This window comes from Streptomyces sp. NPDC016640 (genome assembly GCF_043076215.1).
Classification (GTDB): Bacteria; Actinomycetota; Actinomycetes; order Streptomycetales; family Streptomycetaceae; genus Streptomyces.
On sequence record NZ_JBIBRG010000006.1, the window covers coordinates 286,173 to 343,614 of the forward strand.

Annotated in this window: 44 protein-coding genes, 4 tRNA genes and 4 pseudogenes (2 of these 52 only partly in view); 23 read left to right on the forward strand and 29 right to left on the reverse strand. The window is 72.6% G+C overall.

What is annotated here, in order from left to right:
• The 3 genes from ACF07S_RS15255 to ACF07S_RS15265 all read right to left on the reverse strand — a co-directional run.
• Nucleotides 1-246, reverse strand: partial view of a hypothetical protein gene (locus ACF07S_RS15255; RefSeq protein WP_391974349.1) — the 5' portion only. The gene continues 213 nt to the left of window position 1, outside the view; 246 of the gene's 459 nt are visible here — the first part of the coding sequence; the start codon lies at nt 244-246; its stop codon lies off the left edge, out of view.
• Nucleotides 247-252: 6 nt separating this feature from the next.
• Entirely contained in the window at nt 253-801 is a 549-nt protein-coding gene (locus ACF07S_RS15260) for an RNA 2'-phosphotransferase (protein ID WP_391962578.1), read from the reverse strand.
• Between the two features lie 231 nt (nt 802-1,032).
• Entirely contained in the window at nt 1,033-2,781 is a 1,749-nt protein-coding gene (locus ACF07S_RS15265) for an SDR family oxidoreductase (protein WP_391974394.1), read from the reverse strand.
• A gap of 135 nt (nt 2,782-2,916) precedes the next feature.
• Between ACF07S_RS15265 and ACF07S_RS15270 the strand changes: the two genes are divergently transcribed.
• From ACF07S_RS15270 to ACF07S_RS15290, 5 genes are all read left to right on the forward strand, one after another.
• Nucleotides 2,917-3,960: an ABC transporter ATP-binding protein gene (locus ACF07S_RS15270; RefSeq protein ID WP_391963040.1), complete on the forward strand. Its 1,044-nt coding sequence runs from the start codon at nt 2,917-2,919 to the stop codon at nt 3,958-3,960.
• Entirely contained in the window at nt 3,950-4,864 is a 915-nt protein-coding gene (locus ACF07S_RS15275) for an ABC transporter permease (protein WP_391962577.1), read from the forward strand. Before ACF07S_RS15270 ends, ACF07S_RS15275 begins: the two co-directional genes overlap by 11 nt.
• Nucleotides 4,861-5,772, forward strand: coding sequence for an ABC transporter ATP-binding protein (locus tag ACF07S_RS15280; protein WP_391962576.1), 912 nt, complete (start codon nt 4,861-4,863; stop codon nt 5,770-5,772). The genes ACF07S_RS15275 and ACF07S_RS15280 overlap by 4 nt, the downstream gene beginning before the upstream one ends.
• A 9-nt stretch (nt 5,773-5,781) precedes the next feature.
• The gene (locus ACF07S_RS15285) at nt 5,782-6,501 is read left to right on the forward strand and encodes an ABC transporter permease subunit (RefSeq protein ID WP_391962575.1); all 720 of its coding nucleotides are present in this window, start codon (nt 5,782-5,784) and stop codon (nt 6,499-6,501) included.
• 425 nt (nt 6,502-6,926) lie between these two features.
• Nucleotides 6,927-7,036, forward strand: a tRNA-OTHER gene (locus tag ACF07S_RS15290).
• 39 nt (nt 7,037-7,075) lie between these two features.
• Here the strand turns inward: ACF07S_RS15290 and ACF07S_RS15295 are convergent.
• The 9 genes from ACF07S_RS15295 to ACF07S_RS15335 all read right to left on the reverse strand — a co-directional run bounded on the left by ACF07S_RS15295 (nt 7,076) and on the right by ACF07S_RS15335 (nt 17,066).
• On the reverse strand, nt 7,076-7,879 hold the full coding sequence (locus ACF07S_RS15295) for an HAD family hydrolase (RefSeq protein WP_391962574.1): 804 nt from the start codon (nt 7,877-7,879) through the stop codon (nt 7,076-7,078).
• A complete protein-coding gene (serS, locus tag ACF07S_RS15300; RefSeq protein ID WP_391974350.1) occupies nt 7,876-9,153 on the reverse strand; it encodes a serine--tRNA ligase in 1,278 nt (425 codons plus the stop codon). Before serS ends, ACF07S_RS15295 begins: the two co-directional genes overlap by 4 nt.
• 553 nt (nt 9,154-9,706) lie before the next feature.
• Complete coding sequence (gene pheA / locus ACF07S_RS15305; RefSeq protein WP_391962572.1) at nt 9,707-10,639, reverse strand: prephenate dehydratase; 933 nt, start codon at nt 10,637-10,639, stop codon at nt 9,707-9,709.
• 71 nt (nt 10,640-10,710) lie between these two features.
• Complete coding sequence (gene efeB / locus ACF07S_RS15310; protein WP_391962571.1) at nt 10,711-11,997, reverse strand: iron uptake transporter deferrochelatase/peroxidase subunit; 1,287 nt, start codon at nt 11,995-11,997, stop codon at nt 10,711-10,713.
• 5 nt (nt 11,998-12,002) lie between these two features.
• The gene (locus ACF07S_RS15315) at nt 12,003-14,039 is read right to left on the reverse strand and encodes a copper resistance CopC/CopD family protein (protein WP_391974351.1); all 2,037 of its coding nucleotides are present in this window, start codon (nt 14,037-14,039) and stop codon (nt 12,003-12,005) included.
• A gap of 13 nt (nt 14,040-14,052) precedes the next feature.
• Nucleotides 14,053-14,502: a copper chaperone PCu(A)C gene (locus ACF07S_RS15320; RefSeq protein ID WP_391974352.1), complete on the reverse strand. Its 450-nt coding sequence runs from the start codon at nt 14,500-14,502 to the stop codon at nt 14,053-14,055.
• The gene (locus ACF07S_RS15325; protein WP_391962568.1) at nt 14,499-15,161 is read right to left on the reverse strand and encodes an SCO family protein; all 663 of its coding nucleotides are present in this window, start codon (nt 15,159-15,161) and stop codon (nt 14,499-14,501) included. Before ACF07S_RS15325 ends, ACF07S_RS15320 begins: the two co-directional genes overlap by 4 nt.
• 89 nt (nt 15,162-15,250) lie before the next feature.
• Entirely contained in the window at nt 15,251-16,009 is a 759-nt protein-coding gene (locus ACF07S_RS15330; protein WP_391962567.1) for a YcnI family protein, read from the reverse strand.
• 241 nt (nt 16,010-16,250) lie between these two features.
• Nucleotides 16,251-17,066: a hypothetical protein gene (locus ACF07S_RS15335; RefSeq protein WP_391962566.1), complete on the reverse strand. Its 816-nt coding sequence runs from the start codon at nt 17,064-17,066 to the stop codon at nt 16,251-16,253.
• A gap of 219 nt (nt 17,067-17,285) precedes the next feature.
• Between ACF07S_RS15335 and ACF07S_RS15340 the strand changes: the two genes are divergently transcribed.
• Nucleotides 17,286-17,750 carry an ATP-binding protein gene (locus tag ACF07S_RS15340; RefSeq protein ID WP_391962565.1) on the forward strand — a complete coding sequence of 155 codons (465 nt, stop codon included), beginning with the start codon at nt 17,286-17,288 and terminating at the stop codon, nt 17,748-17,750.
• Between the two features lie 44 nt (nt 17,751-17,794).
• Here ACF07S_RS15340 and ACF07S_RS15345 read toward each other — a convergent pair whose 3' ends face one another.
• The 4 genes from ACF07S_RS15345 to ACF07S_RS15360 all read right to left on the reverse strand — a co-directional run bounded on the left by ACF07S_RS15345 (nt 17,795) and on the right by ACF07S_RS15360 (nt 22,997).
• Nucleotides 17,795-19,009: a cation:proton antiporter gene (locus tag ACF07S_RS15345; protein ID WP_391962564.1), complete on the reverse strand. Its 1,215-nt coding sequence runs from the start codon at nt 19,007-19,009 to the stop codon at nt 17,795-17,797.
• Between the two features lie 323 nt (nt 19,010-19,332).
• Nucleotides 19,333-19,476 carry a hypothetical protein gene (locus ACF07S_RS15350; RefSeq protein ID WP_391962563.1) on the reverse strand — a complete coding sequence of 48 codons (144 nt, stop codon included), beginning with the start codon at nt 19,474-19,476 and terminating at the stop codon, nt 19,333-19,335.
• A gap of 364 nt (nt 19,477-19,840) precedes the next feature.
• Nucleotides 19,841-21,310, reverse strand: a complete 1,470-nt coding sequence (locus tag ACF07S_RS15355; protein ID WP_391962562.1) for an aminopeptidase P family protein — start codon at nt 21,308-21,310, stop codon at nt 19,841-19,843.
• Nucleotides 21,311-21,482: 172 nt separating this feature from the next.
• The gene (locus tag ACF07S_RS15360) at nt 21,483-22,997 is read right to left on the reverse strand and encodes a PP2C family protein-serine/threonine phosphatase (protein WP_391962561.1); all 1,515 of its coding nucleotides are present in this window, start codon (nt 22,995-22,997) and stop codon (nt 21,483-21,485) included.
• Nucleotides 22,998-23,501: 504 nt separating this feature from the next.
• Between ACF07S_RS15360 and ACF07S_RS15365 the strand changes: the two genes are divergently transcribed.
• Nucleotides 23,502-24,167 (forward strand): bifunctional DNA primase/polymerase, encoded by a 666-nt coding sequence (locus tag ACF07S_RS15365; protein ID WP_391974353.1) that lies wholly within the window; start codon nt 23,502-23,504, stop codon nt 24,165-24,167.
• Nucleotides 24,168-24,894: 727 nt separating this feature from the next.
• On the opposite strand, the gene ACF07S_RS15370 is transcribed toward ACF07S_RS15365, so the two are convergent.
• From ACF07S_RS15370 to ACF07S_RS15380, 3 genes are all read right to left on the reverse strand, one after another.
• Nucleotides 24,895-25,884 carry a DUF5926 family protein gene (locus ACF07S_RS15370; RefSeq protein WP_391974354.1) on the reverse strand — a complete coding sequence of 330 codons (990 nt, stop codon included), beginning with the start codon at nt 25,882-25,884 and terminating at the stop codon, nt 24,895-24,897.
• A 146-nt stretch (nt 25,885-26,030) separates the two neighbouring features.
• Nucleotides 26,031-26,588 carry an ATP-binding protein gene (locus ACF07S_RS15375; RefSeq protein WP_391962558.1) on the reverse strand — a complete coding sequence of 186 codons (558 nt, stop codon included), beginning with the start codon at nt 26,586-26,588 and terminating at the stop codon, nt 26,031-26,033.
• Between the two features lie 262 nt (nt 26,589-26,850).
• Nucleotides 26,851-27,681, reverse strand: coding sequence for a glycerophosphodiester phosphodiesterase (locus tag ACF07S_RS15380; protein ID WP_391974355.1), 831 nt, complete (start codon nt 27,679-27,681; stop codon nt 26,851-26,853).
• Nucleotides 27,682-27,967: 286 nt separating this feature from the next.
• Between ACF07S_RS15380 and ACF07S_RS15385 the strand changes: the two genes are divergently transcribed.
• The 3 genes and pseudogenes from ACF07S_RS15385 to ACF07S_RS15395 all read left to right on the forward strand — a co-directional run.
• Nucleotides 27,968-29,488, forward strand: coding sequence for a S1C family serine protease (locus ACF07S_RS15385; RefSeq protein WP_391962556.1), 1,521 nt, complete (start codon nt 27,968-27,970; stop codon nt 29,486-29,488).
• A 64-nt stretch (nt 29,489-29,552) separates the two neighbouring features.
• A tRNA-Ser gene (locus ACF07S_RS15390) sits at nt 29,553-29,639 on the forward strand.
• A 200-nt stretch (nt 29,640-29,839) separates the two neighbouring features.
• A pseudogene (locus ACF07S_RS15395) lies at nt 29,840-30,128 on the forward strand (site-specific integrase); the annotation flags it as partial.
• Between the two features lie 513 nt (nt 30,129-30,641).
• Here ACF07S_RS15395 and ACF07S_RS15400 read toward each other — a convergent pair.
• Nucleotides 30,642-30,863: a hypothetical protein gene (locus ACF07S_RS15400; RefSeq protein WP_391974356.1), complete on the reverse strand. Its 222-nt coding sequence runs from the start codon at nt 30,861-30,863 to the stop codon at nt 30,642-30,644.
• Nucleotides 30,864-31,077: 214 nt separating this feature from the next.
• Between ACF07S_RS15400 and ACF07S_RS15405 the strand changes: the two genes are divergently transcribed.
• Nucleotides 31,078-32,754, forward strand: coding sequence for a PucR family transcriptional regulator (locus tag ACF07S_RS15405; protein ID WP_391974357.1), 1,677 nt, complete (start codon nt 31,078-31,080; stop codon nt 32,752-32,754).
• Between the two features lie 211 nt (nt 32,755-32,965).
• Complete coding sequence (locus tag ACF07S_RS15410) at nt 32,966-34,267, forward strand: diaminopimelate decarboxylase (RefSeq protein ID WP_391962553.1); 1,302 nt, start codon at nt 32,966-32,968, stop codon at nt 34,265-34,267.
• A gap of 530 nt (nt 34,268-34,797) precedes the next feature.
• On the opposite strand, the gene ACF07S_RS15415 is transcribed toward ACF07S_RS15410, so the two are convergent.
• The 3 genes and pseudogenes from ACF07S_RS15415 to ACF07S_RS15425 form a co-directional block, all read right to left on the reverse strand.
• Entirely contained in the window at nt 34,798-35,343 is a 546-nt protein-coding gene (locus ACF07S_RS15415; RefSeq protein ID WP_391962552.1) for a DinB family protein, read from the reverse strand.
• A 26-nt stretch (nt 35,344-35,369) separates the two neighbouring features.
• A complete protein-coding gene (locus ACF07S_RS15420) occupies nt 35,370-35,801 on the reverse strand; it encodes a hypothetical protein (protein ID WP_391962551.1) in 432 nt (143 codons plus the stop codon).
• Between the two features lie 86 nt (nt 35,802-35,887).
• A pseudogene (locus tag ACF07S_RS15425) lies at nt 35,888-36,751 on the reverse strand (bifunctional DNA primase/polymerase); the annotation flags it as partial.
• 358 nt (nt 36,752-37,109) lie between these two features.
• Between ACF07S_RS15425 and ACF07S_RS15430 the strand changes: the two are divergent.
• The 3 genes from ACF07S_RS15430 to ACF07S_RS15440 all read left to right on the forward strand — a co-directional run bounded on the left by ACF07S_RS15430 (nt 37,110) and on the right by ACF07S_RS15440 (nt 40,209).
• Nucleotides 37,110-37,433 (forward strand): hypothetical protein, encoded by a 324-nt coding sequence (locus ACF07S_RS15430; RefSeq protein WP_391974358.1) that lies wholly within the window; start codon nt 37,110-37,112, stop codon nt 37,431-37,433.
• 414 nt (nt 37,434-37,847) lie between these two features.
• On the forward strand, nt 37,848-38,408 hold the full coding sequence (locus ACF07S_RS15435) for a SigE family RNA polymerase sigma factor (protein ID WP_391962548.1): 561 nt from the start codon (nt 37,848-37,850) through the stop codon (nt 38,406-38,408).
• A gap of 145 nt (nt 38,409-38,553) precedes the next feature.
• On the forward strand, nt 38,554-40,209 hold the full coding sequence (locus tag ACF07S_RS15440; RefSeq protein WP_391962547.1) for a long-chain fatty acid--CoA ligase: 1,656 nt from the start codon (nt 38,554-38,556) through the stop codon (nt 40,207-40,209).
• Nucleotides 40,210-40,331: 122 nt separating this feature from the next.
• On the opposite strand, the gene ACF07S_RS15445 is transcribed toward ACF07S_RS15440, so the two are convergent.
• Nucleotides 40,332-41,567 (reverse strand): MFS transporter, encoded by a 1,236-nt coding sequence (locus ACF07S_RS15445; protein WP_391962546.1) that lies wholly within the window; start codon nt 41,565-41,567, stop codon nt 40,332-40,334.
• A gap of 124 nt (nt 41,568-41,691) precedes the next feature.
• Between ACF07S_RS15445 and ACF07S_RS15450 the strand changes: the two genes are divergently transcribed.
• Complete coding sequence (locus ACF07S_RS15450; RefSeq protein ID WP_391962545.1) at nt 41,692-42,270, forward strand: TetR family transcriptional regulator; 579 nt, start codon at nt 41,692-41,694, stop codon at nt 42,268-42,270.
• 18 nt (nt 42,271-42,288) lie between these two features.
• On the opposite strand, the gene ACF07S_RS15455 is transcribed toward ACF07S_RS15450, so the two are convergent.
• Together ACF07S_RS15455 and ACF07S_RS15460 are read right to left on the reverse strand one after the other, a co-directional pair.
• A complete protein-coding gene (locus ACF07S_RS15455; protein WP_391974359.1) occupies nt 42,289-47,025 on the reverse strand; it encodes a PAS domain-containing protein in 4,737 nt (1,578 codons plus the stop codon).
• Nucleotides 47,026-47,311: 286 nt separating this feature from the next.
• Entirely contained in the window at nt 47,312-47,812 is a 501-nt protein-coding gene (locus ACF07S_RS15460; RefSeq protein WP_391974360.1) for an SSI family serine proteinase inhibitor, read from the reverse strand.
• 175 nt (nt 47,813-47,987) lie between these two features.
• Between ACF07S_RS15460 and ACF07S_RS15465 the strand changes: the two genes are divergently transcribed.
• Nucleotides 47,988-48,078 (forward strand) — tRNA-Ser (locus tag ACF07S_RS15465).
• Nucleotides 48,079-48,267: 189 nt separating this feature from the next.
• Nucleotides 48,268-48,340, forward strand: a tRNA-Arg gene (locus ACF07S_RS15470).
• Between the two features lie 90 nt (nt 48,341-48,430).
• Here ACF07S_RS15470 and ACF07S_RS15475 read toward each other — a convergent pair.
• Together ACF07S_RS15475 and ACF07S_RS15480 are read right to left on the reverse strand one after the other, a co-directional pair.
• Nucleotides 48,431-48,610 (reverse strand): annotated as a pseudogene (locus ACF07S_RS15475) (site-specific integrase); the annotation flags it as partial.
• Between the two features lie 168 nt (nt 48,611-48,778).
• Nucleotides 48,779-49,384, reverse strand: a complete 606-nt coding sequence (locus tag ACF07S_RS15480) for a hypothetical protein (RefSeq protein WP_391974361.1) — start codon at nt 49,382-49,384, stop codon at nt 48,779-48,781.
• 167 nt (nt 49,385-49,551) lie between these two features.
• Here ACF07S_RS15480 and ACF07S_RS15485 point away from each other — a divergent pair, with 167 nt between their 5' ends.
• The 4 genes and pseudogenes from ACF07S_RS15485 to ACF07S_RS15500 all read left to right on the forward strand — a co-directional run bounded on the left by ACF07S_RS15485 (nt 49,552) and on the right by ACF07S_RS15500 (nt 54,915).
• Nucleotides 49,552-50,766 carry a helix-turn-helix domain-containing protein gene (locus ACF07S_RS15485; RefSeq protein ID WP_391974362.1) on the forward strand — a complete coding sequence of 405 codons (1,215 nt, stop codon included), beginning with the start codon at nt 49,552-49,554 and terminating at the stop codon, nt 50,764-50,766.
• A gap of 80 nt (nt 50,767-50,846) precedes the next feature.
• Nucleotides 50,847-51,661 (forward strand): IS5 family transposase gene (locus ACF07S_RS15490; protein WP_391974363.1). Its coding sequence is split into 2 segments (ribosomal slippage): nt 50,847-51,195 and nt 51,195-51,661, totalling 816 coding nucleotides; the frame shifts between segments, so codons are not numbered across the junction.
• A 19-nt stretch (nt 51,662-51,680) separates the two neighbouring features.
• Nucleotides 51,681-52,816, forward strand: a pseudogene (locus ACF07S_RS15495) (IS3 family transposase); the annotation flags it as partial.
• 1,541 nt (nt 52,817-54,357) lie between these two features.
• On the forward strand, nt 54,358-54,915 hold the full coding sequence (locus ACF07S_RS15500) for a DinB family protein (RefSeq protein WP_391962539.1): 558 nt from the start codon (nt 54,358-54,360) through the stop codon (nt 54,913-54,915).
• Nucleotides 54,916-55,207: 292 nt separating this feature from the next.
• Here the strand turns inward: ACF07S_RS15500 and ACF07S_RS15505 are convergent, their stop codons facing one another.
• Entirely contained in the window at nt 55,208-56,500 is a 1,293-nt protein-coding gene (locus ACF07S_RS15505; RefSeq protein ID WP_391962538.1) for a hypothetical protein, read from the reverse strand.
• Between the two features lie 656 nt (nt 56,501-57,156).
• On the opposite strand from ACF07S_RS15505, the gene ACF07S_RS15510 reads away from it, so the two are divergent.
• Nucleotides 57,157-57,442: the 5' portion of a DUF2797 domain-containing protein gene (locus ACF07S_RS15510; protein ID WP_391974364.1), read on the forward strand. 587 nt of this gene lie beyond the right edge of the window; only the first 286 of its 873 coding nucleotides appear in the window; its start codon is at nt 57,157-57,159; its stop codon lies beyond the right edge, outside the window.

A 57,442-nucleotide genomic window follows, 5' to 3' on the forward strand; every position in this document is an offset into this window, starting at 1 on the left:
GGCGTCGTCCTCGGGGTAGAGCCGCACACTCACCCGGGGCAGGCCGCCGAACTCGACGTAGGCCTCGTGGGGGAGGGAGCCGTCGGGATCGGTGGTGACGCCGACGCCCGCGGCGGTGCGGCGTGAGGTCTGGTCGGCGCCGATGTCGTGGGTGACCTCGATCTCGCGCTCGTAGTGCTCGGCGAGCGCCTGGAGGGCGGTGACGGCGGCCTCGGTGCTGGGCAGGTGGTCCATACCGCCGATCATGCGGTTTCAGCGGGTTGCGGGAAACCGCAGATACCGGACGGGCACGGCCCGGGTCAGCCACACGCCGTTCGCGCTCACATGGAAGACATGGCCGTCGCGGTGCATGGCGGCCGCGTCCACGGACAGCACCACAGGGCGGCCCCGGCGGGCACCGACGCGGGTCGCCGTCTCACGGTCGGCGGAGAGGTGCACGTCGTGCCGGTTCATCGGCCGGAGCCCTTCGGCGCGGATCGCGTCCAGGCTGCGGGCGACGGTCCCGTGGTACAGGTACGAGGGCGGGGTGGCCGGTGGCAGTCCGAGGTCGACCTCGACGCTGTGGCCCTGGCTGGCGCGGATCCGCGTGCCCTCGACGGCGAAGCGCTGCTTGTCGTTGTCGGCGACGACGTGGTCCAGTTCCTCCCGGGTGAACCGGAAGCCGTGCGCGGACGCGGCGGCGATCAGCGTGTCGATCTCGACCCAGCCGCCCTCGTCGAGAGTGAGCCCGATCCGCTCGGGCTGGTGGCGCAGATGCCTGGCGATGTACTTCGACACCTTCACGGTGCGTCTTTCGTCCATCCGTTCAGACTGCCGGGAGAGACGCGGATCACGCGAACGATTTAGCCCCGGAGGTTTGATCCACAGCCAAGTGCGGTTATCCACAAGCGAATTGACCTTCCTGTGGACAACCGACCCGGCCGTCGACCCGGCCGTCGACCCGACAACTGTCCCGACCGCCGACGTGACAGCCGATGCCACAACCGCCGCCCCGCAGGAGCGCCTTCGCGTCCCGGCCACCCGGCCGCGGCCTCACACCGGCGGCTTCACCCGCGCGATCCTCCGCAGCGCGCCCGGCATCCACCGCGACAGCGCGTACGCCCCCCGCGCCTCCGGGGTGACCGGCACCACCGCCTCGTCGCGCACCACCGCCCGCAGGATCGCGGCGGCGACCTTCTCCGGGGGACAGCCGCGCAGTCCGTGGCGGCGCGCCGCACGCTTCCGCAGGCGCCGTTCCTCCTCGGCGTCCGTCCCCGCGAAACGCGCGGTGGAGGTGATACCGGTGTCGACGAGCCCGGGACAGACCGCCGTCACGCCGATGCCCCGGCCCGCCAGCTCCGCGCGCAGGCACTCGCTCAGCGTCAGCACCGCCGCCTTGGACGTGCTGGAGGCGGGCAGCGCCCTGGACAGCCGGAACGCCGCCGCCGGGGCGACGTTGACGATGTGGCCGCCCTGCCCGCGCTCGGCCATCCGCCGCCCGAAGAGCCGGCAGCCGTGGATCACGCCCCACAGACTGACGTCGAGGACCCGCCGCCAGTCCTCCGGGGTGGTGTCGAGGAAGGAGCCGCCGAGTCCGGCACCGGCGTTGTTCACCAGGACGTCCACCACGCCGTACGCACTGGTGACCCGCTCGGCGAGTCTCTCCACGGCCCGCTCGTCACAGACGTCCGCCGGCTCCGCCCAGGCCGCGACCGCGCCGCGCCGGCGGGCCTCCTCCGCGGTGCGGGCCGCGGCCCCCGCGTCCCGGTCGACCGCCAGCACCCGCGCGCCCGCCTCGGCGAACGCGAGCGCGGTCGCCCGCCCGATGCCGCCGCCCGCTCCCGTGACCAGGACCAACTGCCCGCCGAAGCGGTCGGCGTACCGGCCCGCAGCCGCCACCTCCGTCCGGCCGGCCTCCACGGACGTCACGAAGTCGGTGATCCACGTGGCCAGCTGGTCGGGGCGGCTGCGCGGCACCCAGTGCCCGGCCGGCAGCGTCCGCCGGGTCAGCCGCGGAGCCCACTGCTCCAGATCGTCGTGGAGCCGCTCCGACAGGAAGGCGTCCCCCAGGGGCGTGACGAGCTGCACGGGCACGTGCGCGTAGGCGTCCGCGCGCGGGCTGCGCAGCCGGGGCCGCACATTGTCCCGGTAGAGCCAGACCCCGTGGGCCGCGTCCGACGGCAGGGACGAGGTGGGGTAGCCGTCGCCGGACACCTTCTCGACGCGCTCCAGGATCCGCGGCCACACCCTGCCCAGCGGACCGCGCCAGGCGAGTTCGGGCAGCAGGGGCGCGTGCAGCAGGTACACGTACCAGGACTTGGCGCCCTGGCCGAGCAGCTGGCCGACCCGGCGCGGCGTCGGCCGCCTCAGACGGCGGCCGATCCAGTGCCCGAAGTGGTCGAGCGAGGGGCCCGACATCGAGGTGAAGGAGGCGATCCGCCCCGCGGTGCGCCCGACCGTGACGAACTCCCAGGACTGCACCGAGCCCCAGTCGTGCCCCACCAGGTGCACCGGCCGGTCCGGGCTGACGGCGTCCGCGACGGCGAGGAAGTCGTCGGTCAGCTTCTCCAGGGTGAACCCGCCGCGCAGCGGCCGCGGGGCCGTGGACCGGCCGTGGCCCCGGACGTCGTACGCCACGACGTGGAAGCTCTCGGCGAGGCGCGGCGCGACCTGCGACCACACCTCCTTGCTGTCGGGGTAGCCGTGCACGAGGACGACCGTCGGCCGCCCGGGATCGCCCAGCTCGGCCACGCACAGCTCGACCCCGCCCGTGCGCACCCGGCGCTCCCGCGCGTCCCTCATCCCCGTCACACCGGCGAATCTGGCAGTCGTCGCAGAGCTCGTCAACAGCGTCCCACGGCGTGTGGATAACTCTCAGGCACTGTCTCCCCTACGGGCCCGTACGACTCCAGGGGGACGCCAAGACGGTGCTCCGGTCTGACGACCGGAGTGGTACGGGTCACTACCGTCGTGGACGTGACTGTGATCGCGACCGAAAGCCTGAGCAAGCGGTTCCCCAGGGTGACCGCTCTTGACCGGCTCTCCGTGGACGTCGGGCCCGGTGTGACCGGACTCGTCGGAGCAAATGGAGCCGGCAAGTCCACACTGATCAAGATCCTGCTGGGTCTGTCCCCCGCCACCGAGGGCCGAGCCGCCGTGCTCGGTCTCGACGTCGCCACCGAGGGCGCCGCCATCCGCGAGCGGGTCGGCTACATGCCGGAGCACGACTGCCTGCCGCCGGACGTCTCGGCCACCGAGTTCGTCGTCCACATGGCGCGCATGTCCGGCCTGCCGCCCACCGCCGCGCGCGAACGCACCGCGGACACGCTGCGCCACGTCGGCCTGTACGAGGAGCGCTACCGCCCCATCGGCGGCTACTCGACCGGCATGAAGCAGCGCGTGAAGCTCGCGCAGGCCCTCGTGCACGACCCGCAGCTGGTCTTCCTGGACGAGCCGACCAACGGCCTCGACCCGGTCGGCCGGGACGAGATGCTCGGCCTGATCCGCCGCATCCACACCGACTTCGGCATCTCGGTCCTGGTCACCTCGCACCTGCTGGGCGAACTGGAACGCACCTGCGACCACGTGGTCGTGGTCGACGGCGGAAAGCTGCTGCGCTCCAGCTCCACCACGGCCTTCACCCAGACCACCACGACCCTCGCCATCGAGGTCACCGACACCGACGAGCACCCGGACGGCACCCGCGCGGTGCGCGACGCGCTGCGGGCGCGCGGGGTGGGCACCGAGGACGGCAGCGGGCTGCCGGGCGCCGGACACGTCCTGCTGCTCACCACGCGGGGCGAGGAGACCTACGACCTGGTCCGGGACGTCATCGCGGACCTCGGCCTCGGCCTGGTGCGCATGGAGCAGCGCCGGCACCACATCTCCGAGGTCTTCAAGAACGGCGACGAGAACGGCGACATGAACAACGACGGACACGACGGCGGGCAGCGCGAGGAGGCGGTCGGCCATGGCAGCTGAGCAGTCCCTGCGGACACCGGCCACCGCATCGGGTGACACCCGTATCCACAACATCGGCTACCGCTCCTACGACGGTCCCCGCCTCGGCCGCTCCTACGCCAGGCTGTCGCTGTACTCGCAGTCCCTGCGCGGCTCCTACGGCCTCGGCCGCTCGGTGAAGTCCAAGGTGCTGCCGATGCTGCTGTTCGTGGTGATGTGCGTGCCCGCCGCCATCATGGTGGCCGTGGCCGTCACCACCAAGGCCAAGGACCTGCCCGTCGACTACACGCGCTACGCGATCATCATGCAGGCCGTCATCAGCCTGTACGTGGCCTCGCAGGCACCGCAGTCCGTCTCGCGCGACCTGCGCTTCAAGACCGTACCGCTGTACTTCTCGCGGCCCATCGAAACGGCCGACTACGTGCGCGCCAAGTTCGCCGCGCTGGCCTCGGCCCTGTTCATCCTCACCGCGGCTCCCCTGCTGGTGCTGTACATCGGCGCGCTGCTGGCCAAGCTCGACTTCACCGACCAGACCAAGGGATTCGCACAGGGACTCGTCTCCGTGGCACTGCTCTCGCTGCTCTTCGCCGGCATCGGCCTGGTCATCGCGTCGGTCACCCCGCGCCGCGGCTTCGGCATCGCGGCCGTGATCGCCGTCCTGACCATCTCCTACGGCGCGGTCTCCACGCTCCAGGCGATCGCGGACGCCCAGGGCAGCGGCGACTCCATCGCCTGGATCGGCCTGTTCTCCCCGATCACCCTCATCGACGGCGTGCAGTCCGCCTTCCTGGGCGCGAGTTCCGCGTTCCCCGGCGGAATCGGCCCGAGCGACGGTGAGGGCGTGGTCTACGTCCTCTTCAGCCTCGGTCTGATCGCCGCCTGCTACGGCCTCCTGGTGCGCCGCTACAAGAAGGTGGGACTGTGACCACGCTCAGCATCGACCACGTCTCCCGCTGGTTCGGCAACGTGGTCGCCGTCAACGACATCACCATGACCATCGGCCCCGGCGTCACCGGCCTGCTCGGCCCCAACGGCGCAGGGAAGTCCACCCTCATCAACATGATGGGCGGCTTCCTCGCCCCCTCCACCGGCACCGTCACCCTCGACGGACAGCAGGTCTGGCGCAACGAGGCCATCTACCGGCACATCGGCATCGTCCCCGAGCGCGAGGCGATGTACGACTTCCTCACCGGCCGCGAGTTCGTCCTCGCCAACGCCGAACTGCACGGCCTGGGCGCCCGGGCCGCCCAGCAGGCGCTCGCCACGGTCGAGATGGAGTACGCGCAGGACCGCAGGATCGCGACGTACTCCAAGGGCATGCGGCAGCGCGTGAAGATGGCGTCCGCGCTGGTCCACCAGCCGTCGCTGCTCCTGCTCGACGAGCCCTTCAACGGCATGGACCCGCGCCAGCGCATGCAGCTGATGGACCTGCTGCGGCGGATGGGCGACGAGGGCCGCACCGTGCTGTTCTCCTCCCACATCCTCGAAGAGGTCGAGCAGCTCGCCTGGCACATCGAGGTCGTCGTCGCCGGCCGGCACGCGGCCAGCGGTGACTTCCGCAGGATCCGCCGCCTGATGACGGACCGCCCGCACCGCTATCTGGTGCGCTCCAGCGACGACCGCGCGCTCGCGGCCGCGCTGATCGCCGACCCGTCGACGTCCGGCATCGAGGTCGACCATGCCGAGGGCGCGCTGCGCGTCCAGGCCGTCGACTTCGGCCGCTTCACCGCCCTGCTGCCGAAGGTCGCGCGCGACCACGGCATCCGGCTGCTCACGGTCTCGCCGTCCGACGAGTCCCTCGAGTCCGTGTTCTCGTATCTGGTCGCGGCGTAGGAGGCCCTGATGTACGACCCCACAGTCGCCCGGCTCACCTACCGGGCCCTGCTCGGCCCCCGCCGGGCCCTCATCCTCGGCGCGCTGCCCCTGCTGCTGATCGCGATCTCCCTGGCGGTGCGGGTCCTCGCCGGCGCCGACGACCAGACCGCGGCCGACGTCCTCGGCGGGCTGGCGCTCGCCACGATGGTGCCGATCATCGGCGTCATCGCGGGCACCGGCGCCATCGGTCCCGAGATCGACGACGGCTCGGTGGTGTACCTGCTGTCCAAGCCGATCAAGCGGCCCACGATCATCTACACCAAGCTCATCGTCGCGATCGCCGTCACCATGGTCTTCTCGGCGGTGCCCACACTGATCGCGGGCTTCATCCTGAACGGCAACGGCCAGCAGGTCGCCGTCGCCTACACGGTCGCGGCCCTGGTCGCCTCCATCGCGTACGCGGCGCTCTTCCTGCTGCTCGGCACGGTCTCCCGGCACGCGGTGGTGTTCGGTCTCGTCTACGCGCTGGTCTGGGAGGCGCTGTTCGGCTCCCTGGTGCCCGGCGCGCGCACGCTGAGCATCCAGCAGTGGTCGCTCGCCGTGGCACAGAAGGTCTCCGGCGGTGACCTGGTCACCTCGGACGTGGGTCTGACGACCGCGACGGTCCTGCTGGCCGCCGTCACCGTCCTGGCCACCTGGTACGCCGGCCAGAAGCTGCGCTCGCTGACGCTGGCCGGCGAGGAGTGACGCGTACGGACTCCTGACGCCGGCCTCACCCCCGGTCCGGGCGCACGACCGACGGGGTGAGGAGTACGGCCGACGGGGTGAGGACGGCGGTGACGACCGGGACGGACCGGTCCCGGACGAGGGCTTCGGGCGGGCGCCGGGAACTCCGGGTCCCTCCGTCCGGCGTCCGGCGGATTTATTCGGTGGCCCCCGACCGTCCCGCCGGGCAGAGTGGTGATGTCCGCATCGTCGGGAACGTCCGGCGTCCATGCGCGGGGAGAGGAGCGGGACGATATCCATGCACGGCAGTACGTCCGGCTCCCTTCAGGGCAGCCCGCGGCGGACCCCGGAGTAGCTTCCACCGCTCCGTGGGTCCGCCCCGCAAGGGGAGCTGCCCGGGGCGGCCGCTTCGAGCACGCGCGGTGAGGCGCGTGGGCCGCCCACCCGGAGGATTGGCCGAGTGGTAAGGCACTGGCCCGAGTCAAGCCGTGGTCGGCTCGGCTCAGGCCGTGGTCGGGCCGGAAAGCCCGCGCACGTTCGATCCGTGCATCCTCCGCCGGAACGCCGGAACGCCGGAACGCCGGAACGCCGGGCGTCAGCCCAGCAACCGCTCCAGCACCACCGCGATCCCGTCCTCCTCGTTGGAGGACGTCACCTCGTCGGCCACCTCCCGCAGCTCCCGGTGGGCGTTGGCCATGGCCACGCCGTGCGCGGCCCAGGCGAACATCGGGATGTCGTTGGGCATGTCGCCGAAGGCGATCGTCTCCGCCGCCTTCACACCCAGCCGGCGCGCCGCCAGCGACAGTCCCGTCGCCTTGGACAGGCCCAGCGGGAGCAGCTCGACGATGCCCTCGCCCGCCATCGTGACGGTGACGAAACCGCCCGCCGTGCGGGCGGCCGCGTCGGCGAGCTCGTCGGAGGTCAGGGTCGGGTGCTGGATGTACAGCTTGTTCAGGGGCGCCGTCCACACATCCGACGCGTCCGTGAACGGGATCGCGGGCAGCCCGCCGACGATCTCGTAGCCGGGGCCGACCATCACCTCGCCGTCCAGCCCGTCGCGGCTGGCCGCCAGGTGCAACGGGCCGACCTCCGCCTCGATCTTGGCCAGCGCCACCCCGGCCAGCTGCCGGTCCAGCGTCACGGAGGTCAGCAGGCGGTGCGCGCCCGCGTCGTACACCTGGGCGCCCTGGCCGCAGACGGCGAGGCCGTCGTAGCCGAGGTCGTCGAGTATGGGGCGGGTCCAGGGCACCGCGCGGCCGGTGACGACGATGTGGGCGGCGCCCGCCGCGGTGGCCGCGGCGAGCGCGTCACGGGTGCGCGGGGAGACCGAGTGGTCGTCCCGCAGCAGCGTGCCGTCGAGGTCGGTGGCGATGAGTCGGTAGGGGAAGGCCGCGCTCACTTGGCGACCGGTTCCAGGAGCTCACGCCCGCCCAGGTACGGACGCAGTACCTCCGGCACGCGCACCGAGCCGTCGGACTGCTGGTGGTTCTCCAGGATCGCCACGATCGTGCGCGGTACGGCGCACAGGGTGCCGTTGAGCGTGGCCAGCGGGCGCACCTTCTTGTCCTCACGGACACGGATCGACAGCCGGCGCGACTGGAACTCGGTGCAGTCCGAGGTCGAGGTCAGCTCGCGGTACTTGCCCTGGGTCGGGATCCAGGCCTCGCAGTCGTACTTACGCGCGGCCGAGGAGCCCAGGTCGCCCGAGGCGACGTCGATCACGCGGAACGGCAGCTCCAGCGAGGTCAGCCACTGCTTCTCCCACTCCAGCAGCCGCTGGTGCTCCGCCTGCGAGTCCTCCGGGTCGACGTACGAGAACATCTCGACCTTGTCGAACTGGTGCACGCGGAAGATGCCCCGGGTGTCCTTGCCGTGCGAACCGGCCTCGCGGCGGAAGCAGGGCGAGAAGCCCGCGTACCGCAGCGGCAGCCGGTCGGCGTCGATGATCTCGTCCATGTGGTACGCGGCCAGCGCGACCTCGGACGTGCCGACCAGGTAGAGGTCGTCCTTGTCCAGGTGGTAGACGTCCTGGGCGGCCTGGCCGAGGAAACCGGTGCCCGCCATCGACTGGGGGCGCACCAGCGCGGGGGTCAGCATCGGCGTGAACCCGGCGGCCGTGGCCTGCGCCATGGCGGCGTTCACCAGGGCCAGCTCGAGCAGCGCGCCGACGCCGGTCAGGAAGTAGAAGCGCGAACCGGAGACCTTGGCGCCGCGCTCGACGTCGATGGCGCCGAGGCGCTGGCCGAGTTCCAGGTGGTCCCTGGGCTCGAAGCCCTCGGCGCCGAAGTCGCGGACGGTGCCGTGCGTCTCCAGCGTGACGAAGTCCTCCTCGCCGCCGACGGGCACGTCGGGGTGGATGAGGTTGCCCAGCCGGAGCAGCAGCTCCTGGGTCTCGGCGGCGGCGGCGTCACGGTCGGCGTCGGCCGCCTTGACGTCGGCCGCCAACTGACCGGCCTTCTTGAGCAACTCGGCCTTCTCGTCGCCGGCCGCCTTGGGGATGAGCTTGCCGAGCGCCTTCTGCTCGGCGCGCAGCTCGTCGAAGCGGACGCCGGACGACCTGCGCCGTTCGTCGGCAGACAGGAGGGCGTCGACGAGCGCGACATCCTCTCCACGGGCGCGCTGCGAAGCGCGCACTCGGTCGGGGTCCTCACGAAGCAGGCGAAGGTCAATCACGCGGTCAAGGCTACCGGTGCGGGACGACGACCCACGAACCACTATTTCCGAGGGAGCGTCTCACGTTCCGTTATGGGTTAATTGCGCATTGTGTCCTTTGAGTCAATGAATGCGACGGCACCCCTTGAACGGGTCGGTCCACGGGTGGCCGGTTGACGCGAATCCCTTGTGTGGAGCGGGATTTGGGGCTCGGTTGTCCACAGGTGCCCACGCTTCGGGAAAAGTTATCCACAGGGTGTGGGGAAGATCTGTGGACTTCGAAATCGATCACTCCGAAGCGCTCGACCGGAGCCGTGGATTCCCGGCACAAACCCCCTCTATTCCTACTTTTGAGTGGAAAGAGTTCGCCCTAAAGGGTTGACCAAAGGAAAAGGGTGGACGAAGGGTGAGGTGCGGGGCGATGAACGCGATCATGACCCGTAGGCCGACTTGTCGACCGAATGCGACTTCGGTGTCGACTTGTCCCCAGGTCGAGAAGCGGACCTGTGGATAACTTCTGTGGATAACGAAAATCAGCAGGTAGGACCGATCGTCCTGGTTGCCGATGGTCCCGTCAGAACCGGCCGTCCTGGCACCGCGCCACCCAGTCCGCCGCCCCCACGAACTCCGCGTCCGACGTCCCGGGCAGCGGCGGCCGCACCTCGCCCGGACGCACATCCGCACGCGGGTACGACCCGAGGAAGCGCGCCTGGAGGCAGATCCGCTTCAGTCCCGTCAGCGCCTCGGCCATCCTGCGGTCCGAGATGTGCCCCTCGGCGTCGACGCAGAAGCAGTAGTTGCCGATACCGGCACCCGTCGGCCGGGACTGGAGCAGCATCAGGTTGATGCCCCGCGTGGCGAACTCGCCCAGCAGGTCGCGCAGGCCACCGGGGTGGTCGTCGCGCTGCCACAGCACGATGGAGGTCTTGTCGGCGCCGGTGGGTGCCGCGGGCCGGGCGGGGCGGCCCACCAGCACGAACCGGGTCTGGGCGTTCTCCGCGTCGTGGATCCCCGTCTCCAGGGCCTCCAGCCCGTACCGGGCGGCCGCGAACTCGCCGGCGAAGGCCGCGTCGTACCGACCCTCCTGGACCAGTCGCGCACCGTCCGCGTTCGAGGCGGCCGACTCCCAGACGGCGTCCGGGAGATGGGCCTTCAGCCAGTTGCGCACCTGCGGCTGGGCGGCCGGGTGGGCGGTGACCGTCTTGATGTCCGACAGCTTGGTACCGGGGCGGACGAGCAGTGCGAACGTGATGGACAGCAGCACCTCGCGGTAGATCATCAGCGGGGTGCCCGCGACCAGTTCGTCGAGGGTGGTGGTGATGCCGCCCTCGACGGAGTTCTCGATGGGGACGAACGCGGCCTCGGCCTCGCCGACGCGCACCGCGTCGAGCGCGGACTGCACGGACACGTACGGGATCAGCTCACGGGTGGCCGCCTCGGGAAGCGTGCGCAGGGCGACTTCGGTGAAGGTGCCCTCGGGACCGAGATACGCATAGCTCGCTGGCATGCCCTCACCCTAATGGGCTCACGCCGCCGGCATCCTCTCCACGAGCACCCAGGGGTGACCCGACGCGGTTCTCATCCCTCCAGCAGTCGCTGACCCACATACTCACCCTCCGCCGCACCGCCCGGCACCGCGAAGAGCCCGCTCGCCTCGTGACGGATGAACGGGGTCAGGGCGTCGCCCCGGTCCAGTTTGCGCTGCACCGGCACGAAGCCGCGCAGTGGATCGGCCTGCCAGCAGATGAACAGCAGACCCGCGTCCGGCACCCCGTCCGTGCCGATGCCGTCGTGGTACGAGAACGGGCGCCGGAGCATCGCCGCGCCGCCGTTCTGGTCGGGCCGGGTGATCCTGGCGTGGGCGTTGAAGGGGACGACCAGGCCGCCCTCGGCGTCCGTCTTCTCCAGGTCCATCTCGGACGTCTCGGTGCCCCCGGACAGCGGAGCCCCGTCGGCCTTGCGGCGCCCGATGACGTTCTCCTGCTCCTTGACGGGCAGCTTCTCCCAGTCGTCCAGCAGCATGCGGATCCGGCGTACGACGACGTAGGAGCCGTTCGCCATCCAGGCGGGCTCGCCCTTCTCCGGTACGAAGATCCGCCGGGCGAAGTCGGACTCGGCGGGCTTGGGGTTGCGGGTGCCGTCGACCTGGCCCATCAGGTTGCGGGTGGTCATCGGGTGGGCGGTGGCGCCCGGCGAGCGGTTGAAGCCGTTCATCTGCCAGCGCACCCTGGCCGCCGCGCCCGCGTCCTTCTGAACGGCCCGCAGGGCGTGGAAGGCCACGAGGGCGTCGTCGGCGCCGATCTGCACCCACAGATCGCCGTTGCCGCGGGCCTTGTCGAGGTGGTCGGAGGAGAAGTCGGGCAGGGGGTCCAGGGCGACCGGGCGCTGCTTCTCCAGGCCGGTACGACCGAAGAAGCTGTGGCCGAAGCCGAAGGTCAGGGTCAGCGAGGAGGGTCCGGCGTCGCGGGCCACATCGGTGTCACCCTGTGCGCTCGGCTCTCCCGCCATCAGCCGACGGGCCGTGTCCGACCAGCGGCGCAGAAGTGCGGCCGCCTCCTTGCGGCCGGCGCCGGGGGCGAGGTCGAAGGCGATGAGATGGCCGCGGGCCTGGAGCGGCTGGGTGATGCCGGGCTGATGTTTCACGTGAAACTCCACCCGGCTGTCGCCCACCGAGGTCAGCGGGGTGGCCCCGGCGGGGGCCGACGCGTACCCCACCGCTCCGCCCGATGCGCCGAGGACGAGCCCGGTGGCGCCGGCCGTGCCGAGCAGCCGGCGCCGGGAGACGCCGCCCCGGGGGGCCCGGTCCACGGGCCCCGCTTCGGGTGCCTCCGGGGTACGGACCTGCGGAAGGGACTGGTCAGCCATGTGGTTCAGCCGATCTGCGCGTTCTTCGAGACGGTCACCTGGTCGATGTCGGAGGTCCGCACGGTGACCTCGATCTCCCAGTCGCCCGCCATGGGGATCTGTACTCCGCTCGCCGACCAGTGTCCGGTGGTGAGGTGGTCGGGGACGACGGGCAGCGGCCCGACGTCCTTGGCGGAGAGGGTGAAGGCGACCTTCACCTCGGGGATGTCGAAGGCCCGGCCGTCCGTGTCCTCCACATAGACGTGCATGTCGTTGTCGCCGACCCGAGCGGGGTCGAGGTCGATCGTGATGACGCCCTCGCCCTTCTCGCCGCCGGTGTCGAACGGCATGTTCAGGGTCACCGCGCCGGTGCCCTGGCCGTCGGCGGCGGAAGCCGAGGACGAGGCGGAGGTGGCCGCCGCGGCCTCCTGCTCGGTACGTCCCGGTTCGGTCTGCGTCAGCACCGTGGTGACGGCGAGCAGGACGACGGCGATGCCCGCCTCGGCGAGCACGGAGCGGCGCAGGCCGAAGCGGTGGGGGTCGGCGTCCCGCAGCCGCTTCCGCCGGGCGGTCTCCCGGGCGGCCCGCTGCCGGGCGAGCTGCGCGGCCCGGACGGGGTCCGCACCGGCGGCTTCCCCGGTCCTGGCTGTTCCCTGCGCGGAGTCCGCGTCGAGGGCCTCCCCGGTCCCGGTTGTTCCCGTCTCGTCCTTGTCGGCCGCCTCGGCGCGGGGCCCGTGCCCCCCGGCCCCGGCCCCGTGGGTCTCCGCCCGCCGTGCGCCGACGCCGGCCCGCTGGTGGGCGCCGCCGTTTCCGGCCTGTGCCGTGCCGTCCGCCTCCGCCAGCCGCGACGTCCACCGTCGGGAGACGGCGGCGATCCCGACCAGCACCACCATGAGCCCGATCTTCGCGAGCAGCAGCTGCCCGTACCGGGTGTCGGTGAACGCCGACCAGGAGCCGAGCTGCCGCCAGCTCTGGTAGACGCCGGTACCGACCAGCGTCACCACGCTGCCGAGGGCGAGCCGCGAGAACCGCTGGACGGCGTCCCGGCCGACCGGGGTCTCGGCGGGCGCCCGGTAGAGCGCGACGAGCAGGGTGGTGAGCCCGCCGAGCCAGGCGGCGACGGCCAGCAGATGCACCACGTCGACGGGCATGGCGATCCCCGGCTGCAGCCCCTGGGACGCGTGCTCGGACATCGCCCAGCTCGCGGCGAGCCCGGCCGCCACGACCGTCCCGCCGATCGCCAGGCCGAAGGTGAGGTCCCGCTTCTCCTCGTCCTCCGACGGACGGGCATACGCCCCGAACAGCACCGCGATGAACAGCGCCGCCGCGGCGAGCAGCAGCAGCCGGGACACCAGTGCCGCACCCGTCTTGGTCTGGAGCACCTCGCCGAGCAGCGTCAGGTCGAAGACGTCGCCGACCGTCCCGGAGCGGGTGTAGGAGCCGCGCAGGAGCAGCAGCGCGAGCGTGGCCGCGGTGAGCGCCAGCCAGCCGGAGACGACCAGCCGCTGCACCGCCCGCACGCCGGCACCGCGTCCCCAGCAGGCGAGTACGAAGGCGGCCCCGCCGGCCATGACGACGAAGCCGGCGTAGGACACGTACCGGCCGATGCCGTACAGCCACCTCACCGGACCGTCGTCGGCGGCACCCGCGGAGACCGGGACGGACGTCTCGGAGGGGGCGCCGATGGAGAAGGTGAAGGCGCCGGCGACGGGATGGCTGTCCGCCGACACGATCTGGTAGGCCACGGTGTACGTGCCGTCGGGCAGCCCGCTGAGCAGCCGCACGGTGTACGTCGTGCCGCTGGGGTTGGCCGGAGTGCCCTTGTCGACCCGCTCGCCCTTGGGGTCGAGCACCCGCACGGCGTCGTCGCTCACCGCGACCTGCTCGGAGAAGGTGAGCGAGACCTGGGTGGGGGCCGTGTCGACCACCGCCCCCTGCGCGGGGGCGCTGCCGGTCAGCGCGGCGTGCGCGGAGACGGGAGCGGCCCCGGCGAGGAGCGCGCCGGTGACGGCCAGGAACAGCAGCACCAGGCTCCGCACGCGGGGGGCGATGGTCTGGGTCACAGGGGTGTCTCCCTCAGTGTCCGGTCTTCGGGGTGTAGGTGGCCGGCTTCACCGGGATCTCGACCGTGACGGGGTCGGAGTGGGCGAAGCGCAGTTCGACGGAGACCTTCTGGCCCTGCTTCGGCTTCCGCTTCAACTGCTCGAACATCAGGTGGTTGCCGCCGCTCTCCAGTACCAGACTGCCGTGGGCCGGGATGTCGAGGGCCTCGACCTCCCGCATGGCCCCGTCGACGGTCTCATGCACGGTGACCTGGTCGGCGACGTCGCTGGTGGCGGAGGTCAGCCGGTCCGCGGCGTCGCCCTCGTTGGTGATGGTGAGGAAGCCGGCGGCCATGTCCGACACCGGCTGCGGGATGTAGGCGGAGCCGATGGACAGCTCGGCCTCGGCGCTGCCGGAGCCGCCGCACCCGGCCAGGACCAGTATCCCCGTGGTGGCCACGGCGGCGGCCGTGAGGCGCCTCACGGGTTCTCACCCTTGATGATCTTGGGGAGGTCCTTGGTGTAGTCGTCGACCGTGGCGTCCTCGCCGTAGAGCACGTAGCCGCCGTCGGTCTTCGGGGAGAAGGCGATGACCTGGGTGCCGTGGTCGGAGACGACCTTGCCCTTGTCGTCCTTGCGCGGCGGGTCGATCGAGATGCCGAGGCTGCGGGCCCCGGCCTGGACGGTGGCGAAGTCGCCGGTCAGGCCGACGACCTGGGAGTCGATGCCCTTGAGCCACTTGCCCAGGGCGGGGGCGGTGTCCCGGTCGGGGTCGGTGGTGACGAACACGATCCGCAACTCGTCCTGCTGGTCCCGGGGCAGCTGCTTCTTGGCCACGGCGATGTTGTTCATCGTCAGCGGGCAGACGTCGGGGCAGTGCGTGTAGCCGAAGTAGATCAGCGTGGGCCGGCCCGCGGTCTCCTCGCGGAGGTCGTACTCCTCGCCGTTCGTGTCGGTGAGGACGAGGTCCGGCTTCTCGAAGGGATTGTCGAGGACGGTGGCCGCCTTGCGGGCGCCGGCCTCCTCGGACACCACGGCGACGGGGTCGCCGCTGTCGCCGGTGCCGCTGCCGCTGCCGCAGGCGGAGAGGCTCAGGGAGGCGACGGCGAGCAGAGCCGCCGCCGCGAAGGTCTTGGTGCGCATGAAGGATCCTGTTGGTGGGTGTGCGGGCGCGCACCGGAGGCCACGGGACCGTGAACGGTCCGGTGCGCGCCGCGGAGAAGGGGGAGGGCTCAGGCGGTGGTGCGCCGGCGCCCGGCGAGCACGCCGTAGGCGACGCCCGCGGCGCCGACCACGATGCCGACGACGGCCAGGACGCGGGCGGTGGTGTCCGTACCGCTCGAGTCGCCTTCCTCGGAGGCGGCGGGGGCCTGGGCGGAGGCGTTCCCGGCCGGGGCGGCTTCGTCTTCGGAGGCCGCTTCATCGGCCGAGGCGCCGTGGGAGTGACCGTCCTCGGAGGCCTCGGAGAGGGCGAGCACGGGGGCCGGGTTGTCGGGCTCCTCCTGGCCTTCCTGCGGCACCTCGATCCAGCGGACGACTTCCTTGTTGGAGTACGTCTGCAGGGCCTTGAAGACGAGTTCGTCGGCGTCCTCGGGCAGCGCGCCGACGGACACCGGGAACTTCTGGAAGAAGCCGGGCTCGATGCCCTCGCCGTCGGCGGTCCAGGTGACCTTGGAGACGGCCTCGTCGATCTTCTCGCCGTGCATCTCGAGCGGCTTGTCCAGCTTCGACTTGCTGACCTCGATGTCCCAGCCCTCGACCGGCTGCGGCATCACGGACGCCAGCGGGTGGTCCGTGGGGAAGGTGATCTCGACCTTGGTGGTCGAGGCGTTGTCCCGCTCGTTGGGGACCTTGAAGCCGACGACCGCGTAACCGCCCTTGGCGGCCTCACCCTCCGGCTGCACGGTGACGTGTGCGAAGCAGGGGGTGGACACGGCGAGGACGGCGGCACCGGCGACGGCACCGGCGGCGGCGATACGGGAAGCCTTCATGGCAGAAGCACTCCGCTTCGATTGAGGTTTCACTGACGGTGAGGGACTCGCGGCGCGTGCGGCCGGACGGCTCTCCGCAGGGAGGGACCGGGCGCACACGGACATCGGGCGCACACGCGCGTGCCGCACGCCGGCGGCCTCCCCGCACCGCGAAGACCCGGAGAACCAGGAGAACCCAGAGGACCGGAGAACCCGGAAGCCCCGTGGGGCCGGGCGGTGGCGGAGGGGTGGTCGCCTCGTGTCAGGCGGCGAGGGCGAGTGCGGTGTCGGCGGCCGGCGGGCCCCGGCGGATCACCGTGTGCTGGAGTGCCGTGGTCTGGGGCGCGGGCGGTGGGAGGAGCGCGGTGCGCGCCATGCGAGGCGTCTTCTCCGGTGCTTCCCGGAGCCCGGCGTGCAGGGCGCGCACCAGGGCGAGCGCCGCGCGGAGGGACCGTACGAGGGCGCCTTCGGCGACCCCCTGGGCCGACAGGTCGGCCAGTCGCAGCAGAGCCAGGTCGCCGCGGCGCAGCAGCCATCCCGCGGCCGACGCCGCGAGGATGTGGCCGAGCAGCATCGACAGCGAGGGCAGCAGGGACACCGGGGAACCCGCGGCGTCGGCCGCGGCCTGCGCCGCGTGGGTCTCCGCCCCGCCGGGGTGGATCCCCGCCTCGACGAGGAGGCGCTGGGCCTGCGCGGGGCTGAGTCCCGCCCGGGCGGGCCCGCACAGCAGACGCGCGGCCTGTTCGACCAGTGTGGCGTCGGAGAGCGCGGACGACGGACCCGGACCCGAGGGGGCCGCGCCGTGCTGTCCGAGGCCGAACAGGATGTGCAGCGCCGTCTGGCCGAACGCCAGCAGCGCCGCGATACCCGGCAGCGACCGGGTGCGTCCGGCGAGCGGCGCGGCGACCGCGACCGCCCCCAGGAATCCCGCGCCGAGCGTCCACAGCGGGACGGTGGCGCGGGCGGCGAAACTGTGACCGGCCCCGGCCAGCACGACGCAGACCGCGGCGAACACCGCGGCCCGCAGGATCCGGAGTCCTCCTCCGGAGCGCATCGTGCGCGAGTGGGGGGCAGTCATGGCGGCCTCATCATCGCACCAGCCCACCATGCGTCGTACGGCAGGTCCGCAAGATGAGGTACGACCGGAAGATCACATCTGCGACGGCTGCCCCACATACACCGGTCGGCTTCCCGGCGCGCCCGCCATATGGGTGTTGTCTCGTCAACTTCACGCTTACCGACGGGCACTCAGGGCAATACGTAACGGTATGTCGAGCCGCAGCCAGGAGGCTGGAGCATGAGCATCTGGTGGTCACTCCATCTGCGACGCGATGCCGCCAGCGTGCCGCTCGCCCGGCGCCTGCTGCTCGGCACCATGGAGACCGCGGGCGTCGACCCGGACGTCTCCTACGACTTGTCCGTCGCCCTCAGCGAGGCCTGCGCGAACGCGGTCGAGCACGGCGGGGACACCGCGCGGGACGGCACCTCGGAGGAGTACCGGGTGACCGCCTACCTCGACGGCGAGAAGTGCCGCATCGAGGTCGCCGACGCGGGCCCGGGGTTCCCCGGCGCGAGCGCGGGGCGCCCCCGCACGCCGGTCCGCTCCGCGCCGCCCGACGCGGAGCACGGCCGGGGCCTCCGCCTCATCCAGGAACTGGCCGACCACGTCCACATCGGCAACAAGCCGGGCCCGGGCGGCGCGGTGGTGAGTTTCGACAAGATCCTCAAGTGGCGGGGGGACCCTCCGCTGCTGGCGGTGTAGCGCCGGCGCCCGCACGGTTCGCCGGCCGGCCGGCCGCGCCCCGGTCAGGCGGTGAGGCGGGCGGACTCGGCCCGTTCCGCGTCGGCGGGCACGGCGGTCGGCGCCGCGGCCCCGCGGGTGAGGCGGTGGGCCAGCGGCTCGGTGTAGCGGGCGGTGAGCGGGCCGGCGACGACGAGGATCAGGACGTAGGCGGTGGCCAGGGGACCGATGCGGGGCTCGGCGCCGACGGCGAGGCCGGCGATCACGATGGAGAACTCGCCGCGGGCGACGAGGGTGCCACCGGCCCGCCAGCGGCCCCCGCCCCGGATGCCGGCGCGGCGGGCGGCGTACCAGCCGGTGGCGACCTTCGTGAGGGCGGTGACGAGGGCGAGGAGCAGGGCCGGTACGAGGACGGGCGGGATGTCGGCCGGGTCGGTGGACAGGCCGAAGAAGACGAAGAAGACGGCGGCGAACAGGTCCCGCAGCGGGGTGAGGAGGGCGCTGGCGCCCTCCGCCACCTCGCCGGACAGGGCGATGCCGACGAGGAAGGCGCCGACGGCGGCGGAGACCTGGAGTTCCTGGGCGATGCCGGCGACGAGCAGGGTGAGTCCGAGGACGACCAGCAGCAGCATCTCGGCGTTGTCGGAGGAGACCGCGCGGCTGATCAGCCGTCCGTGGCGCAGCGCGACGTAGAGGACGGCGCCGACGGTGCCCAGCGAGATCAGCAGCGTGACGGTGCCGCCGGCCAGGCTGACGCCGGCCAGCAGGGCCGTGAGGATCGGCAGGTAGAGGGCCATGGCGAGGTCCTCCATGACGAGGACGCCGAGCACGACGGGGGTTTCGCGGTTGCCGAGCCGGCGCAGGTCCCCGAGGACCTTGGCGATGACCCCGGAGGAGGAGATCCAGGTGACGCCGGCCAGCGCGACGGCGGCCACCGGCCCCCAGCCCAGGATCAGTGCCGCGACGGCGCCGGGCACCGCGTTGAGGACGAGGTCGACCGCGCCGGAGGGGTACTGGGTCTTGAGGTTGGTGACGAGTTCGGAGGCGCTGTACTCCAGGCCGAGCAGGAGCAGCAGCAGGATGACGCCGATCTCGGCGCCGGTGGCGACGAACTCCTCACTGGCCCGCAGGGGCAGAAGACCGCCGTGGCCGAAGGCGAGTCCGGCCAGGAGGTAGAGGGGGACGGGGGAGAAGCCCACTCGTCCGGCGAGGCGGCCCAGCAGGCCCAGGGCGAGGATGATCGCTCCGAGTTCGATGAGCATGGCGGTGGTGTCGTGCACGGGCGTCGGTCCTCCGGTTCGGTTCGGTGACGGCGTCTGTGCCTTCGTGGCAGAGGGCGGCGGGCGGGCGCGCCGCCGGTGGGGCCGGCGACGCGTCCGGGCGTCGTACGGGAGCGCGGGGTCGGTCGGACCGGATGGGCGTGACAGGCCGGTCCCGGCGGGTCCGGGAGCGACGAGGCGGGTGTCGGCGGGCGACCGGGCGGGCGGCGGCCCCGCGGGCGGCTCCGGCCCGGCCCATCGGCGGGCGGGGCCTACGGGTGCCGGCCGGGCGGGCGGTGTGACGTCAGGAGGGGAGCACCTGGCGTGTGCGTCGGACGCTGAGATCAGACGCCGGGAGCGGTACCGCTGGAATCGGGCACGCTGTCACGGGCCGTGTTGTCGATGCGCACGGTCCTGACGGTCAGGACGGGCGGACGGCAGGACGCCCCGGTGGTGGGCAGACCAGCGGCGTGGACAGGCCGGTCCATGGTCACGTCCCCCCATCGCACTCGGATCCAGAGGTGCCGGCGAACGCCGGGAGCGCCGGAAAAGCAGGCCTGCGGAAGGGCAAAAGGCCGCTCAACGAAGCGTTTAGGCTCGGTAAAGAAGTCTACCGTACGGCGAATTGCCCATAAGTGATAAAAGGCGCTGCATCCCCGTAAAAAAGGGGTGCGCCGGTCGCGGCGTTCCGCCGAACAGGCGTCCGTCGGGCGTCGCACGCCGGGCATCGGACGCCGGGCGTCAGGCGCCGTACGGCCGAAAGGGGCCGAGGCGCAAGACCCCCGCCGTCGGGGGGCGCCGCGATGCGGCGGCGGCCGGGCACGCGTGCGCGCCCGGCCGCCGCGTCGCGCGTCAGCCCTTCAGATCCGCCATCCACGCCTCGACCTCGTCGGAACGCCGGGGCAGCGCGGCGCTGAGGTTCCGGTTGCCGTCCTCGGTGACGAGGATGTCGTCCTCGATGCGGACGCCGATGCCCCGGTACTCCTCGGGCACGGTCAGGTCGTCGGCCTGGAAGTACAGGCCCGGCTCGACGGTGAGCACCATGCCGGGCTCCAGCGTGCCGTCGACGTACGTCTCGGTCCGCGCGGCGGCGCAGTCGTGGACGTCCATGCCGAGCATGTGACCGGTGCCGTGCAGCGTCCAGCGGCGCTGCAGACCCAGCTCCAGCACCCGCTCCACGGGCCCCTCGACCAGGCCCCACCCGACGAGCCGCTCGGCCAGCACGCGCTGCGCGGCGTCGTGGAAGTCCCGGTACTTGGCGCCGGGCCCGACCGCCGCGATGCCGGCCTCCTGGGCGTCGTACACGGCGTCGTAGATCTTCTTCTGCAGCTCGGTGTACCGGCCGCTGATCGGCAGCGTGCGCGTGACGTCGGCCGTGTAGTACGTGTGCGTCTCCACACCCGCGTCGAGCAGCAGCAGGTCGCCGGAGCGGACCGGGCCGTCGTTGCGCACCCAGTGCAGGGTGGTGGCGTGCGGGCCGGCGGCGCAGATGGAGCCGTAGCCGACGTCGTTGCCCTCCACCCGCGCGCGCAGGAAGAACGTTCCCTCGATGTAGCGCTCGCTGGTCGCCTCGGCCTTGTCGAGGACCTTCACCACGTCCTCGAAGCCGCGCACGGTGGAGTCGACGGCCTTCTGCAGCTCGCCGATCTCGAAGTCGTCCTTGACCAGCCGCAGCTCGGAGAGGAAGACGCGCAGCTCCTCGTCCCGCTCGGCGGTGACCTTGTCGGTCAGCGCCGCCTCGATCCCGGCGTCGTGACCGCGCACGACCCGCACCGGGCCGGTGGCCTCGCGCAGCGCGTCGGCCAGCTCGCGCACGTCGGAGGCGGGGATGCCGTAGAGCTTCTCCGCCTCGGTGAGGGAGTGGCGGCGGCCGACCCACAGCTCGCCCTGTCCGTCCAGCCAGAACTCGCCGTTCCCACGGTCGGAGCGCGGCAGGAGGTAGATCGTCGCGGTGTGGCCGCCGCCGTCCGCCGGCTCCATCACGAGGACGCCGTCCTCGGTCCGGTCGCCGGTGAGGTGGGCGTACTCGACCGACGCGCGGAAGGGGTAGTCGGTGTCGTTCGAGCGGGTCTTCAGGTTGCCCGCGGGGACGACCAGACGCTCGCCCGGGAAGCGCGCGGACAGCGCCGCGCGCCGCGCGGCGGTCTCGGCGGCCTGGGGGACCGGCCGCAGGTCACGCAGCTCGGTGTCGGCCCAGCCGCTCTTCATGTTCTCGGCCAGCTCGTCGGACACGCCCGGGTACAGGCCGTTCTTGCGCTGCTTGACGGGCTCCTCTTCGGCAGTCTCCGGGGTCTCCGAAAGCTGTTCTGCCACGGCGGTCATCCTCCTCGATACGCCACTGCACCTCCCCCGGGCTCGTGTTGCGCAGTGCTTCCGCTCGAGTGGGGGACCTCCACCATCGTACGGTCGTGCCGAATCGGGCACGGGGCGCAAATGCCCTGTCACCGCAGGTGAGCGAGGGGTAGCGAGGGGTGAGGGGACCCCGCCGGTGCGGCTACTCGAACCGCGCCGCCAGCAGCACCACGTCCTCGGCGGAGTCCGCCGCGTCCGCCCCCTCGGGGAGCACCGTGCGCAGGACGTGGTCGGCGACGGCGCCGGGATCGTGGCGCAGGGCCTTCGGCACCCCCGCCGCCGCGGCGTGCAGCCGGGTGAAGGCGCGGTCGGTCGGGTCGCCGGTGCGGTGCAGCAGCCCGTCGGTGTAGAGCAGAACCGTCTCTCCGGGCTCCGCCTGGAACTCCACGCTCGGCGCCTCCCAGCAGGCGAGCATGCCCAGCGGGGCGGAGACCGAGGTCTCGACGAACTCGGTGCGGCGTTCACCGAGCAGCAGCGGCGGACTGTGCCCGGCTCCGGCGAGGGTGATCCGCCGCAGCGCGGGTTCGCAGTAGCCGAACAGGGCGGTGGCCGACCGGGCGGGTTCGGTGAGCCGCAGCAGCAGCTCCAGGTCGGACAGGACGGCGACCGGATCCTCGCCCTCCATCACGGCGTACGCGCGCAGGGAGGCCCGCAGCCGCCCCATCGCGGCGACCGCGCTGGGCCCGGAGCCGGTGACGGACCCGACGGCGAGACCGAGCGCGGCGTCCGGCAGCGGCAGCGCGTCGTACCAGTCGCCGCCCCCGCGCGGGGAGGTGCGGTGCCGCGCGGCGAGCTGGACGCCGGCGACCCGGGGCAGACGGCTGGGCAGCAGCTCCTCGGACATCGTGGCCATGCGCGCACGGGTGCGCTCGAGTTCGAGGAGCCGGGCCAGGTGCTCGGCGGCGTGCCGGGCGTACAGGCCGACGAGGTGGCGCTGCCGCTCCGAAGGCTCGGCCGGCTCGTCGTAGAGCCACACCGCGGCGCCCAGGCGCCCGGCGGCCTCGGTGGTGAGGGGGAGGGCGTAGCTGGCGGCGTAGCCCAGGCGGGCGGCGACCTCGCGGTGCCGGGGGTCGAGCCCCTTCTCGGCGAACAGGTCGGGCTCGGCGATGCCGTCGTCGGCGCCGGGCAGCCCGTCGAGGATCCTGCCGTACGCCAGACAGCCGCGCGGCACCGTCTCCATGTGGCCGAGGTCCGCGCGGGCCAGCCCGAGGCCGAGGGTGGTGGCCGGTCCGAGACCGTCGGCGGGTTCCAGGGCGACGAGGCCGCGCCGTGCGCCCACCAGCGCGGCTCCCGCGCGCACCAGTTCCCGGAGCGCCTCCTCCAGCGCGCTCGCGCGGACCAGGCGCTCGGTGAGTTCGTGAAGGGTCGTGAGGTCGGACACCCAGCCGGCGAGGCGGTCCTGGAGCAGCGCGCCGGGCGCGCTCCGGGGGTTTGCCGCGGGAACGGCGGAGGTACCCGCCGTGACGGACGTGACAGTGTGTGCTGGTGAGGGAACCGCTGAATCGATTCCGGCCACTTTCGGAGGGTGCGGGGCGTTCATGGCGTCCGGCTTTCCGGCCGGTACATACTGCTCAAAAGCATCGCAAACCCCCATGTCATTCTGCGCCGCCGGCAGTGTCTCCACATGTACACGTACTCGTGAGGAGATGTCCAGCATTGTCCTGCTGGTATTCCTGGTGTCCGTGGGACGGAAGGGAAGTGCCGGCAGACCTCTTGCCGAAAGATGAAGTTGGCTTGAAACTGCCTCAGAGGAAGGCCTATTGCGGTCGACTGGCCTTGCTCGACGGAGCGTCACAGCGGTCGTGATGGGTACGTACTCGGTGAAGGCCAGGGGTGGTGGGGAACCACCCGGGAACCTGGCGACGGACCCGGGCGTCTTAACCACCGACGACCGTGCCCCATCCTCCCGTGGCGGAGGCGGAGAGAAACACGCGCGACGGCAAACGCCAGACTTCGCCACCCCCACGCCACACCCGTACTTCTGATAGACGCAGTACGGGCGGGACGGCAGCGGAGGCAGCCCGAGCTCGGCCCATAGGGGTTCCCCCTGCCTGGTGCGGGGGTGTGATGCGCCAACAGGTACGCACAGTGAAGTGATCGACTCATGACGTGATGTGGACCACGGTGTTGCCAGGCGTGCAACGGAAAGGAACGAGCGCTCATGCGCGAGATCCTCGGAAGGCGACGCAGGCTCCTGCCCCGGCGAGGTGACGGGGGGCCTGAGCTGATCGGCGCGGCCCTGACCTTCGCCGCGCAATGGCAGTGGCCCGTACTCCCGGGTGTGGCGGCGGACCCGCAGGGCCGTTCCCGCTGCGGCTGTCCCGACCCCGAGTGCACGGTGCCGGGGGCCCATCCGTTCGACCCCGGTCTCCTCGCCGCGACCACCGACCCGCGCATGGTGCGCTGGTGGTGGGGCAACCGGCCGACGGCGCCGATCATCCTCGCCACCGGCGGCAAGGCCCCCTGCGCGGTCTCCCTGCCGGCGCTGCCGGCCGCCCGCGCCCTCGCCGTGCTCGACCGCCGGGGCGTGCGGCTCGGTCCCGTCGTGGCCTCGCCGGCCCGCTGGTCGGTCCTGGTGAAGCCGTACTCCATGGAGCAGCTGGGCGAACTGCTGTACGCCCAGGACTTCGTCCCCGGCTCGCTCCGCTTCCACGGCGAGGGCGGTTACCTCGCCCTGCCCCCTTCCGAGACCGCACAGGGTGGCATCCGCTGGGAGCGCGCGCCGCTGCCCGGCTCGGCCTCGCCCTGGGTGCCTGATGTCGAGGCCGTGGTGGACGCCGTGGTCGAGGCCCTCACCCGTACGGGTGTGAGCGCGCCCGAGCTGTAGCGGCGGACGGCGCTCGCCGCCGGGCTCGGCACCTCGCCCCGGGGCGCCGCCCCGGGGCGCCGTCGTTTCCCGGTCGCACGGTGTCGTGTCGGATCCGTGGCCGTCGGCGCGGCCGGAATCCCCCGACGGTGTCCCGGGGAACCCTCGGGGAATCCGTCCCCTCACTCGCGCGGGCGCCGTGGCGGTCCGTGCGACGGCGGCGGCCCGGGCAGGGGACGTCCGGGCACGCCCCTGCGGCCGCCTCGCCGACGGTGCGGACCGGAGCCCCGGCCCTACCGAGGCGGTGCGACCGGAGCTGCCGGTACCGGGGCGTTGGAGAAGCCGTACGGAGCATCAGGAGGCCGCCGGGCGGAGTCCGCGCTCCACGCGCGTGCGGCGAAGGGCCGGGGGTGCACGGCGGTCGCGGAGTCCGCGGGCCGTACCGGAGGAGGGCCACCCCTGCCGCGCTCCGGGAGCAACTCACCGGCGGCGACGAGTGGTTGACGCTCCATCGCATTCCGTGAGCGGCGACCGGCACGGAAAGACCCGGTTGCTGGCGACGGGGGATGCACCAGCAACCGGGCTGATGGAACGGTAACAAGAGATCGGCGGTTCGCAAATTCGGTCTCGGCTTTTCCGGTCACCGACTGACCTGTCCGCGCCGTAAGTTGTGGTGCGTCCCGGCGTCGCGCGGTACCGGGGGTTCCGCCGGCCGGCCGGCCGGCGGAACCCCCGGTACGACGGGGTCTCAGCTGAGCGTGACCTGGCGGTTTGTCAGGCCGCCGCGCGCCCGGCGCTCGTCGGCGGTGAGCGGCGCGTCCGTGGCCAGCGCGGCGGCGAGTCGCTCGGCGAACTCGGCCGCCGGCTTCTCCACGTCCTCGGCGCCGACCCCGCTGGGCAGGTCCCAGACCGGGACGGTGAGCCCGTGAGCGCGGAAGGAACCCACGAGGCGGGTGCCCTCGCCGAGGGAGGACCGGCCCGCCGCGTGGAGCCGGGCGAGAGCGTCCAGAAGCTGCTCCTCGGGATGCGGCATGACCCACCGCAAATGGTTCTTCTCGGGCGTCTCGCACCAGTACGCGGCGTCCACGCCCGACAGTTTCACGGTCGGGATGGCCGCGGCGTTGGCCCGCTCCAGGGAAGCGGTGACGTCCGGGGAGGCCTTCTCCGGATCCGGGATCCAGAACTCGAACCCGCTGTGCACCACTGGCTCGAACCCGCCCTCGGGGTCGAGGAGATCCTGCAGCCGGGGGCCGTCGGCGGGAGCGCGCCGGGACTGCACGGGCGTACCCGGGTCGGCGGTGAGCGCGCGCCGCAGGGTGTCCGCGAGATCGCGGCTGATGTCACCGGAGGAGGTGTCGTTCTGCAGGCCGATCAGGACCGAGCCGTCGTCGCGGCGCAGCGCGGGCCAGGCCATCGGCAGCACCGTGGCCAGCGTGACCGACGGGACGCCCTTGGGCAGGCCGTCCTTGAGCGTCAGCTCGACGGTGGCGGCCGGCACCAGCTCGCGCAGCGCCACCCAGTCGCACTCGCCCGGCAGGCCCTCGAACGGCCGGTGCACCAGCTCGGTCGCCGCGTGCGCGGCGGCACGGCCGTGGCAGGCCTTGTAACGACGGCCGCTGCCGCACGGGCAGGGCTCGCGGGCACCGACGACCGGGATCTCCCCATCAGCGCGTGCGGCGCGGGCTCCGTCCGTGCGCTGCGGTCGCTTGGCCTTCGTCTGGGGTCGCTTCTTGGCCATCGTGGGTGTCTCCCGGTTACGGCTCGTCTCGTACGGGCGGGAGCCTAGCCGTTCACGCCACGGCCGACGGGGTCCTGTGGACGGTGTGCCGACCCGTGGTCCGTTTCCCGGTGTCCCGCGGCCGTCGGAGCGCCCGCTGCGCGGGCTCAGTCCAGGTCGTCGAAGACGTCCGCGAGGCCCAGTCCCGGGATGCGGGACACCGAGGGGGCGGTCACCCGGGCGGCGAAGTCCTCGCGCCGGTGCCCGGTGCCGGCGTCCGGGTCGTACACGTCCTCGTGGACGACCACCCACACCGTGACCTCGCCCGGCACCTCGTCGCGTACGCCCCAGTCGTCGGCCAGCGCGGTGATGATGTTCAGTCCCCGGCCGCCGTGTGCCGTGACCGACGGGGTGGCCGGCGCCGGGCGGGTCGGGCCGCCGCCGTCCGTGACCTCGACGACGAGCCGGCCGCGCGGGTCCACCTGCCAGGCGGCGCGTACGTCGCCGTCCCCGGCCGGGGCGTCGCCCAGCGGTCTGCCGTGTCTGCACGCATTGCTCAGCAATTCGGAAAGGATCAGTACGGCGTCGTCGACGACCGCGTCCGCGACGCCGCCGTCGCGCAGCTGCGTGCGCATACGGCGCCTCGCCTGCCCCACGCCCGCAGGGCCATGGGGTACGGCCATGCTCGACGACGTGGGCACCTCCCGTGCCACCACCAACGCCACCCCCGAGACCTCCTTCGCCCCACGCCACGGTGTGGATGCCCCATTGGCCTGAACCGGAAACCGGCCGGACCGTCGGCGGTGACGCACTCGAAACGACCGAATGCGCACTGAACGCGCCGGGGCACTCCCTGTAGCCATGTGGCTGGATTTCTTCGGTGTGGCCGAGATGTGAGGATGTGCCGCGAAGGGGTGCGGGGTCAAGACGTCTGCACGGACTTCTTGGGGCCGGTGGGGCGCCGGGGGCCGGTGGGAGCCCGCGCGGTCAGCGGCCGAGCCGGTCCAGCACCGCGCGGGGGCGGTTGGTGATGATGGCGTCCACACCGAGACGCACGCAGAGGTCCACGTCCTCGGGTTCGTTCACGGTCCACACGTGCACCCGGTGGCCCGACCGCTTCAGGCGCTCGACGTACGCGGGATGGCCCCGCACGATGCGGATCGACGGCCCTGCGATCCCCACGCCGGCGGGCAGCCGTCCGTCGCGCAGCCGGGGCGAGACGAACTGCATCAGGTAGACCGTGGGCAGCGTCGGCGACGCGGCGCGCACGCGGTGCAGCGACCGCGCGGAGAAGCTCATCACGCGGACCGGCGAGTCCTCGGCGGTGGCGGGCGCGTCGAGCCCGAACCGCTTGAGCAGGAGCAGCAGCCGCTCCTCCACCTGCCCCGCCCATCGCGTGGGGTGCTTGGTCTCGATCGCCAGCTCGACCCGGCGCCCGGCGTCGGTGACGAGCTCCAGGAGCCGTTCCAGGGTGAGGACGGAGGTGGCCTCCCGGTCCTCCGGGCGGTGCTCCCAGTCGGGCTCCTCGACGCGCGGCCCCCCGCCGGGGGCGCGGCTCTTCCAGGAGCCGAAGTCCAGGGTGGCCAGATCGGAGAGCTCCAGCGCCGAGACCGCTCCGCGCCCGTTGGACGTACGGTTGACGCGACGGTCGTGAACGCACACAAGGTGACCGTCGGCAGTCAGGCGTACATCACATTCGAGTGCGTCCGCGCCGTCCTCGATCGCTTTGCGATACGCGGCCAGGGTGTGCTCGGGGGCGTCCTCGGAGGCTCCGCGGTGCGCGACGACTCGGGGCGGGTGCTGCCGTGCGTGGGTCACCGCGTCATGGTGCCACCGTGCGCGGGTAGACGTGCGCTCGGAGCGGTGTGGGGGGACCGGCGTCCGGTCGGAGACATCGGGTGGCGCACCTTACGTGAGTAATGCCCTATGTAAAGAATGATCCCGGACCCACAGGAACGGCTTATGGTGCCCTGACGGCCCATGGGAAAAGCTGACGTCATACAAAGAGACATGCCAGCTGCATCGCGACGGACTCGTGGACGAGCGTGAACGAGCCGGACCGAGCGCGACCGGGAAGAACAGCCGTGGATCGAGGAGAGAAGCTGTGAGCACCGAGAACGAGGGCACCTCGGTACCCCCTGCCCCGTCCGCCCCGCCGCCCCCGCCGGTGGATGCTCCCGCTGCTTCGGCACACCAGGGATACGGCACCGGCCCGCAGGGCCCCGAGGGCCGGGCAGCCGGCTACGGCACCCAGGGCACCCAGGGCCGGCACGAGGTCCCCGGCGTCCATGACGCCTACGGCCCGCACGACGCCTACGGCGCTCACGGCGCCCCGGACCCCCGGGGCGGGGCGCCTGCCGGTCCCCCCGCGGGCCCGCAGCCCGCCGCCGCCCCCGACGCCTCCTGGCCCCCTCCCCCTGCGCCGTCCACCCCGTCGTACGGCGACGGCGGTGCCGGGCACGGCGCCGGCGGCTGGGGCTCCTCGTACCAGCAGCCGGCGCCGAGGAAGGGCGGCGGACGCGGCCGTCTGGTCGCCGCGGTCCTGGTCGCCGCGCTGGCCGCGGGCGGCGTGGGCGGTGGCCTCGGCTACACGCTGGCCAAGGAGAACGACGGCAGCGGCTCGACGACCGTCTCGTCCTCCACCAGCGGCGGCAACGTCAAGCGCGACCCGGGCACGGTCGCCGGCGTGGCCGCCAAGGCGCTGCCGAGCACGGTCACCATCGAGGCCGAGAGCAGCAGCGGCGAGGGCGGAACCGGCACCGGCTTCGTGTTCGACACCCAGGGGCACATCGTCACCAACAACCACGTGGTGGCGGAGGCCGTCGACGGCGGCAAGCTGTCGGTGACCTTCCCGAACGGCGAGAAGTACGACGCCGAGGTGGTCGGCAACGCGCAGGGCTACGACGTCGCGGTCGTCAAGCTGGACGACGCCCCCTCGGACCTGAAGCCGCTCACCCTCGGCAACTCCGACGACGTGGCGGTCGGCGACTCGACGATCGCGATCGGCGCGCCCTTCGGCCTGTCCAACACGGTGACGACGGGCATCATCAGCGCGAAGAACCGCCCGGTGGCCTCCAGCGACGGCACCGGCAGCCAGGCCTCGTACATGAGCGCCCTGCAGACCGACGCGTCCATCAACCCGGGTAACTCCGGCGGTCCGCTGCTGGACGCGCAGGGCAACGTCATCGGCATCAACTCCGCGATCCAGTCCACCAGCAACGGCGGCTTCGGCACGGGGCAGTCCGGCTCGATCGGCCTGGGCTTCGCCATCCCGATCAACCAGGCCAAGTACGTCGCCCAGGAGCTGATCAAAACGGGCAAGCCGGTCTACGCCAAGATCGGCGCGTCGGTCTCCCTGGAGGAGGCGTCGGGCGGCGCGAAGATCACCGACCAGGGTGCGGGCGGTTCCGAGCCCGTCGACCCGGGCGGCCCCGCCGACAAGGCCGGTCTGCGGCCCGGTGACGTCATCACCAAGCTCGACGACCGGGTCATCGACTCCGGCCCGACCCTGATCGGCGAGATCTGGACCCACAAGCCGGGCGACGAGGTCACGCTCACCTACGAACGCGACGGCAAGGAGCGCACCACGGAACTCACCCTGGGCTCCCGCGTCGGCGACAGCTGACACCCACCCCCCGGCACCGACCCGTTACCCTTGTCCCCGCGCCGCCGATCACCGGCCGGCGCGGGGAGGCGTGCCCGAGCGGCCGAAGGGAACGGTCTTGAAAACCGTCGTGGCAGCGATGTCACCGTGGGTTCAAATCCCACCGCCTCCGCGCGATGAGCAGTGAGAACGGCCCCTGACCTGGACGTCCGGTCGGGGGCCACTCTCATGTCCGCGCGTCGTGACTCCCCGGTGTCCCCGGTGTCCCCGGGGTTCCCGGGGTTCCCCGCTCGATCGGGCACGGATGGGGCACGGTCGCCCGAGTCGACGGACTCGTCGCGATGCCGAACCTCCCACCCCGCGCCACAACCGTGGCGCAAGGCGTACTTCGACCCCGCCGTCTCGGCGGCCGGCCTCACCGGTGTGGCTCCGCACGACCTCCGTGCCTCCCCTGGGACGTGGGCCGCCGACCGGTACGGCGTCAGGACCGCCGCGCACCGGCTCGGGCACCCGAACGTGAGCGTGACCACTCGGCACTGCGCCCGTCCGGTCGCCGGCCGACGACCAGGTGGCCGAAGCCTCCGACACGTGGTCCAGCGGGCACGACGGCGCCCGCGGGCACGATGACGACGGCTCCGCAGGGGTGCCTGCGTGCGTCTGACCTGCGGCGCGTCGGACAACGGCCGCGATCGCCGAAAGGTCTTGAGAACCGTCGTGGCAGCGATGTCACCGTGGGTTCACAACCCACCGCCTCCGCGCCGGGAACAGCGGAAACGGCCCCTGACCTGGTAGTCGGTCGAGGGCCGTTCACCTGTCGGGGCTCTGTGGTCGCGCGCTGTTCCCCGTGGTCACCCGCTCGACCGGGGACGGAAGGGGCACGCGCGGGCGACCGCACGGACGAGCCACGGTCACCGGCGGAGCCGGTCTGCCTTGCGTCGAGCCGCGCCCGGGTCCGGCAGGGACGCCTGTGCGTCCTCGTCGAACACGAAGGTTTCGCCCTCCCCGAAGTCCGGAGCCTGGAAGGGGTCCGTCGCCGGAGGCGGCGATGCCGCGGTGGCAGCGCGGGGCGCTCCCTGCGGAGCGGAGAACAACGAGGTCAGTTCGATGAAAGGTCTCCCATTCGGTACAGGGCCGTGAAGACGCCTGGCGTGCCGTGACCGGGCACAGCGGTGTGTCAGAGCCTGCTCATCTTGGAGTACGGGACCAGGATCCGCTGTTGCGTCGAGCCGAAATCGACGAGCACCGCGATTCCGTCCTCGACGCCGATTACGCGGCCGAGGCCGTACATGTCGTGTGTGACCTGGTCGCCCACGGCGAACTGCTTCGGAGTCGGCGTCACCGGGGCCTTGAACGGGCTGGTGGGCAAATAGCGCTTCGGTGCGGCTGGCTTTGTCATTGTCACCAGTATGCGCCTGAGTGGGCCACTCGGTGAGGCCTGTTGCGTCGGTTGTCCGTCACACACCCGGAGGGCGAGGGCGGCTCCAGGGGAGAGACACGGCCGTGAGGTGGCTCTCCCGCGGCTGCCGACCCGTTCCGGGATGTGCGCCATCGGCGCCGGCCGGGGCGACTCCACCCGTCCTTCCCGTGACTGCCCCTACACTCAGCGTCACGTGACGCACCGACTCGAGGGGGGCCGGATGGTGCCGGACGGAACGGCCGGGCAGGGGGACGCCGCGGCGGGGCCGACGCTGGAGAGACTGCTGGCGGTCATGGGGGCCGGGGTCCTGGAGCCGGGCACGGCCCCGCACGGACTGGGAGCCGTGGTCGAGGGGGTCACGGTGCTGGACCCCCTGGAGCCGGGCCGGCCGCGCGGACAGGTGCTGCTGGCCGTGGGCGTCGATCCGCAGTCGGCCGCCGCCGTCGACGTCGTGCGGCAGGCAGCCGGCTCGGGGGCGGCCGCGGTGGTCTTCGGGCCGGGGAGGACGGGGCGGCACCCGGACGCGCTGCGGGCGGCCGCCGAGGACGCCGGTACGGCGGTTCTGTTCCGGACGGCATGGTGCGGCTGGACCGAACTGGTCGGTGCGCTGCGGGCCGGTCTGGCCCTGTCCGGAGTCCCCGCGGACCCGGCGGTGGCGGCTGTGGCGCCGGGTGACCTGAACGGGCTGGCCGACGCGGTGGCGGTGCTGGTCGGCGGCGCGGTGACGATCGAGGACGTGGAGTCCCGGGTCCTGGCGTACTCGTCCACGAAGGAGGACGTGGACGAGTTGCGCCGGCTGACGATCCTCGGCCGCCGGGTGCCGGAGTGGCGGGTGGCCGCCATGCGGGAGGCCGGGTTCTTCCGGGCGCTGTGGGGCTCGGGCGACGTCATCCACCGGCCGGCGCACGGGGACGATCCCGAACGCCTGGTGGTGGCCGTCCGGGCGGGCGGGGAGATCCTGGGATCGATCTGGGTGGCTGCCGCGGGCGGCGACCTCCCGCCGCACGCCGCCGACACCCTGCGGTCGGCGGCGCGGGTGGCCGCCGCACATCTGCTCCACCACCGCTCGCACCGCGCGCACGCCCGCCTGGTCGAGGACGCGGCCCGCGCGCTGCTCGACGGACGGGGATCCGCCGACGTACTGGCGGAACGCACCGGGATACCGGTGCGCGGGCACTGCGCCGTCCTGGCGGTGCGCCCCGGCGCATCCTGCAAGGGGGAGCAGACCGGAAGGCTGTGCGCCCTGCTGGCGGTGCGCTGCGGCGCGGACGGCCTGATGCCCGTGGTGGTGCCGGTCGACCGGGGAGCCCTGGTCCTGGTGGGCGGGTTGCACCAGGACATGGGTCGGGCCGTCGAGCAGGTCGCACGTCTGGGGAAGTCCCTGGCCCGGCAGGTGGACGACGCGTTCGGGCCGGAGGCGGGGATCGGGCTGGGCACGGTGGCCGAAACCCTGGCGGGCCTGCCCGAGTCCCGACGGTCGGCGGACCTGGCGCTGAGAGCGCTGCTCACGAAGGGAGAGCCCCGCACCGTCGCCTTCGCGAGCGAGGTGGCCGAGACGATCGCCCTGAACCAGATGCTGGACGCGCTGCCGGGACCGGAACCGGCGCCGGAGACACCGGTGGCACGCCTGGTGGCGTTCGACGCCGGGCAGGGCGGGGGCACCATGGTGCGGACCCTGCGGGCGTACCTCGACCACTTCGGTCACGTGCCGGACACCGCCCGGGCGCTGGGTGTGCACGCGAACAGCCTGCGGCACCGCATCAGCCGGCTGACCGAGGTGTCCGGGCTCGACCTCGGCAGTCCGGACGCCCGGCTCCTCGCCCAGCTGCAACTGCGCCTCCTCGGGCGCGGCGACGACCGCGAGGCGTGAGCCTTCGGGCGCCGCCACGAGGAACGGGCGGTTCCGTCGTGCTCGCGCACCACGGCGGCCGTGCCATGTCCGCGGTGTCGCTCCACGGTGAGAACCGCGCGGCGCAACACCGGGACTCCCGACGAAGACACCCGCACCCTCCCGACGGGAGTCTGGAGGTCCGCCCACGGCAGCCGTGGGCGCTGAGACCCCGCTTCAGGGAGGGTGCACGATGAGTGGTTCCGACAAGGCCGGCCGGCGTGAGCGGATTCTGCGGGCGGCCGTACGGCAGGGGCTCCTGGAACCCGAGACGGCCCTGCTGGCCGGGTTCGTCGACCTCGACGGCGTCCGCGGGACCGTCACGTCCCTGCGGAGCGCGTTCCCCGCCGACCTCCGGGTCCTGCACGCGTTCGCGGCCAAGGCGAACTGCCTGGTCCCGGTGCTCGAGGAACTGCGCCGGAACGGCATGGGCTGCGAGGTCGCCAGCGCCGGCGAGCTCGCCCAGGCGCTGGAGGCGGGCTTCGAACCCGCGCACATCGTGTTCGACTCCCCGGCCAAGACGCGGGCCGAACTGGCCCGGGCACTGAGCCTCGGGGTCACGGTGAACGCGGACAGCTTCCAGGAACTCGCGCGGCTGGACGAGATCCTGGCGACCCGCTCCTCGGCCTCGCGGATCGGCGTGCGCATCAACCCCCAGGTCGGGGCCGGCTCGATCGGCGCCATGAGCACGGCCACCGCGACCTCCAAGTTCGGTATTCCGCTGGAGGACGAGGGCAACCGGCGACGACTGCTCCAGGCGTACCGGGACCGCCCCTGGCTCACCTGGGTGCACACGCACGTCGGTTCCCAGGGCTGCCCCCTGGACCTGATCGCCCGGGGCATCGCGAAGGCGGTGGAGTTCGCCGAGGAGGTCAACGCCCACCTCGGCCGCCGCCAGGTCACCGGCATCGACATCGGCGGCGGACTGCCGGTCAACTTCGCCGACGACGAGACGACGCCCGGCTTCGACACCTACGTGGACCACCTGCGTGAGCACGCCCCGGCCCTGTTCTCGGGCGCGTACGAGATCGTCACCGAGTTCGGCCGCTCCGTGCTGGCCAAGAACGGGTTCATCGCCGCGTACGTCGAGTACACCAAGACCGTCGGCGGACGTCCCGTCGCGATCACCCACGCCGGCGCACAGGTCGCCACGCGCACGGTGTTCGCCCCCGACGCCTGGCCCCTGCGGGTCGAGGCCCACGACGGCAGCGGCCGGGCCAAGCGCGGCCGCCCCGTGCCGCAGGACGTCGCGGGCCCGTGCTGCTTCGCCGGCGACCTGCTGGCACGCGACCGTGCGCTGCCCCTCCTCGACGTCGGCGACCTCGTCGTCGTCCCGGACACCGGCGCCTACTACTTCTCCACGCCGTTCCACTACAACAGCCTGCCCGAACCCGCCGTGCACGGCGCCCGCGTCGACGCCGACGGCCGGGTCGTCTTCCGGCCGCTCCGCCCCGCCCCGGACGCCCACCCGGCCCCGGCCCTCGCCGGATTCTGACGCCCGCTCCCCCGCATGACCCGCCAGCACACCCAATCACAGCCACGAGGAAGGCAGGTGCAACCACCATGAAAGTACGGAGCGCCCGGTCGCGGTGCCCCACGGAGAGGCCCCCGCGCCGCCGGGGCGCCGTCGGACGACGGCTGTCCGTCACGGGGGCCCGCTGGGGCAGGGCGACACGCGAGGCCGCGCGGTGGATCTCACGGCGCCGTCGCGTCGCGGCCGACCAGTTCCTCCGGGGCGCGTGCTACGGCGCCGGTACGGCCGTAGTGGGTCTGCTGGCGGTATGGGCACAGACCCGCTGACGCAGAAGGGGCCCCGGGCCACCGGTCCGGGGCTTCCCGCACGGGAGCGGCCGTGCGGGCGCCGGGAACCGGACCGCGGTTTCGTCCGCCGTGCCGCGCGGATGGCCACGGCCCGGGCGGCACGGCGGTCCCGCCGCGGTGGCCCGGGGGCCCGCAGGGCCTCGTCGAGGCCGGGCAGGGTCCAAGGGGCCGTGCCGGGAGCACCGCAGCCGCCGGCGGCACCCGTCAGGCCGCTGCCCGCAGCAGGCGCAGCTGGCCGATCTCCGTCACGTTCTTCATCAGTTCGGCGTTGGCCCAGGCGAGCATGTCGGCGACGGTGTACGCGGGGTCGTTCGGCCAGGGGAACGGGGCCGTGGCGTCCAGGTCGGTGTCGGTGAGGTCGTCCAGGACGGTCAGCCACTGGGTGCGCAGGTCGCGCAGCCACTCCACGGTGGGCGCGCCTTCACCGGGCCAGGTGATGTCGGCGCGGTCCCGGGGCGGGCGGCCCCGCGCGTGGTCCAGGGCCACGCTCCACCACCAGCCGATGTGCCAGCTCACCCAGGCGATGGTGGGCACGGGCACGGGGTCGGGCTCGGTGTCCGCCCAGTCCGGCACCCAGGTTCCGTCGGGCGACCTGCGCACGGTCCAGCACAGGGGAGCGGGCTCCCACAGGAAGTCCTCCGGCTCCAGCCGCTCCAGGTGGTACTCGAACAGCGACCAGGTCAGTTCGAACTGGCGGCGCAGCAGTCCGGAACGGGTGGCGGCGGAGGGCGCGGGCGCAGGGGTGTTCATACGGGAGCCTTCGGTGGTGAGGGCGGTCAGAGCTCTTCGTCCGTGGCCAGCCGCTCCCAGCACACGTCCCGCAGCCCGGGTTCGGCGTCGCAGCCCGACGGCAGGCGCGGGGTCGGCTGGAACCAGACCACGGTGAGGCGGGAGCGGTACAGGGAGCGGTCGCGGGCCGGGTCGAGTGCCTCGGAGCGGAAGCTGCCGACGCAGGAGACGGCGGGCAGCATCTCCACCGGGCCGAACGCGCCCGCGTACTGGTCGGGGTACTCGCGCGGGGGCGCGATCAGGTGGACCGGTGCTCCGGGGAAGTCGCGCGCGGCGGAGCGGAGCAGCCCGTCGATCGTCAGGTCGTTGAGGGGCTTGCAGGGGTAGCCCTCCAGCAGCCCGCCGTACGTCGACGACATCCGCAGCTCGGTGAGGTCGACGGAGCGGCCGGAGGCGAGGACGGCGCGGGCGAGTGCCATGGTCGGCACTCTAGAGCCGTGGTGCATCTGGGTCTTTCGGTTTTCTGTGGGAGTGGAGGGCGAGGGCGGGGAGGGGGCGGGGGGCAGGGGTGGTGGCCCGTCATGCGCGCGGCCGAGGCGATCGTCGCGCGGGCCTCGCGTTCGGACAGACCCGTGGTGCGGGCCGCGTCCACCAAGGGCTCCACCAGGGCGGGGCCGATGCCGTCCTCGTAGGCGCGGCAGGCCGCCCAGAACAGACAGGTGTTGCGCCGGCCCTCGTGCGCGGCGAGGACGAACTGGACCAGTCCCCGGCCGTGTCCGCCGGCCGGCGGCGGCGCCGGGGGGTGCGCCCGGGGCGGTGGGAGAAGCAGACGCAGGAGGGCGGGCGGACAGGCCGCCGGGGACAGGTGGGCGGTGCCCGGGGCGGTGGTGTAGGTGCCGTGGTCGGTGCGGGAACCGGGGCCGACCAGGTAGCCGCCGGCGCCCCGGATGTCGATGCCGGGGGCCAGGCGGCTCGCGGAGTTCGGGACGACGACGTCCGGCGGGCCGCTCAGCCACAGGTGGCGGCCCCCGCTCGGCGTCACGACGACCACGGTGACGGGGATCGTGAACAGGTGGCGCACGGCCAGTTCCCGCAGGGCGGCCGGGGCGTCCGTGCCGTTCTTCGTGTCCAGGTCGACGCCGATGAGGTGGTGCGGGGGCCGGCCGCAGGCGATGCCGTAGCCGGTGGCGGTGGGCGCGGCGGCGAACAGCCGGCGGATGCGGGCGGGGTCGGTGGACGCGTCGTGGACACCGTGGCCGGGGCGGCCGCACTCGCCGTGGCAGGGGACGGGATCGGGATCGTCGCGGTGCGGGGAGCGCAGGGCCGGGAGTTTCGTCCGGGACAGGGGGAGGACGGCCAGTCCGCGTTCGGCGGCTGACAGGGCGTGCGCGAGGGCCAGCGTCGTGGCCTGCCGGTCAGTGGTGGCCATGGCTCTATTTTCGTACAGGTGTTCGACAAAAGGAAGAGGGAGGGGGCGCGACGCGCCGGGGCGGAGGGATCGGCGGGGCATGTGCCGGAACGGTTCGCCCCGTGTGGGGCTTGACGTGCCGGCGGGCCCGCCGGAGCGGCGCGTGAAGCGGGAGACGTGAAGGGGTTTATCGACTTGTTGTCACGCTTGCGTGCTAACGACGACTTCGGGGCGGTTCGGTGGGGACCGGGTGGGCACCTCTGATCTCGCGACGTCGTGCACAGCGCCGGGGCGGGGGGTCGACTTCCCCGGTGACAGCCGTACTTCACGCACTGACGGCCATAAGCCGGTGCGTCTCTGGTTCTGGAAGGAACACAACATGGCACGCATCCGTACCGCCCGCGTCATCGCCGCGGTGTCCGCGCTGCCGCTCGCGGCCGTCCTCTTCACGGGCGTCGCGGCGGCGGACAACGGCGCCCTCGCGGACGACGGATCGAACGCGACGGCCGCCGAGTCCGAGGCCGACGCCCTCGGCAGTGGGGTCGGCGGCGACAACTTCGGCAACTCGGCCACCGCGCAGCAGCAGGCCACCGGCCTCGGCGCGGTGAACGAGAGCAACTCCGCCCAGGTCACCGGCTCCGCGTTCACGGCCGTCAACCAGGGCGACGACAACGTGGTCATCGGCTTCACCCCGATGTGGTGAGGTGAGGGGGAGGGCTGACGGCCCTCCGCAGGCGTGGGTGTGCTTCGTGGGGTTCAAGGGGGTCTGCGCGGTGGTGCTCCGGTGCCGCCGCGCAGGCGTTTCGGTACGTCGCGCAGCCGTTCCGGTGCCGTTCCGCCGGCGTCCGGGCATCGCCGTTCACGCGATGCGGGGACGGGCCGCGACCCGCTCTCGGGCGTCCCCCCGGCCCGGTCCCGGCCCTCCGGGCACCCCGGTGGCGTCGGCGCGGGCCGCCCGCTCGGGTGTCCTTCCCCCCGGGGCCGACCCGTAGTACCCCTCACCCGCTCGTCCACCTTCAGGAGGTGCGGCGGACCCCACCCCTACAACCTGAGGGGGATTCGCCTTCGGGACCTGCGGCCGATCCGCCGGACGGGGCGCCGCTCATAGCGTGGAGCCATGACCACACCCGTCTGCACCAGCGCTTCGAACGCCGCTGCTCCCGTGACGCAGACCCTCCCGTACCCGTCGTTCTCGTCGTACATGAGGGCCCGGCAGCCGGTACTCCTGCGTACCGCCCGGTCGCTGACCGGGAACCCGAGCGACGCGGAGGACCTGCTGCAGACCGCGCTCACCAAGACGTACGTCGCCTGGGAGCGCATAGAGGACCACCGGGCGCTCGACGGCTATGTGCGCCGGGCGCTGCTGAACACCCGGACCTCGCAGTGGCGCAAGCGCAAGGTCGACGAGTTCGCCTGCGACGAGCTGCCCGAGCCCGACCCGGTGCCGGCCGGTGACGACCCGGCCGAGCGGCAGGCGCTGCGCGACGCGATGTGGCGGGCGGTCCTGCGGCTGCCCGCGCGGCAGCGGGCGATGGTCGTCCTGCGGTACTACGAGGACCTCAGCGAGGCCCAGACGGCCGAGGTGCTCGGCGTGTCGGTGGGCACGGTGAAGTCCGCCGTGTCGCGGGCGCTCGGCAAGCTGCGGGAAGACGTTGAGCTGGGGCTCGTCCGCAGGTGAGCGGAGCCCGGGAGAGGCGCCCGGGAACCGGCGTCCGGCGGGGCATGATCGATCATCCGCCCCCCTAGTGACATACCGCTCGGTATGTGCGCAGAATCAGCGCAACCTTTACCGACGTGTAGGCGATGTCGCCCAGGAGGACGCCGTGCTGAGCACCATGCAGGACGTACCGCTACTGATCTCGAGGATCCTGACGCACGGGGCGGCGATCCACGGGACGTCGCTGGTGACCACCTGGACCGGTGAGGGCGAACCGCACCGCCGCAGCTACGCCGAGATCGGCGCCCGCGCGGCCCAGCTGGCCCACGCCCTGCGCGAAGACCTCGGCGTCTCGGACGACGACCGGGTGGCCACCCTCATGTGGAACAACGCCGAGCACGTCGAGGCGTACTTCGCGATCCCCTCCATGGGCGCGGTCCTGCACACCCTGAACCTCCGTCTGCCGGCCGAGCAGCTCACGTGGATCGTCAACCACGCCGCCGACCGGGTGATCATCGTCAACGGTTCGCTGATCCCGCTGCTCGCACCGCTGCTGCCGCACCTGCCGACCGTGGAGCACGTGGTCGTCTCCGGTCCCGGGGACCGTTCCGCGCTGGCGGACGCCACCGCGCGGGTGCACGAGTACGAGGACCTGCTCGCCGGACAGCCCGTCGCCTACGACTGGCCGGAGCTGGACGAGCGGGCCGCCGCCGCCATGTGCTACACCTCCGGCACCACCGGCGACCCCAAGGGCGTCGTCTACAGCCACCGCTCCATCTACCTGCACTCCATGCAGGTCAACATGGGGCAGTCGATGGGCCTGACCGACCAGGACACCTCACTGGTCGTGGTCCCGCAGTTCCACGTCAACGCGTGGGGCCTGCCGCACGCCACCTTCATGACCGGCGTCAACCTGCTGATGCCGGACCGCTTCCTGCAGCCCGCCCCGCTCGCCGAGATGATCGAGGGCGAGCGGCCGACGCACGCCGCCGCCGTCCCCACCATCTGGCAGGGCCTGCTCGCCGAGCTGACCGCCAGGCCGCGCGACGTCTCCTCCCTCACCCAGGTCACCATCGGCGGCTCCGCCTGCCCGCCGTCCCTGATGGAGGCGTTCGACGAGCTGGGCATGCGGGTCTGCCACGCCTGGGGCATGACGGAGACGTCCCCGCTCGGCACCATCGCCCGGCCGCCGGCGCAGGCCGTGGGCACCGAGGAGGAGCTCGCCTACCGTCTGACCCAGGGCCGCTTCCCGGCGGGCGTCGAGGCCCGCCTGACCGGCCCCGGCGGCGAGCGCCTCCCGTGGGACGGCGAGTCGGCGGGCGAGCTGGAGGTGCGCGGCCCGTGGATCGCGGGCGCCTACTACAACGGCCCCGACGCCCCGCCCCTGCGCCCCGCCGACAAGTTCAGCGAGGACGGCTGGCTGAAGACGGGTGACGTGGGCACCATCAGCGCCGACGGCTTCCTGACCCTGACCGACCGGGCCAAGGACGTCATCAAGTCCGGCGGTGAGTGGATCTCCTCCGTCGAGCTGGAGAACGCGCTGATGTCGCACCCCGAGGTCGCGGAGGCCGCCGTGGTCGCGGTCCCGGACGACAGGTGGGGCGAGCGCCCGCTGGCCACGGTCGTCCTCAAGGAGGGCTCCACCGCCGACTTCACCACCCTGCGCGCCTTCCTCCAGGAGGAGGGCGGGATCGCCAAGTGGCAGCTGCCCGAGCGGTGGACGGTGATCGAGTCGGTGCCGAAGACGAGCGTGGGCAAGTTCGACAAGAAGGTACTGCGCAGGCGGTACGCCGAGGGGGAGCTGGACGTCACCCGACTCTGACCTGCCGTGGGGCACGCCCTGCGACGCGCCGTACGACACGGACACGGGCGCCGGGCGGCGAGGGGACCTCCTCGCCGCCCGGCGCCGCCGTCGTCACCGGCGCCCGACGAGGGGCGAGGACCTCATCCGCGTCCCCGTCGCACCGCCGTGCTGCCCCAGCCCAGCGCGAGCCACACGCCCGCCACCGCCGAGACCCCGCCCCAGCCGAAGTGGGCGAAGGCGGTGCCCGCGAGGGCCGAGGCGGCGGCGCCGCCGGCGAAGCCGGAGACGACGTAGGCGGTGTTGCCGGTGGCCGGGCTGGAGGTGGTGGTCAGGGCGAGGGTCTGGTTGGCGACGTGGGAGGCGACCAGGGCCGCGTGGACGGCGACCGCGGCGACGCACAGGGCCCAGACGACCCGCCCGCCCAGCCAGAACAGCGGCACGGAGACGGCCGCGAGCAGATACGCCCCCCGCACGACGCGCGCGGCGCCGAAACGGTCGACCAGCCCGCCCGCCAGCGGCGCCACCGCGCTCGCCACCAGCCCGAAGAGGCCGAAGAGCCCGGCGGTGGCGGTGGACAGGCCGTAGGCCGGGCCGGTCAGCAGCAGCGCGAGCGAGGTCCACAGGGCGCTCCACGCGCCGAACATGCCCGCCTGCCGCACCGACGCCCGCCACAGGTCGGGCGAGCGGCGCAGCAGTCCGGGCAGCGCGGCGAGGCCGGCGAACAGCGAGCCGTCGCGGCGGCGCCGTTCGGAGGGGAGCACGAGGGCGGTGGCGATCCCCAGCGCGAGCGTGAGCACGGCCGCGCCCGCGAACACCCACCGCCAGCCGAAGGCCTGCCCTGCCAGACCACCGAGGACCCGGGCCGCGACGACGCCGGTGAACAGACCGGCGATCACGGCGGCGACATGACGGGCACGACGTGCGGCGGGGGCGCGTTCGGCGACCAGCGGGACCAGGAGCTGCGGCACGACGGTCGCGGCCGAGGCGACGAACACGGCGGCGCCCAGTGCGCCGGCGCCGGGGGCGGCCGCGCTCGCGACCAGGGCGGCGGCGGTGACCAGGGTGAGGACGGTGACCAGGCGGCGCCGGTTGACGGTGTCGCCGAGCGGGGCGAAGAACAGCAGGCCGGCGGCGTAGCCGAGCTGGGCGGCCGAGGCGATCCAGGCCACGGCGGACGGCGTGGAGCCGAAGTCGCGGGCCAGCAGGGGGAGCAGCGGGGCGGCGAGGTAGATGTTGGCGGCCGTGACCGCGGTGCAGACGGCGATGAGCGGGAGGAACGGACCGGAACCGCGGGCCCGGCCGGCCTCCCGGGGTGGGTCCCCGGCCGGTGACCTGCGGCCCTGTCGGGCGGTCGGGGTGCTGGACGCTGAGGACATGAGCTGGGGACCCCTTCGAGCCTGCTCTAACAACTAACCGGTTGGTTGGCTTTCCGGGAACAGTCTGGGCCGCTGCCGGATTCCCTGTCAACCAAACAGTTGGTTGCCGCGCTACCCTGTCCCCATGGCAGCAAGGGACCCCGAGGCCACCAAGGCCCGCATCTTCGAGGCGGCGGTCACCGAGTTCGCGCGCCACGGCATCGCCGGCGCCCGCATCGACCGCATAGCCGCCGAGGCGAAGGCCAACAAGCAGTTGATCTACGCCTACTTCGGCAACAAGGCGGAGCTGTTCGCGATCGTCCTCGAGCGGAAGATGCTGGACCTCGCCGAGTCCGTCCCCGTCGACCCGGACGACATCGGGGGCTGGGTCGACCGCCTGATGGACCACCACGCCGCCCACCCCGAACTGCTGCGCCTGCTCTTCTGGGAGGGGCTGGAGTACGGCACCGACGAACTGCCGCACGAGAGCGGACGCCGGGAGCACTACGACCGCAAGGTCGCCCTCCTCGAGGACGGCCAGGACCGCGGCGTCGTCACCGACGCCATCCCCGCGGGCGATCTGCTGGTCCTGCTGACCGCGCTGACCAACTGGGCGACCGTCGTCCCGCAGATGCGCCGCATCCTGTCCGGCGACACGGCCGGGGACCAGGCCCGGCTGCGCGCGTCGGTGAAGGAGGCGGCCCGCCGCCTGATGGCCCGCTGACGCTGCCGCCGGCCTCCGTCAGTTGGTCCCGATCCGCGAGAGCAGGTCGACGATCCGCTCCTGCACCTCGTCGGCGGTGGACCGCTCCGCGAGGAACAGCACCGTCTCGCCGGAGGCCAGCCTCGGCAGGTCCGCCTGGCCGACGGAGGCCGTGTAGACGACCAGAGGGGTACGGGTGAGCTGCCCGTTGGCCCGCAGCCAGTCGATGATTCCGGCGGGTCCGGCCTGGCGGCGCTGCATCTGCATGAGGTCCATCACGACCAGGTTCGGCCGGAACTGCCCCGCCAGCGCCACCGCGTCGGCGTCGCTCGCCGCCCGCGCGACCTGCATCCCGCGCCGTTCCAGCGTGGCGGTCAGCGCCAGCGCGATCTCCGCGTGCTCCTCGATCAGCAGCACCCGCGGCGGATGCTGCTCGCTGTCGCGCGGCGCGAGCGCCTTCAGCAGTACGGCGGGATCGGCGCCGTACGCGGCGTCGCGCGAGGCCTGCCCGAGCCCGGCCGTGACGAGCACCGGCACCTCGGCGGCCACCGCCGCCTGACGCAGCGACTGGAGCGCGGTACGGGTGATCGGCCCGGTCAGCGGGTCCACGAACAGCGCGGCGGGGAAGGCCGCGATCTGCGCGTCGACCTCCTCGCGCGAGTGCACGATCACCGGACGGTAGCCGCGGTCGCTCAGCGCCTGCTGGGTGGAGACGTCCGGCGCGGGCCACACCAGCAGCCGGCGCGGGTTGTCCAGCGGCTCGGGCGGCAGTTCGTCGTCCATCGGCTGCGGACGCGGGGTGTCGGCCACCTCGACGGCCCCGCCCGGACCGTCCAGCGGTTCGGGTCCCTCGGCGGCATCCGCGTCGGGCGCCCCTATGGCGTACGAACGCCCGGTGCCCTCGGTCGCCGGCGTGAGGCGGGGCGGGGCCGCGGCCGAGTGCTGCGGTTGCGCCGGCTGGGGCTGCGCCTGCGCCGGGGCCGGTGGCTGGGCGAGCGCCGGGGCCGGTGTCCGGTCCTGCCGCTGGGCCGGGGCCGGGGCGTGGGCGGGCACCGGCTCGGCCGACGGGTGCGGGCGCGCGCCCTGCTCGTCGCCCGCGGCCGGATCGGGACGCGTACCGAGCTTGCGGCGCCGGCCGGAGCCGCCCGGCTGGTGCGGGGGAGGCGTGGCCGACGGCAGGGGCTGCTGGACCTGGGCGGCCTGCCGGTTGAACGGCACGCCCTGTCCCAGCGTCCGCACGCTGATCGCCCGTCCCTGCGTCGAGTCCGGATCCACCGGTGCCGCGGCCTCCGCGGGCAACGGCTGAGCGGCCCGTTGCGCCGACGCGTCCTCGGGCGGCAGCGGGGTGCCGGCGGCCGGGGTCGGCTGCGGCGGGGTCCGAGCCGGCGGCACGGGCATACCGGCACCGGAGGTGTCACCGGCGGCGGGCCACTGCTGCGGAGCCGGAGTGCCGTCCGCCGGGGCGCCCCGCCCGGGCGCGGCCTCGGCGGGCAGCGGCTGAGCGACGGGCCGCCGAACCTGCGCCTCACCGTGGCCTGGAGGGGGGACGGGGGCGCCCTGCGGGGGAACCGGTGCGCCCTGCGGGGGGATGGGGGTGCCCTGCGGGGGAACCGGTGCGCCCTGCGGGGGCACAGCGGCGGCCGGTGGGACGGGTGTGCCCTGCGGTGATGCGGGGACACCTTGCGGCGGGACCGGTGCGCCCTGCGGAGAGAGGGGGGTGCCTGGTGCCGGGACGTGGGCGCCCTGCGGCGGCACGGCGGCGCCTGACGGAGGAACGGGGGCACCCTGCGGCGGGACCGGTGCGCCCTGCGGGGGGATGGGGGTGCCCTGCGGGGGAACCGGTGCGTCCTGCGGGGGCACAGCGGCGGCCGGTGGGACGGGTGTGCCCTGCGGTGATGCGGGGACACCTTGCGGCGGGACCGGTGCGCCCTGCGGTGGCACGGCGGCGCCTGGCGGGGGAACGGGAGCTCCCTGCGGCGGGACCGGAGCGCCCTGCGGAGGCACCGCCCCCCACGGTGCCGGGGCGACAGGGGCGACCGGGGCCACCGGAGCAGCCGGTGCCCGGAGGGCCGGCGCCTGAACAGCCGGTGGCTGAGCAGCCGGCGCCTGCTCCACCTCCACCTCCGCCTCCACTTCCGCCGCCCGGGCGGCGGCCCGTCGGCGGCGGCCCGTCGGCGCGCTGGTCGGATGCGGCTGCGGCGGGGTGTGATCGTCGGCCTGGTCGTGCGGAACGGCGTCATGGCGGCCGTGGTCGACCAGCGCGTCACCGGACGCGACGGCCCCCGCCCCGCCCGCCCGCGCGGCCTGCCCGGCCTGCCCGGTCTGTGGGGCCTGCTGTCCCTGGTCCGCCTCGGCCGGCGGCAGCGCGAACACCGTACGGGGCGCGGCCTCCTGCGCCGCCGCCCGCTCGGTGGCGGCGGCCAGCGCACGCCGGCGCCGCTCCGGTGCCTCCGACTGCCCCGCCGCCTGGGCCGGAACACGAACCTGCGCCTCGGCCCCGGACGCACCGGCCGGCGCGGGCAGCGCCGGCGGCAGCGCGTGCTGTTCGCCGGACCCGGTCCGCACGGGCCGCCCGGCCGGTGCGGGCATCCCCTGCGGCGGTACGGTCCCGCCCAGCCCCGTGTTCGACGCGGCGGCCCCCGCCGCATGCTCGGCGGCGGTGACGACCGCACCCTCGGACACCCCGGCACCGGCGGCACCGGCCAGCTCGACCTCCGCGCCCATCACACCCGCACCACCGGCCGCCGCGTCCTCGGCCGGCCGGCCACGCCGCCGCCCGGTACCGCCGGACGCCGTCGTCGCGCCCTCGCCGGACGTCTGAGCCGGAAGCTGTGGCTGCGCGGGCTCGGCGGCAGCCGCCCGGCGCCTGCGCCGGCCGGTGGGAGCGGCCTTCGTGCCGTCGTTCGCGCCCTGCACCTCGCTGTCCAGGAAGGCGTCGACGGAGGCCCTCCGTGCCCGCCGCCGCCCGCCACCGGCGACCGGTTCGCCCGCATCAGCCGCATCAACGGCATCGGTGGCATCGGTGGCATCGGTGGCATCGGCGAACGCGGTCTCCCCGGCCGGCGGCGCCGTGGCCGGCACCGCGGCGGGCGCCTCGACGGCCGGGACGGCTCCCGCCCCGCCCCCGATCGGCACCTCGAGGACGAACGCGCTGCCGCTCATGCCCGGCACCTCGTGCGTCTGGAGCACACCGCCGTGCGCCCGGACGATCCCGCGCACGATCGGCTCGTGCACCGGATCGCCGCCGCTGTACGGCCCGCGCACCTCGATGCGTACGACCTCACCGCGCTGCGCCGCCGCGACCACCACGGTGTTGTCCAGGTAACCGCCGGCCGACACCGGCGTGTTGCCGGTCGAGTCGACGCCCGCGACATCCGCGACGAGATGGGCGAGGGCCGTCGCGAGCAGCCGCGGGTCGACCTCGGCCTCGATGGGCGGCGCGTGCACGGCAAACTGGACCCGCCCGGGGCCGATGAGCTCCACGGCCCCGTCGACCCCGGCGGCGACGACGGCGTCGAGCATCGCCTTCGTCCGGATCACCTGCTCGGTCCCGACGTCGAGCCGCTGGTAGCCGAGGACGTTGTCGATGAGGGTGGTGATCCGGGCATAGCCGGCCGACAGGTGGTGGAGCACCTGGTTGGCCTCGGGCCACAGCTGTCCGGCGTCGTCGGCGGCCAGCGCGGACAGTTCGCGGCGCAGTTCCTCCAGCGGGCCCCGCAAGGACTGTCCGAGCAGGGTGAGCAGCTGTTCGTGCCGGGCGGCGAGGGCCTCGTAGCGGTCCTTCTCCCGCTCACCGAGGGCGGCGTACCGCTCCTCGTTGGCGCCGAGTTCCTCCGCGTGCCGCTCGCGCAGCTCCGCCAGCTCGGTGACATGGCTCTGGCGCAGGGCGGTGAGCTCGGCGGAGTGTTCCTCGGCGAGCCGCTCCAGCTCCTCGGCGTGCCGCTGCTCGGCCTCCTCCTTCTCCTCGACCAGCGCGTCGTAGGACCGCCGGTCGGTGAAGGTCATGACGGCGCCGACGAGCTGGTCGCCGTCGCGCACCGGCGCGGTCGTCAGGTCGACCGGCAGCTTGTCGCCGTTCTTGGCGTACACCACCTGCCCGCGCACCCGGTGCTTGCGCCCGGAGCGCAGGGTGTCGGCGAGCGGGGACTCGTCGTACGGGAAGGGGGAGCCGTCGGCGCGGGAGTGCAGGACGAGCGTGTGCAGCTCGCGCCCGCCGAGTTCGCCGGCCCGGTAGCCCAGGATCTGGGCGGCGGCCGGGTTGACCAGGACGATCCGTCCGTCGGTGTCGGTCCCGACGACGCCCTCGGAGGCGGCGCGCAGGATCATCTCGGTCTGCCGCTGCGAACGTGCGAGCTCCGCCTCGGTGTCGACCGTGCCCGACAGGTCGCGGACGACGAGCATCAGCAGTTCGTCGGCGGTGTATCCGTAACTGTCGTAGGCCTGCTGGCCGTTTTCCAGATTCGCACTGGTGACCTCGACCGGGAACTCGGTCCCGTCGGTCCGCCGGGCGATCATCCGGGTCGGCTTGGTGCGCGCGCGGGGGTCGATGTGGTCGGGCCGCCGCATGGACCCCGGGATGAGCTTGGAGTCGAACTGCGGCAGCAGGTCCAGCAGCCCCCGCCCCACCAGCGCCGTGCCCGGGGTCTCGAAGGCCTCCAGGGCGATGGTGTTGGCGTTGACGACCGTTCCGTTGGCGTTGACCAGCACCAGCGCATCGGGAAGCGCGTCCAGTATGGCTGCGAGGCGAGCAGCGCCTCGGGATGGCCTGCTGCTCACGAGACGCTTCCTCCCTGTTACCGCGATGTGCCGACCGCTCGGGCCATCTTGCCAACCTGCCCGCAGCGTGTCACGCGAGGGAGTCTAAGGGCTGGGGTTGCGCCAGCGACGCCGGATGGGACGAAGGTCGCACGAGGAAATGACGGCGATGTGACACCCGGTGGCCCCGGAACCCGCGACTGCCTGCACCGACGCCGCCCGAAGCTCCGCGGGACCTTTACGCCCCCTGTGCCCCGACTCGCCGACACGCGCTCCCGCGCGCTCCCGCTCTTCCCCCACGGACGCCTCACGGGTGCCTCGCGGAGCGGGGCTCGGGCAGCAGCGGGACGAGCCGGTCCCAGCGGGCGATCGCGCAGCCGTTCACGCGGTCGTACGTGGCGTCGACGGGACGGCCGGCCCAGGTGCCGGTGACACGGGCGGTGGCGGGCCCGCCGTACTGCAGGGTGCAGGCGGCGTCCCGCGGCGGCGGGGCGAAGGCCTCCTCCCCCCACCGCGTGTTCCGCTCCACGGCGGCACAGGCCCCGGCCGGGTCGGGATGGCTGCCGCCACTGGGCCGGCAGCGCACCTCGTACGTTCCGTCCGCCCCGCCGCCCGCGTCCCGCACGGTGACGACGAGACGGTCCCCGTGCGGCGGCGCGTGCTGCGCGTACGCCACCGGGAGCGACACGGACAGCGACGCGAGGGAGGCGACGGAGGCGGCGGCAGCGACGACGAGCCGCCGCAGGGCCGGCCGGGCGGTGGTCCGGGGAGCGGGCCGGGAGGTGCCGGAAGCGGTGATCTGCGTCATGACCTGCCCAACGCGCCACGGCGCGGAACGTTGCGCCACGACGACGTGGCGGCCGGAAGGGCTTTGCCCTGCGGGCTCCCCGCCTAGTACCGTGGGGGGCGATTGGTGACACCCCACACGGTTGTGTCATCATCGGCACGCACCACCCGCTCACGCTCGCGTGAGGGTTGTGCATGGAGGCGTCGCCTAGTCCGGTCTATGGCGCCGCACTGCTAATGCGGTTTGGGCCTTAAAGCCCATCGAGGGTTCAAATCCCTCCGCCTCCGCACAGATCACGAAGCCCCGGCCCCGCGGCCGGGGCTTCGTCGTCGTCTCACCGTCAGATCTGTTGTTTTCGCAGGTCACAAGGGGTAGGCCGAACGGATTTCACATGACGGCGGCAGTCATGTAATGTTCTTCCTGTCGCCGCGAGCGGGCCGAAAGGGCCGGGAGCGGCGAGAAAACTGAAGAGACAAGCACTCGTAGCTTAACGGATAGAGCATCTGACTACGGATCAGAAGGTTGCAGGTTCGAATCCTGCCGAGTGCACACAGATCGAAGGCCCCGGAGTGATCCGGGGCCTTCGGCGTTTCCGGGCCGTACAGCAGCGAAGTACAGCGACAGACACCGATTTTCGGTGCCGCTCCCGCCCATCGTCTCGGACAGCTTGCCGCGCGCCGCTCGCACCTCCTCTTCGCTCGCCTCGGTGTAGACCTCCATCGTCATCGCGATCTGCGAGTGCCGCAGGATGCGCTGCGCCACCTTCGGATGCACCTTGAGAGCGACCAGGAGCGAGCTGCACGTGTGCCGGGTGTTCCGAGACCATCTCATTTGGCGAGTCTGCGGTAGCAGATGAGGGTGCAGGCGATGCTGGTGAAGGCCAGGAAGTGGTCGCCGCCGGCGGAGCAGGTGGGCACGACAGCGGCGCGCCCGGGTTCCGGCCGCGCCGCTGTCGAGCTGTGGTCAGCCCTCGGGGGAGCCCCCGGGTCAGTGGAGCTTGTTGACGGCGGTCTTCGTCGTGGTGCGGAAGGCGGTCAGCGGGGCGTCCTCGAGGTCGCCCATCTGGCCCCAGCGGACGAGGGTGACGGTGCGGCCGTCGCGGCCGACGGAGAACAGGTGGATGTCGGAGATGCCGATCTGCGGGTCAGCGGTGTCCAGGCTGTAGACCCAGGCGCCCTCCTCGACGGCGAGCTTGCCGTGGGAGGCGCTGACGGCCTGCAGGCCCGGGTTCTGCTGCTCCAGCAGGGGGCCGCAGCCGGCGAGGGCCCCGCGGAGGGTGTCGACCAGCTTCACGGCGTCGGCCTCGGTACGGGCGACGGTGGTGACCTGGACGCCGTTGGTGTCGAGCTCGGTGCTGAACTCGCGGTAGCGGGTGTTCTGCGCCGGGATCTTGTACGGGGCGCAGAGGACGCCGCCGTTCTCCGGGACGCCGGTGAAGACCTGGGTGGCGGTCCACGGCGTCGACGACGGCGGCATCTGGGAGGCGGCGAGGAAGGCGGGCTGGGCAGCGGCCTGCGCCGGGTCTGTGGCGAGGGCCGCGAAACCCAGTGCGGCAGCGGCTGCGGTGGCGAGTGCGGTGCGGAGCTTGTTCATGGTGGTGGATCCCCCGTCGGGTCGTTCGTTCGGTCAGTGCTCAACCAGCGTGGGGCCGGCGCCCGCCGGCTGCAACGATCACGCGCCCACCAGCCGTCCCGGAACCATTCCACCCCCGCTGACGTGCAAGGACGTGAAGGATGGGACGCAGGGTTGAGGGGGATGGAATGCCGAAGGACGCCGCCGTCGAGGAGTTCGCGGGGCTCGTGCGCGCGCTGAAGGCGCGGGACGGGAGGAGTTACGAGGCGCTGGGCCGGCGGCTGAGCGTCAGCGCGTCCACCCTCCACCGCTACTGCTCGGGCGCGACCGTCCCGGAGGAGTTCACCGTGGTCGACCGCCTCGCCCTGCTGTGCGGGGCGGACGAGGAGGAACGGCGGGCCCTGGAGGCGGCCTGGACGGAGGCGGACCGCGCCCGCCGCCGAGCGGCCTCGCCCGCGCCCACGCCTGTGCCGGCCGTGCCGGCCGCGCCGGAATCGAACCCGGAACCGTCCGCGCCGGAACCGGGCCCCGGCCCCGCCCCGGACCCGACCGCGCCGGACCCGTCCGCCGCGGATCCGTCCGCGCCGGAGGCGCCCCGCGCCCGCCCCCGTCGTGGCGCCCCCGCTCCTCTCCTCGTCGCCGCTGCCGTCGCCCTCGTCGTGCTCGCCCTCGCCGCTGCCCTGCTCGGCCACCCCACCCGTACGGCTTCCGCCCCCGCTCCCGCTTCAACCGCTCCGGGGCGGACCGCGGCCCCCCTCCCCTTCACCTGGAGCATCGGTTCCCAGCTCTGGGAAGGCGGCTGCGGGCACACCTACCTCGTGGACCGGGCCCCCCGCGCGGTCGCCCCGCCGCCGGTCGCGGCCGACTCCGGGGCGTGGGCCGGGACGCACGGTGCCGTGAACGGCGGGGAGGCGCTGGTGCGGATCACGGTCCAGGGCCGGTCGCCGTCCGACGCCGTCGTCCTCCATGCCCTGCACGTGCGCGTGGTCGACCGCGCCGCGCCGCTGCCGTGGAACGCGTACCGGATGGACAACGGCTGTGGCGGCGCCGTCACCCCGCGCCACTTCGCCGTGGACCTCGACCGGCCGCGCCCGCTCGCGAGGCCCGTCGACGGCCTTGACGCCTCCGGCGCCGAGGTCCGGAAGATCCCGGCCGTCTCCTTCCCGTACAAGGTCACCTCCTCCGACCCCGAGGAGCTGCTGGTCTCGGCGCGGACGGCGGGCTGCGACTGCCGCTGGTACCTGGAGCTGGAGTGGAGCGCCGGGGGCCGTACGGGGACGGTGCGGATCACGGACGGCGGGAAGCCGTTCCGCACGAGCGGGACCAGGGGGAGGCCGGCGTACGTGCACGACTCCGCCGAAGGGCGCTGGATCACAGACTCGGACTCTGGACAGACCGGGTGACCGATGAGTAACTTCGACTGACATAGGCTGAGCAAGCGCTTAGACCGCGTCCTATGTGGTGAGGCGTCGTTGACCTCGGTATGGGGCGGGGCACGTGGAGTTGGGTTGTTCCGGACGGGCTGTGGGAGATCGCGAAGCCGCTCATCCCGCCCTCGAGGGTGCGGCCGCAGGGCGGCGGGACGCGGGACACGCCTGATGAGACGCTGTTCGCCGCGATCATCTACGTGCTGGTCAGCGGCTGCGCCTGGCGCCAACTGCCGCCCTGCTTCGGTGTCTCGAAGTCGACCGCCCATCGCCGGTTCCTGATCTGGTCCAGAGCCGGCCTCTGGGGGCGGTTGCACGAGGCCGTGCTGCACCGGCTCGACGACGCCGGCCTCATCGACGTCACCCGCATCGTCCTGGACACCGCCCACGTCAGGGCTGAAAAAGGGGCGAGCACACAGGTCCGAGCCCCGTGGACCGGGGCAAGCCGGGTTCCAGGATGCACGTCCTGTCGGACGCGAACGGGCTGCCCCTCCTCGTCGGCGTCTCGGCCGGCAACACCCACGACAGCGAAGGGCTGAAGCCCATGGTCGAGGGTCACCAAACGAGACACGACCCCCACCGCGGCCGCCACTTCAAGCCCCAGCGCCTCCACGCGGACAAAGCCTACGACCGCGCCGACCTGCGGAAATGGTTACGCGGCAAACGCATCGGAGTACGGATCGCGCGCAAAGGCATCGAGTCCGGCGAACGATCGGGCCGCCGCTGGGTCATCGAGCGCACCATGTCGTGGCTGTCCGGCTACCGCCGACTCAGCCCCCGCTACGAGCACGATTCCCGCAACTACCTGGCCTTCCTCGGCCTCGCAGCCGCCCTCTGCTGCTACAAACGACTTCTCCGCCTCACCACATAGGACACGGTCTAAAGACGTCGTGCGGGTCGCGCGCAACCGTGAGCCCGGCGTCACGCTGGAACAGATCGCCGCCGACTTCGGCGTCCACCCGATCACGCTGTCGAAGTGGCTGCGCCGTGCCGACACCGACGAGGGCGCCGGGCCCGCAGCAGCGTCGGGTGAGTCGGCCGAGCTGCGCGAGGCCCGTAAACGGATCGGGCTGCTGGAGCAGGAGAACGGGGTTCTTCGGAGGGCTGCGGCGTATCTGTCGCAGGCGAATCCGCCGGGAAGATGATGTACCCGCTCGTCCGCGGGCTGGCCGCAGCCGCTGCCCCTCACCGGGTGCCGGTGGCGGTGACGTGCCGGGTGCTCGGGCTGGCCCGCCGGCCCTGCTACCGGTGGCTGGCCTTTCCGGTCACCGACGCCGAGACGGCCAAGGCATACCGGGCCAACGCCCTGTTCGACGCGCACTGCGACGACCCGGAGTTCGGCCACCGCTTCCTCCTCGACGAAGCCCGGGCGGCCGGTGAGGCGATGGCCGGGCGGACCGCCTGGCGTATCTGCCGCGACAACCGCTGGTGGAGCGTCTTCGGCAAGCGACGGTGCCGCGGCAGGAACGCCAAGGTCGGCCCACCGGTCCACGACGACCGGATCCGGCGCGACTTCACCGCCGGCGCCCCGAACCGGCTATGGCTCACGGACATCACCGAACACGCAATCGAAGAAGGCAAGTTGTACCTGTACGCGGTCAAGGATGTCTTCTCGGGCCGCATCGTGGGCTACTCCATCGGCACCCGGATGAAGTCCAGTCTCGCCGTCAGGGCCCTGGACTCCGCCGTCGCCCGTCGAGGTCAGGTCGCCGGATGCATCGTTCATTCCGACCGCGGGTCGCAATTTCGCTCCCGGAAGTTCGTTGCCGTTCTCGCACGTCACAGCATGATCGGGTCGATGGGGGGAGTCGGTGCGGCCGGCGACAACGCAGCCGTGGAGAGCTTCTTCGCGCTGCTGCAGAAGAACGTCCTCGACCTCCGTGCCTGGGCCACCCGCCAGGAACTGAGGATCGCGATCGTCACCTGGATCGAGCGCACCTACCACCGACGCCGACGTCAGAGACGCCTCGCCCGATTGACCTCGATCGAGTACGAGACCATCATGACCCCACCCGCAGCCCTGGCTGATAAACCCCGCTGTCACCTGTTCGTGCAGCAGTCCCGATCACCGCGTACACAGCTGGCACGGCCATGCTGACGACACGCTTCTTGACGGCGATGAAAAACAGGGACGGGGCAAGAAGGCCGGCCGACGCCACGACCACAACGACCCAGATCACCTTGTGCAGTGTGTTCGCGTACATGCGAGCTTGGATGGGCGCGTTGATGTGGGGCTGCTCATGGCTCCCTTGGCTTAACCGGGCACCCAGTGTGACCTACAGCACCCACAGCATGGGGCCTTTCGAAGAATGCGCTGAACGGTCTCAGCGTTCGCCCGGCTCGGTCCGGTCTCGGTTTCCGTCCCATTCAGCGCCGTTCACGGTCGTGCAACCGGGACGGAAGCCGGTAGCCGCTCTCACGGCCGGCCGTCCATGAACGCAGGTGAACGCCCCCAGACTCGGCCCACCACTCCACCACCACAGTTGGAAAACGTGTGGGAGCACAGTTCTCTGTCAGGGTGCGCACTCGGCGAGGTGGTCCGGAGCAGGTCAGTCGCTGGTACCCGATGCGAAGGGGAATACCCGCTGTGTCTGGGACACGCATTTCACGGGGAAGCGGCGGCCCCTGCTGTCCAGCCGAGCGTGGCGCTTTTCAGCCAACCTTCAGATCTCGCTTGAAGTGAGATATGCGTAGCTTTGTGAGATTTACCCTGCTGAAGAGTATGGAAATAGCATATGTGCACTCATTGCTTCTGCACGCGTTGGGCATATGCCAGCAGCATATAGACAGCTCAGCAAGCTTTATCTGTCCTCGTGACTCTCCTTGGCTTTGTTTTTGGAGCGGTCCCGCAAGAGGCGCGACAAGATCTGAATCCGACGTGCAGGGGGACTGGCCGGTTGGCGCTCGCTGCTACGTTCACTTGCCGTACGAGCCCCGCCCCAGTCCGGCAAGACACATGGGGCGGGGCATGGCTGGCACAAGCCCAAGTGGGCAGCCGACAGTAAGGAGGCTTCACGACGATGCCTGAAATCCCTACCGAGCCCGAGCGTAGTGACCCAGGTCGAGGCGTCAACAGCCGCTCGCTCGCAGCGATCTTGGTCGGCATCGGTTCTCTGCTCACGGGGATCGGGGCTGTCCTTGCTGCTCTGCGCTGACCGTTCCCCAGTGACGCGTGGGCAAGGGTGCTTGCAGTCCAGCAACCTCAGCAGCCGCCCCTGTTCTGTGGTGGCCCTGCCTGGTCGTGGTGCGATCGGTATGACCGCGATCGGCTGATCTCTGTAGAGCTACGGAACAAAAAGTTGCAGGTTCGAATCCTGCCGGGTGCACACCGGACCAGAGGCCCCGTGGGGTGATCCACGGGGCCTCTGGTGTTTCTCCTGACGGCGACCGTTCCGGGCGGTGAGCGCGGGGCGTCCCAGGCGGCCACGGCACGCCGGCCGCGCTGTCGTCGTCCAGGTCCCGGCCGTCAGCCCGCCCACGGGTCCGCGGAACTAGGACGCGTTCCGACCTAGATAATCTCTAGCGTGGTCCCGGCCGAAGGAACAGGAACACCGAAAGGCGGAGATCATGACCGGTAACGAGTCGACCACCCGCGACCTGGGCGAGCGCCCGGCCGCCACCGGTGAGCGGGCCGAATGGCTCGAAGCACTGGCCAAGCACCGTCATTTCCTGCGTTTCACGACCCGTGACCTCACCGACGAGCAGGCCCGTCTGCGGACCACCGCCAGCGAGTTGTGCCTGGGCGGTCTGATCAAGCACGTCACACAGGTCGAACGGGGCTGGGGGGACTTCATCCTGAACGGTCCGTCGGCCATGCCGGACTTCACGGCGATGACCGACGCCGACTGGGCGCGCCGGGCGGACGGGTTCCGGCTGCTGCCGGGGGAGACGCTGGCCGGGGTGCTGGCCGACTACGCGGAAGTGGCTCGCCGGACCGACGAGCTGGTGGCCGCTCTGCCCGACCTGGACGCCGCGTGGCCGCTGCCGAAGGCCCCCTGGTTCGAACCCGGTGCGCAGTGGTCGGCCCGCCGGGTGCTGATGCACATCGTTTCCGAGACCGCGCAGCACGCCGGCCACGCCGACATCATCCGCGAGTCCATCGACGGCGCCAAGAGCATGGGATAGGTCCTGAAGGGACGGTCCGTCACCCCCGGTCCGGCAGGCGGCCGAGCGGCTTCGCCGTCCCTCACGGAACCGGAACCGCGTCGGTCAGCGGTTCCGAGGCAGCCCCTGAGGACATCCCCGGGCATGTGGCGCGGGCCGGCCGGCGGGCCCTGCCTTCGCCGGCCGGTGCGTCAGGCACTCGGTGATCGTCACCCTGCCGGTGGCGACCCGGGAGGCCGTCGGGGGAGCCGGCCCTGCTCGTGTGGTTCCGTGGGCGGCGGGGCGCCGGACCGTGGTCCGGCACCCCGCGCGGTCAGGCGTTGTCCGCGGCCCTGCGGCGGCGTACGGCGAGAACCGTTCCGGCGCCGAGCACGACGGTGACGGCGCTCGCGAGACCGAGCGGTGCCATCGCGGACGACGTACCGGTCTCGGCGAGGCTGCCGCCGGTGGTGGTTCCGGTGGCCACCGTCTGCCTGGCCGCGCCGCCCTGCGCGGAGGGGCCCGCACTCGTGGTGGGCTTCGGAGCGGCCGGCCGCTCGTCGTCCCCGCCGGCCTGACCGGGCTTCGCCTCGTCGGCCGGGCCGGGCTTGCTGCCCGGGGGCAGCAGCATGAAGTCGTAGCGCGTCATCGGGCCCAGGACACACGGGTTGTGGGCGTCGGAGGCGTCACTGGCGAACAGGGCGAAGGCATCGGTGGCCCGGACCACGGAGCCGGCCTTCATCCGCAGCTTCACGTCGCTCTTCTCGCCCGGCTTCATGACGTCGATGTGCGCGATGTGCTCGGGCTCGGTGCCGTCGAGGGGCTGCCAGCCCGAGCCGTTGGACCATTCCACCTTCAGGTCGCTGTCCTGGCCCTGGTGTTCGCTGTCCACCTGGACGAACGCCAGGGGATCCACCGTCAGCGTGCGATCGGTTCCGTTGGCCACGCGCAGGGTGAAATCGACGGTGGTCCCGGCGACGACCTCGGACGGCAGTCCCACCGCGAGGGAGGTCAGTCCGTTCTCGCGGACACACTCCTCGGCGGTGGCCAGTGCCGCCTCGGCGGTTTTCTTGGCCTTGAGGGCCTTGTCGTAGGCGGCCTGGACCGCGCTGTACTTGCGGACGGCCGCCACCCTGGCGTCGTCCAGCGCGGTGCGTGCCTCCTTGGCCGTGGCGTCGGCCTTCTGCCTGGCCTCGAGCGCCTTCGCCAGATCGCTCTCGGCGGTTTCGAGGGCTTGCCGTGCCTCGGCCGTCTCGGCCTCGCTCTGGGCTGCTTCGAGCTTGGCCTCGGCGTCCGTGACGGCCTGCTCGGCCGCCTTCTCGGCACCGGCCGCCTTCTCGGCCGCCTTGTCCGCGGTGATCGTGGCCGCCTTGAGCGGGTGCGTGTCGGAGTCCAGGGCGTCCAAGGTGGCCTCGACCTCCTTCTGCCCCTCCTCCTTGGCGATGACGGCTTCCTCGTACGCCTTCTTCGCGTCGGCGGCGGCCTTGACCAGCTCCGCGTACGTCGGCTGGTGCTGCGTCTGCTCCGCGGACGTCCCGGCCGCGAGGGCCGGAGTCGCGGTGAACAGCGCGACGGGCGTGGTCACCGCGACGGCGGCGGCCACGGCGAGGGAACGGCAGAGCTTCACTGAAGGCCTTCCTTGACGGGAGGTGAGGAGAAGGGCCGCTGAAAAGCGAGGGCAGGAGCAGCGCGCCCGGCTATTTACCGAGCTTAGGGTGCAGGAGAAGGCGGGGCCGGTCTTTTCGATCGTCCTGTGGTTCCCTCCGGGAGGATTCCTCTACGGGAAAGGGGCGAATGGGGATGGTTGTTCAGGATGCCCGCTTTTCTCTGTGTCTTATGTCACAGTCGCGTGGGGATGTGGGCGCGGTCCGCTCCGGCCCGGGGCGCGCCGGGCGGGATGCGCCGCCGGTTTCGAGGGCCCGGTGCCTCCTGGAGCGCCGCCCGTGGGGGAGGAGAGCGGGTACGTCGCAGCGCGCGGGAGGGAATGAATTGCGCAGGTATTTCACCGGCTGCTGTCGGTGGAATTCCGGGGGCGTTTTTCCGTACCTTTTCCGGGGTCCGCCTTTCCCCGGATCCCACGCCGCGTGCTGTGCCGGTCCGCGGGGCAGTGCTTCTCCAGGTGGTTCGCCGTCACCGCGTTCGCGCGCACGAACCGGAGGAGCGGTGCGCGGAGCGCGGATCCCGTGGGCGCCGGACGGCCCGGCCGCTGAACTGCCGGGCCGGGCCGGGCCGGAACCTGCGTACCCCCACCGATGTCAGTGGTGGCCTCTAGTCTCGGCAGGGATGGGACGGGCATGGAGGTGCTCGGGGCTGCGGTGGTCGGCCGACGGTCCCGTGCTGGTGTGGGAGGGCGGCCGGCGCAGTGCGCTGACCTGGGGGAAACGGGTGGCCTTCGGGGTCGCGGAAGGGGGCGTGCGGACATGTGCGGGAGCACGGGGGCATGCGTGTCCGCTCGCTGCGGCGGTGCCGGCGCGGCGCACGGGGGCACGGTGCGAGGAGTGCGCCCGGCTGGACCGGGCGCACTCGGTGGCCGCCGACACCCTCGCGGACGACCCGCGGCCCTACCGCG

Excerpts from the sequence above, each read along its gene's own strand:
- ACF07S_RS15420 (WP_391962551.1), bottom strand. The coding sequence starts at position 35,801 with ATGGCACTCGCCCGCGCCGTCCTCGCCTCCGGCCGCTCCGTCGACCTC.
- ACF07S_RS15450 (WP_391962545.1), top strand. The coding sequence starts at position 41,692 with ATGGCAGCAAGGGACCCCGAGGCCACCAAGGCCCGCATCTTCGAGGCG.
- ACF07S_RS15370 (WP_391974354.1), bottom strand. The coding sequence starts at position 25,884 with ATGGCCAAGAAGCGACCCCAGACGAAGGCCAAGCGACCGCAGCGCACG.
- pheA (WP_391962572.1), bottom strand. The coding sequence starts at position 10,639 with ATGCCAGCGAGCTATGCGTATCTCGGTCCCGAGGGCACCTTCACCGAA.
- ACF07S_RS15355 (WP_391962562.1), bottom strand. The coding sequence starts at position 21,310 with ATGACCGCCGTGGCAGAACAGCTTTCGGAGACCCCGGAGACTGCCGAA.
- ACF07S_RS15500 (WP_391962539.1), top strand. The coding sequence starts at position 54,358 with ATGACCGGTAACGAGTCGACCACCCGCGACCTGGGCGAGCGCCCGGCC.
- ACF07S_RS15330 (WP_391962567.1), bottom strand. The coding sequence starts at position 16,009 with ATGAAGGCTTCCCGTATCGCCGCCGCCGGTGCCGTCGCCGGTGCCGCC.
- ACF07S_RS15275 (WP_391962577.1), top strand. The coding sequence starts at position 3,950 with ATGGCAGCTGAGCAGTCCCTGCGGACACCGGCCACCGCATCGGGTGAC.
- ACF07S_RS15260 (WP_391962578.1), bottom strand. The coding sequence starts at position 801 with ATGGACGAAAGACGCACCGTGAAGGTGTCGAAGTACATCGCCAGGCAT.
- ACF07S_RS15265 (WP_391974394.1), bottom strand. The coding sequence starts at position 2,781 with ATGAGGGACGCGCGGGAGCGCCGGGTGCGCACGGGCGGGGTCGAGCTG.
- ACF07S_RS15335 (WP_391962566.1), bottom strand. The coding sequence starts at position 17,066 with ATGACTGCCCCCCACTCGCGCACGATGCGCTCCGGAGGAGGACTCCGG.
- ACF07S_RS15365 (WP_391974353.1), top strand. The coding sequence starts at position 23,502 with ATGCGCGAGATCCTCGGAAGGCGACGCAGGCTCCTGCCCCGGCGAGGT.
- efeB (WP_391962571.1), bottom strand. The coding sequence starts at position 11,997 with ATGGCTGACCAGTCCCTTCCGCAGGTCCGTACCCCGGAGGCACCCGAA.
- ACF07S_RS15460 (WP_391974360.1), bottom strand. The coding sequence starts at position 47,812 with ATGACGCAGATCACCGCTTCCGGCACCTCCCGGCCCGCTCCCCGGACC.
- ACF07S_RS15430 (WP_391974358.1), top strand. The coding sequence starts at position 37,110 with ATGGCACGCATCCGTACCGCCCGCGTCATCGCCGCGGTGTCCGCGCTG.
- ACF07S_RS15410 (WP_391962553.1), top strand. The coding sequence starts at position 32,966 with ATGAGTGGTTCCGACAAGGCCGGCCGGCGTGAGCGGATTCTGCGGGCG.
- ACF07S_RS15325 (WP_391962568.1), bottom strand. The coding sequence starts at position 15,161 with ATGCGCACCAAGACCTTCGCGGCGGCGGCTCTGCTCGCCGTCGCCTCC.
- ACF07S_RS15360 (WP_391962561.1), bottom strand. The coding sequence starts at position 22,997 with ATGCTGGACATCTCCTCACGAGTACGTGTACATGTGGAGACACTGCCG.
- ACF07S_RS15435 (WP_391962548.1), top strand. The coding sequence starts at position 37,848 with ATGACCACACCCGTCTGCACCAGCGCTTCGAACGCCGCTGCTCCCGTG.
- ACF07S_RS15340 (WP_391962565.1), top strand. The coding sequence starts at position 17,286 with ATGAGCATCTGGTGGTCACTCCATCTGCGACGCGATGCCGCCAGCGTG.
- ACF07S_RS15285 (WP_391962575.1), top strand. The coding sequence starts at position 5,782 with ATGTACGACCCCACAGTCGCCCGGCTCACCTACCGGGCCCTGCTCGGC.
- ACF07S_RS15350 (WP_391962563.1), bottom strand. The coding sequence starts at position 19,476 with ATGGACCGGCCTGTCCACGCCGCTGGTCTGCCCACCACCGGGGCGTCC.
- ACF07S_RS15415 (WP_391962552.1), bottom strand. The coding sequence starts at position 35,343 with ATGAACACCCCTGCGCCCGCGCCCTCCGCCGCCACCCGTTCCGGACTG.
- ACF07S_RS15445 (WP_391962546.1), bottom strand. The coding sequence starts at position 41,567 with ATGTCCTCAGCGTCCAGCACCCCGACCGCCCGACAGGGCCGCAGGTCA.
- ACF07S_RS15480 (WP_391974361.1), bottom strand. The coding sequence starts at position 49,384 with ATGAACAAGCTCCGCACCGCACTCGCCACCGCAGCCGCTGCCGCACTG.
- ACF07S_RS15400 (WP_391974356.1), bottom strand. The coding sequence starts at position 30,863 with ATGACAAAGCCAGCCGCACCGAAGCGCTATTTGCCCACCAGCCCGTTC.
- ACF07S_RS15485 (WP_391974362.1), top strand. The coding sequence starts at position 49,552 with ATGCCGAAGGACGCCGCCGTCGAGGAGTTCGCGGGGCTCGTGCGCGCG.